Annotated in this window: 52 protein-coding genes (2 of these 52 running past the window's edge); 22 read left to right on the plus strand and 30 right to left on the minus strand. The window is 66.7% G+C overall.

All coding sequences use genetic code 11. The annotated features are described in order from the left end of the window. The 8 genes from secA to ahcY form a co-directional block, all read right to left on the minus strand. On the minus strand, positions 1–1,759 hold the 5' portion of the coding sequence (gene secA / locus QP413_RS02290; protein WP_284780393.1) for a preprotein translocase subunit SecA. It extends 836 nt beyond the left edge of the window; 1,759 of the gene's 2,595 nt are visible here — the first part of the coding sequence; its start codon is at positions 1,757–1,759; its stop codon lies off the left edge, out of view. A 174-nt stretch (positions 1,760–1,933) separates the two neighbouring features. Beyond that, a complete protein-coding gene (raiA, locus tag QP413_RS02295) occupies positions 1,934–2,611 on the minus strand; it encodes a ribosome-associated translation inhibitor RaiA (RefSeq protein WP_012359737.1) in 678 nt (225 codons plus the stop codon). 136 nt (positions 2,612–2,747) lie between these two features. Further along, positions 2,748–3,458, minus strand: a complete 711-nt coding sequence (locus tag QP413_RS02300; RefSeq protein ID WP_284780395.1) for a ComF family protein — start codon at positions 3,456–3,458, stop codon at positions 2,748–2,750. A 112-nt stretch (positions 3,459–3,570) separates the two neighbouring features. Next, positions 3,571–5,301 carry an MtrAB system accessory lipoprotein LpqB gene (lpqB, locus tag QP413_RS02305; RefSeq protein ID WP_284780396.1) on the minus strand — a complete coding sequence of 577 codons (1,731 nt, stop codon included), beginning with the start codon at positions 5,299–5,301 and terminating at the stop codon, positions 3,571–3,573. Then, positions 5,298–7,343: an MtrAB system histidine kinase MtrB gene (mtrB, locus tag QP413_RS02310; RefSeq protein WP_284780398.1), complete on the minus strand. Its 2,046-nt coding sequence runs from the start codon at positions 7,341–7,343 to the stop codon at positions 5,298–5,300. The genes lpqB and mtrB overlap by 4 nt, the downstream gene beginning before the upstream one ends. A 3-nt stretch (positions 7,344–7,346) precedes the next feature. Beyond that, positions 7,347–8,027, minus strand: a complete 681-nt coding sequence (gene mtrA / locus QP413_RS02315; RefSeq protein WP_284780400.1) for an MtrAB system response regulator MtrA — start codon at positions 8,025–8,027, stop codon at positions 7,347–7,349. Between the two features lie 81 nt (positions 8,028–8,108). Further along, positions 8,109–8,804: a dTMP kinase gene (locus QP413_RS02320; RefSeq protein WP_284780401.1), complete on the minus strand. Its 696-nt coding sequence runs from the start codon at positions 8,802–8,804 to the stop codon at positions 8,109–8,111. A gap of 62 nt (positions 8,805–8,866) precedes the next feature. Continuing rightward, positions 8,867–10,354, minus strand: a complete 1,488-nt coding sequence (ahcY, locus tag QP413_RS02325) for an adenosylhomocysteinase (RefSeq protein WP_284780402.1) — start codon at positions 10,352–10,354, stop codon at positions 8,867–8,869. A 224-nt stretch (positions 10,355–10,578) separates the two neighbouring features. Between ahcY and QP413_RS02330 the strand changes: the two genes are divergently transcribed. Further along, positions 10,579–11,403 (plus strand): hypothetical protein, encoded by an 825-nt coding sequence (locus QP413_RS02330; RefSeq protein ID WP_284780403.1) that lies wholly within the window; start codon positions 10,579–10,581, stop codon positions 11,401–11,403. Positions 11,404–11,498: 95 nt separating this feature from the next. Here QP413_RS02330 and manA read toward each other — a convergent pair whose 3' ends face one another. From manA to QP413_RS02345, 3 genes are all read right to left on the minus strand, one after another. Continuing rightward, positions 11,499–12,770, minus strand: coding sequence for a mannose-6-phosphate isomerase, class I (gene manA, locus QP413_RS02335; protein WP_148813292.1), 1,272 nt, complete (start codon positions 12,768–12,770; stop codon positions 11,499–11,501). Between the two features lie 129 nt (positions 12,771–12,899). Further along, positions 12,900–14,288 carry a phosphomannomutase/phosphoglucomutase gene (locus QP413_RS02340; RefSeq protein ID WP_284780405.1) on the minus strand — a complete coding sequence of 463 codons (1,389 nt, stop codon included), beginning with the start codon at positions 14,286–14,288 and terminating at the stop codon, positions 12,900–12,902. A gap of 76 nt (positions 14,289–14,364) precedes the next feature. Then, positions 14,365–14,847 carry a DUF3499 domain-containing protein gene (locus QP413_RS02345; protein ID WP_262369305.1) on the minus strand — a complete coding sequence of 161 codons (483 nt, stop codon included), beginning with the start codon at positions 14,845–14,847 and terminating at the stop codon, positions 14,365–14,367. 79 nt (positions 14,848–14,926) lie between these two features. On the opposite strand from QP413_RS02345, the gene QP413_RS02350 reads away from it, so the two are divergent. Then, a complete protein-coding gene (locus QP413_RS02350; RefSeq protein ID WP_070758275.1) occupies positions 14,927–15,391 on the plus strand; it encodes a metallopeptidase family protein in 465 nt (154 codons plus the stop codon). Between the two features lie 124 nt (positions 15,392–15,515). On the opposite strand, the gene QP413_RS02355 is transcribed toward QP413_RS02350, so the two are convergent. From QP413_RS02355 to QP413_RS02370, 4 genes are all read right to left on the minus strand, one after another. After that, positions 15,516–15,824 (minus strand): WhiB family transcriptional regulator, encoded by a 309-nt coding sequence (locus QP413_RS02355; RefSeq protein ID WP_012359725.1) that lies wholly within the window; start codon positions 15,822–15,824, stop codon positions 15,516–15,518. 486 nt (positions 15,825–16,310) lie between these two features. Then, positions 16,311–17,423, minus strand: coding sequence for a sugar phosphate nucleotidyltransferase (locus QP413_RS02360; RefSeq protein ID WP_070758273.1), 1,113 nt, complete (start codon positions 17,421–17,423; stop codon positions 16,311–16,313). A gap of 294 nt (positions 17,424–17,717) precedes the next feature. Beyond that, the gene (locus QP413_RS02365; RefSeq protein WP_284780406.1) at positions 17,718–18,674 is read right to left on the minus strand and encodes a glycosyltransferase family 2 protein; all 957 of its coding nucleotides are present in this window, start codon (positions 18,672–18,674) and stop codon (positions 17,718–17,720) included. A gap of 10 nt (positions 18,675–18,684) precedes the next feature. Further along, entirely contained in the window at positions 18,685–19,749 is a 1,065-nt protein-coding gene (locus QP413_RS02370; RefSeq protein ID WP_284780407.1) for a sugar nucleotide-binding protein, read from the minus strand. A gap of 202 nt (positions 19,750–19,951) precedes the next feature. On the opposite strand from QP413_RS02370, the gene QP413_RS02375 reads away from it, so the two are divergent. Together QP413_RS02375 and QP413_RS02380 are read left to right on the plus strand one after the other, a co-directional pair. Then, positions 19,952–21,736, plus strand: coding sequence for an LCP family protein (locus QP413_RS02375; protein ID WP_284780408.1), 1,785 nt, complete (start codon positions 19,952–19,954; stop codon positions 21,734–21,736). Between the two features lie 97 nt (positions 21,737–21,833). Beyond that, positions 21,834–22,619 carry a TIGR03089 family protein gene (locus tag QP413_RS02380; protein WP_284780409.1) on the plus strand — a complete coding sequence of 262 codons (786 nt, stop codon included), beginning with the start codon at positions 21,834–21,836 and terminating at the stop codon, positions 22,617–22,619. A 96-nt stretch (positions 22,620–22,715) separates the two neighbouring features. Here QP413_RS02380 and QP413_RS02385 read toward each other — a convergent pair whose 3' ends face one another. The 4 genes from QP413_RS02385 to QP413_RS02400 all read right to left on the minus strand — a co-directional run bounded on the left by QP413_RS02385 (position 22,716) and on the right by QP413_RS02400 (position 26,837). Then, a complete protein-coding gene (locus QP413_RS02385) occupies positions 22,716–23,474 on the minus strand; it encodes an ABC transporter permease (RefSeq protein ID WP_284780410.1) in 759 nt (252 codons plus the stop codon). 65 nt (positions 23,475–23,539) lie between these two features. Next, positions 23,540–24,511 (minus strand): ABC transporter ATP-binding protein, encoded by a 972-nt coding sequence (locus tag QP413_RS02390; protein WP_284780411.1) that lies wholly within the window; start codon positions 24,509–24,511, stop codon positions 23,540–23,542. A gap of 181 nt (positions 24,512–24,692) precedes the next feature. Further along, the gene (locus QP413_RS02395; RefSeq protein WP_284780479.1) at positions 24,693–25,487 is read right to left on the minus strand and encodes a response regulator transcription factor; all 795 of its coding nucleotides are present in this window, start codon (positions 25,485–25,487) and stop codon (positions 24,693–24,695) included. A 96-nt stretch (positions 25,488–25,583) separates the two neighbouring features. Next, complete coding sequence (locus QP413_RS02400; RefSeq protein WP_284780412.1) at positions 25,584–26,837, minus strand: sensor histidine kinase; 1,254 nt, start codon at positions 26,835–26,837, stop codon at positions 25,584–25,586. 61 nt (positions 26,838–26,898) lie between these two features. On the opposite strand from QP413_RS02400, the gene QP413_RS02405 reads away from it, so the two are divergent. From QP413_RS02405 to QP413_RS02425, 5 genes are all read left to right on the plus strand, one after another. Then, positions 26,899–27,975: an ABC transporter ATP-binding protein gene (locus QP413_RS02405; RefSeq protein WP_284780414.1), complete on the plus strand. Its 1,077-nt coding sequence runs from the start codon at positions 26,899–26,901 to the stop codon at positions 27,973–27,975. A 187-nt stretch (positions 27,976–28,162) separates the two neighbouring features. Further along, positions 28,163–29,416: an ABC transporter substrate-binding protein gene (locus QP413_RS02410; protein ID WP_284780415.1), complete on the plus strand. Its 1,254-nt coding sequence runs from the start codon at positions 28,163–28,165 to the stop codon at positions 29,414–29,416. 309 nt (positions 29,417–29,725) lie between these two features. Beyond that, a complete protein-coding gene (locus tag QP413_RS02415; RefSeq protein WP_284780483.1) occupies positions 29,726–30,787 on the plus strand; it encodes a carbohydrate ABC transporter permease in 1,062 nt (353 codons plus the stop codon). Beyond that, positions 30,784–31,614 carry a carbohydrate ABC transporter permease gene (locus QP413_RS02420; RefSeq protein ID WP_070759584.1) on the plus strand — a complete coding sequence of 277 codons (831 nt, stop codon included), beginning with the start codon at positions 30,784–30,786 and terminating at the stop codon, positions 31,612–31,614. Before QP413_RS02415 ends, QP413_RS02420 begins: the two co-directional genes overlap by 4 nt. A 13-nt stretch (positions 31,615–31,627) precedes the next feature. After that, positions 31,628–31,951 carry a hypothetical protein gene (locus QP413_RS02425; protein WP_284758047.1) on the plus strand — a complete coding sequence of 108 codons (324 nt, stop codon included), beginning with the start codon at positions 31,628–31,630 and terminating at the stop codon, positions 31,949–31,951. 141 nt (positions 31,952–32,092) lie between these two features. On the opposite strand, the gene purE is transcribed toward QP413_RS02425, so the two are convergent. Genes purE through QP413_RS02445 form a run of 4 tightly spaced genes read right to left on the minus strand, consistent with a single transcriptional unit; the run spans position 32,093 to position 35,404 of the window. Continuing rightward, entirely contained in the window at positions 32,093–32,620 is a 528-nt protein-coding gene (gene purE, locus QP413_RS02430; protein ID WP_070759582.1) for a 5-(carboxyamino)imidazole ribonucleotide mutase, read from the minus strand. A 29-nt stretch (positions 32,621–32,649) separates the two neighbouring features. Then, positions 32,650–33,984, minus strand: coding sequence for a 5-(carboxyamino)imidazole ribonucleotide synthase (locus QP413_RS02435; protein WP_284780417.1), 1,335 nt, complete (start codon positions 33,982–33,984; stop codon positions 32,650–32,652). Then, entirely contained in the window at positions 33,981–34,523 is a 543-nt protein-coding gene (locus tag QP413_RS02440) for a hypothetical protein (protein WP_284780419.1), read from the minus strand. Before QP413_RS02440 ends, QP413_RS02435 begins: the two co-directional genes overlap by 4 nt. Then, entirely contained in the window at positions 34,523–35,404 is an 882-nt protein-coding gene (locus tag QP413_RS02445; RefSeq protein WP_284780420.1) for a biotin--[acetyl-CoA-carboxylase] ligase, read from the minus strand. Before QP413_RS02445 ends, QP413_RS02440 begins: the two co-directional genes overlap by 1 nt. Positions 35,405–35,506: 102 nt before the next feature. Between QP413_RS02445 and QP413_RS02450 the strand changes: the two genes are divergently transcribed. From QP413_RS02450 to QP413_RS02460, 3 genes are all read left to right on the plus strand, one after another. Further along, entirely contained in the window at positions 35,507–37,003 is a 1,497-nt protein-coding gene (locus QP413_RS02450; protein ID WP_284780422.1) for an acyl-CoA carboxylase subunit beta, read from the plus strand. Between the two features lie 48 nt (positions 37,004–37,051). After that, entirely contained in the window at positions 37,052–37,384 is a 333-nt protein-coding gene (locus tag QP413_RS02455) for a hypothetical protein (RefSeq protein WP_284758056.1), read from the plus strand. Between the two features lie 63 nt (positions 37,385–37,447). Then, entirely contained in the window at positions 37,448–38,098 is a 651-nt protein-coding gene (locus QP413_RS02460) for a nucleoside triphosphate pyrophosphatase (protein ID WP_284780424.1), read from the plus strand. Positions 38,099–38,197: 99 nt separating this feature from the next. Here the strand turns inward: QP413_RS02460 and QP413_RS02465 are convergent, their stop codons facing one another. After that, positions 38,198–39,385, minus strand: a complete 1,188-nt coding sequence (locus tag QP413_RS02465) for a bifunctional 2-methylcitrate synthase/citrate synthase (RefSeq protein ID WP_284780425.1) — start codon at positions 39,383–39,385, stop codon at positions 38,198–38,200. Positions 39,386–39,536: 151 nt separating this feature from the next. Further along, positions 39,537–41,060: a 2-methylcitrate dehydratase PrpD gene (prpD, locus tag QP413_RS02470; protein ID WP_284780427.1), complete on the minus strand. Its 1,524-nt coding sequence runs from the start codon at positions 41,058–41,060 to the stop codon at positions 39,537–39,539. 332 nt (positions 41,061–41,392) lie between these two features. Between prpD and QP413_RS02475 the strand changes: the two genes are divergently transcribed. The 4 genes from QP413_RS02475 to QP413_RS02490 all read left to right on the plus strand — a co-directional run bounded on the left by QP413_RS02475 (position 41,393) and on the right by QP413_RS02490 (position 46,209). Beyond that, positions 41,393–43,135, plus strand: coding sequence for a biotin carboxylase N-terminal domain-containing protein (locus QP413_RS02475; RefSeq protein WP_284780484.1), 1,743 nt, complete (start codon positions 41,393–41,395; stop codon positions 43,133–43,135). A gap of 284 nt (positions 43,136–43,419) precedes the next feature. Beyond that, positions 43,420–43,998 carry a hypothetical protein gene (locus QP413_RS02480; protein WP_284758065.1) on the plus strand — a complete coding sequence of 193 codons (579 nt, stop codon included), beginning with the start codon at positions 43,420–43,422 and terminating at the stop codon, positions 43,996–43,998. Positions 43,999–44,016: 18 nt separating this feature from the next. Next, positions 44,017–45,642 (plus strand): glycerol kinase GlpK, encoded by a 1,626-nt coding sequence (gene glpK / locus QP413_RS02485; protein WP_284780429.1) that lies wholly within the window; start codon positions 44,017–44,019, stop codon positions 45,640–45,642. Between the two features lie 9 nt (positions 45,643–45,651). Then, the gene (locus QP413_RS02490) at positions 45,652–46,209 is read left to right on the plus strand and encodes a DUF1707 domain-containing protein (RefSeq protein ID WP_148813251.1); all 558 of its coding nucleotides are present in this window, start codon (positions 45,652–45,654) and stop codon (positions 46,207–46,209) included. Positions 46,210–46,318: 109 nt separating this feature from the next. On the opposite strand, the gene QP413_RS02495 is transcribed toward QP413_RS02490, so the two are convergent. After that, entirely contained in the window at positions 46,319–47,530 is a 1,212-nt protein-coding gene (locus QP413_RS02495) for an amidohydrolase (RefSeq protein WP_284780432.1), read from the minus strand. A 143-nt stretch (positions 47,531–47,673) separates the two neighbouring features. Between QP413_RS02495 and QP413_RS02500 the strand changes: the two genes are divergently transcribed. Together QP413_RS02500 and QP413_RS02505 are read left to right on the plus strand one after the other, a co-directional pair. After that, positions 47,674–48,522 carry a purine-nucleoside phosphorylase gene (locus tag QP413_RS02500; RefSeq protein ID WP_148813249.1) on the plus strand — a complete coding sequence of 283 codons (849 nt, stop codon included), beginning with the start codon at positions 47,674–47,676 and terminating at the stop codon, positions 48,520–48,522. A 17-nt stretch (positions 48,523–48,539) separates the two neighbouring features. Then, entirely contained in the window at positions 48,540–50,147 is a 1,608-nt protein-coding gene (locus QP413_RS02505) for a phospho-sugar mutase (protein ID WP_284780435.1), read from the plus strand. On the opposite strand, the gene upp is transcribed toward QP413_RS02505, so the two are convergent. Then, positions 50,088–50,735, minus strand: a complete 648-nt coding sequence (upp, locus tag QP413_RS02510) for a uracil phosphoribosyltransferase (protein WP_012359692.1) — start codon at positions 50,733–50,735, stop codon at positions 50,088–50,090. The two genes, QP413_RS02505 and upp, sit on opposite strands and share 60 nt — an antisense overlap. Before the next feature lie 135 nt (positions 50,736–50,870). Between upp and QP413_RS02515 the strand changes: the two genes are divergently transcribed. From QP413_RS02515 to QP413_RS02530, 4 genes are all read left to right on the plus strand, one after another. Beyond that, positions 50,871–51,215 (plus strand): hypothetical protein, encoded by a 345-nt coding sequence (locus QP413_RS02515; protein ID WP_148813242.1) that lies wholly within the window; start codon positions 50,871–50,873, stop codon positions 51,213–51,215. Then, on the plus strand, positions 51,215–52,312 hold the full coding sequence (locus tag QP413_RS02520; RefSeq protein WP_284780436.1) for a C40 family peptidase: 1,098 nt from the start codon (positions 51,215–51,217) through the stop codon (positions 52,310–52,312). The genes QP413_RS02515 and QP413_RS02520 overlap by 1 nt, the downstream gene beginning before the upstream one ends. Positions 52,313–52,393: 81 nt before the next feature. After that, a complete protein-coding gene (locus tag QP413_RS02525) occupies positions 52,394–52,570 on the plus strand; it encodes a hypothetical protein (RefSeq protein WP_284780437.1) in 177 nt (58 codons plus the stop codon). An 11-nt stretch (positions 52,571–52,581) separates the two neighbouring features. Continuing rightward, positions 52,582–53,862, plus strand: a complete 1,281-nt coding sequence (locus QP413_RS02530) for a hypothetical protein (protein ID WP_284780438.1) — start codon at positions 52,582–52,584, stop codon at positions 53,860–53,862. A 117-nt stretch (positions 53,863–53,979) separates the two neighbouring features. Here the strand turns inward: QP413_RS02530 and QP413_RS02535 are convergent, their stop codons facing one another. The 3 genes from QP413_RS02535 to QP413_RS02545 all read right to left on the minus strand — a co-directional run. Next, a complete protein-coding gene (locus QP413_RS02535) occupies positions 53,980–54,723 on the minus strand; it encodes an ATP-binding cassette domain-containing protein (RefSeq protein WP_284780486.1) in 744 nt (247 codons plus the stop codon). 158 nt (positions 54,724–54,881) lie between these two features. Continuing rightward, positions 54,882–56,030, minus strand: a complete 1,149-nt coding sequence (locus QP413_RS02540; protein ID WP_284780440.1) for an ABC transporter permease — start codon at positions 56,028–56,030, stop codon at positions 54,882–54,884. Further along, positions 56,031–56,274: the final stretch of a substrate-binding domain-containing protein gene (locus QP413_RS02545; RefSeq protein ID WP_284780487.1), read on the minus strand. It continues 731 nt past the right edge of the window; 244 of the gene's 975 nt are visible here — the last part of the coding sequence; its start codon lies beyond the right edge, outside the window; the stop codon is at positions 56,031–56,033.

Consider the following 56,274-nt stretch of genomic DNA (forward strand, 5'->3'; position numbering starts at 1 on the left):
CGCGCATGGAGAGGTAGAAGCGGGTCTCGCCCGGGTCACCCTGACGCGCGGAACGGCCGCGCAGCTGGTTATCGATGCGGCGGGACTCGTGGCGCTCCGTGCCCAGCACGTAGAGGCCACCGGCCTCGCGGACCTCCTCGGCCTGCTGCTTGGACCTCTCGCGGGCCTTGATGATCTCCTCATCCCAGGCCTCCTGGTAGGCCTCCGGGTCCTCCACCGGGTCGAAACCGCGCTCGCGCAGATCCTGGTCGGCGATGATGTCCGGGTTACCGCCCAGCACGATGTCCGTACCACGGCCGGCCATGTTCGTCGCGACGGTCACCGCACCCGGCAGACCAGCGCGGGCGACGATCTCCGCCTCCTGCTCGTGGTACTTCGCGTTCAGCACGTTGTGCTTAATGCCGCGGCGCTGCAGCAGCTTCGACAGGTACTCGGAACGCTCCACGGAGGTGGTACCGACCAGCACCGGCTGGCCCTTCTCCACGCGCTCGGCGATGTCCTCGGCGGCTGCCTCGAACTTCGCCTCCTGCGTCTTGTAGATCAGGTCCACGTTATCGACGCGCTGGTTCTCGCGGTTCGTCGGGATCGGGGCAACATCCAGCTTGTAGGTCTGCTTCAGCTCGGCCGCCTCGGTCTCCGCGGTACCGGTCATGCCGGACAGCTTGTCGTAGAGGCGGAAGTAGTTCTGCAGGGTGATCGTCGCGAGAGTCTGGTTCTCGTTCTTGATCTCCACGTTCTCCTTGGCCTCGATGGCCTGGTGGATGCCCTCGTTGTAGCGGCGCCCGTCCAGAATGCGGCCGGTGAACTCGTCGACGATCATGACCTCGCCGTTGCGGACGATGTAGTCCTTATCCCGGATGAACAGCTCCTTAGCCTTGATGGCGTTGTTCAGGTAGCTGACCAGCTGGGAGTGCTCCGGGGCGTAGAGGTTATCGATGCCAAGCTGGTTCTCGACGAACTCAACACCCTCCTCCTTCACGCCGATGGTCTTCTTCCGCTCGTCGACCTCGTAGTGGATGTCGCGGGTCAGGCGCGGTGCGATGCGCGCAAACGCGGTGAACCACTGGGAGGAGCCCTCCACCGGACCGGAAATGATCAGCGGGGTGCGGGCCTCGTCGATAAGGATGGAGTCGATCTCATCGACGATGGCGTAGTGGTGGCCACGCTGCACCAGGTCGTCGAGAGAATGCGCCATGTTGTCGCGCAGGTAGTCAAAGCCGAACTCGTTGTTCGTGCCGTAGGTGATGTCCGCGTTATAAGCCTCGCGGCGCTCCGCCGGGCGCTTCTCGGAGAGGATCACGTTGGTGCTCAGCCCCAGGAAGTGGTGGACACGGCCCATCCACTCGGAGTCACGCTTCGCCAGGTAGTCGTTGACGGTCACGACGTGGACACCCTTGCCCTCGAGGGCGTTGAGGTAAGCGGGAAGCACACAGGTCAGGGTCTTGCCCTCACCGGTCTTCATCTCCGCTACGTAGCCGAAGTGCAGCGCGGCACCGCCCATGACCTGCACCTTGTAGTGCTTCTGGCCAAGCACGCGCCAAGAGGCCTCACGGGCGGTAGCGAAGGCCTCGAGCAGGATGTCATCGAGCTTCTCGCCGTCCTCGAGACGCTTCTTGAACTCGTCCGTCTTCGCCCGGAGATCCTCGTCGCTGAGTGCCGAGTACCCATCCTCTAGCTCGAGAACCTGATCGGCAATCTTGTCGAGCCGCTTGACGGCACGACCCTCGCCCCAGCGCAAAATCTTGGATAGTCCTAGCACGACCTGCTCGTCCTTTTCTTCGTTTTCTACGTCTCGTACGTTCGTTGTCTAGCTTCGACGCATGATCAGCCCATCATTCTACTCTGTTGGATGGGGCTGACGGCAACACATAAAAACTCGGGGCGGCCACACGGCTCTAGGCTTCGTGGCCACCCCGAGTTCAGGAGTTATCCGCTAGTTATTTTCCGGCTTCAGCGTGATGAGGCCGTAGTCGAAAGCGTGGCGGCGGTACACCACGGAAGGCTGCGAGTTCTCCTCGTTAACGAAGAGGTAGAAGTCGTGGCCCACCAGCTCCATTTCGCTGAGTGCCTCGTCGACGCTCATCGGCTTCGCGGAGTGGGTCTTGGAGCGCACGACCTGACCCGGCTGGAACTGATCCTCGTACGGGTCGACGTCGTACTTGCCCGGCTTCTCCTCCTGGTGCGGCTTTGCCTCCTCGACCAGGGCGGCGGTTGCCTCGCCCATGCCGACCGGCGCGCGGTGGCCGGACTTCGGGGTCTTGCGGCGTACCTTCACCTTGCGCAGGGAGCGCTCCATGCGGGCCAGTGCGACCTCGAGCGCGGCGTAGAAGGAGTCCTCCTTCGCCTCGGCGCGGGCGATGTGGCCCTTGCCGGACGCGGTGATCTGGATGCGATCGGACTCATCCGCGCGGCGTGGGTTGTTCTCGTGCTTGAGCTCCACGTGGAAGTACGTCAGGGTCGGGTCCAGGCGCTCGATCTTGGCCAACTTCGTGTTGACGCGCTCCGCGAAGTGCTCTGGCACCGTGACATTGCGACCGGTGATCTCAACCTGAGCGTTCGGCACAGCCTGCTCCTCAGCCTGGAAATCAGCCTTCTTGTTGTCGGTCGACATGCTCACCCTCCTGGTTCTTTCGCTTCAGACCAGCGACGGAATTACCGCTGGCTGGTAACGAATGCTTCACCCGCAACTATACCGATCCGCCACCCCGGCTGCAGCGTACTTTCAAACCCCTGGTGGAGCTTTTTCGCTATGCGTGGCAGACCGTCAGCGCCGCCCGGACGCGCACGCCTCGGGCCGCCAGCGCCAGCGTCAGCTGGGCGATCGTCGCCCCGGTCGTGCAGACGTCATCCAGGATCAGTACCTCCCCTCCCGCACGGTTGAATTCCGCCAGTTTTCGGACGTCACCTCGGTGCAGCCGCAGGTTCTCCGCCAGGGAGGCCCGCCGCTGCAGCCTGCTCAAGCCCACCGCGTCCGGGGCGTGGTCGTCCAGCTCGGCGATTGCCACCACCTGTATCCCCGGCTGCGTGCGCGCCAACTCCCGGGCGGCCGCCGTGACGATATCCCCGCCCCGGGCCTTCGCCGCAGCCCGGCGCGTGGGTGCTGGGACAACGGCGACGGGACGCAGCCCTGGGTGCGGCAGCTCTCCCCCTGCCGCGAGGTATTCCACCGCACCGGCCCACACCCGGCCGATCACCTTCGCGGCGGGTGCCCGCATGTGGTCCTTGGCCGCGAGCACGATCGCCCGGTGTGCCCCGCCGTAGGGACCGCAGGCGAACACCGGAACGCTCAGCACCTGCGGATCGATCCGCTGCGGGGCCACTGTGAGCTCGAGGGCGCAGTCCGCGCACAACGCCGAGCCGGCGAGCTTCCCCGCAGCCGCTGCGAGCCGCCCGCAGCACATGCAGTCGTTACGCAGCAGCAGGTCCGCCGCGGCCTGGGCCCAGCCCCCAGTAGACATGTAGCCCCCTCTCAAGTCCCCGTACTCCCCCTTGTTGTACCCCAGCGCCGCCTCAGAGTTCTGGGTTTTATTGCCAAAGGCTCTCGGGCGGGACGCCCGCGATCGCAGCTCGCTAGTGGGGAACCACCGGGATCGCGCGTTGCCCCTCCAGCCCCGGCACCTCGCGCCAGTACTTTGGGTCAGAATCATCGCGGTTCAGCATCACCAGAGCCCGGCCATCCGTGGCGTACAACGCTTGTGGCGTGGACGCCACCGCCACCACCGGGGCCGCGATGTTGCGCGCAGACTCCTGCCGGGCCATCGACCCATCCACCGCCAGGTGCCACACCGGGGCGTCGTTGGCTCGGGTGCCAACCAGCAGGGTGCCATCGTGCTGCCAGCCCACGGAGACAGCGGTGTCTCCCAGCTGGTAGCCGATCTCCTCCAGTTCACCCAGGCGCACCCCGCCGCGCTCGCGGTCGTGCAACACCGCGACGTACACCTTGCCGTCGATCAGCAGGGCGGCGCGCACGCCATCGCGGGAGACCCGGAACATGCTGATCCGGGCGTCCGGCCCCAGGCGTTCCACCGATTCGGCGTCCACGGGCTCCTCCACGAGGTTTCCGGTACGCCCAGAGTTCACAAAGCGCTTGATGTCCTGTCCATCGGCCACCGTGTACAGGGCGTGGGCGTCCCCGCTCCACGACGGGCGGGTCAGGGACTTCGCTTCCAGCACCTCCTGTGGTGCTCCCTCCGATTTGCCCACCAGCAGGCGGCGCGGACGGTCGCCCATCCCCGCGACCGCTGCAAACATGTTTTCCTGGTAGGAGACCGCTAGCGACTCGATGTAGTTCGACGCCAACCAGCCGCCCATCGGCACTGCGCCGACGTTGGACTCGCTGAGCTCGCGCACCTGGCCACCGGAGACCGCACGCAGCGTCGCCGCAGCGCTGGCACGCGGGTCAAACTCAGAGACGTCGTTGACCCGCCACGTCTCCCCGATCTCCTCGGAGAGCAGGGTGCCATCTGCAATCAGCCGGTACGGGCCGCGCACGTCCGCCCCCGCCAACGTCCACACGACCTGGGCTCCCAGCAGCCGGCGAGCTTCGGGGTTCAGCCCGGTCAGGCCGGTGAACTCCACCTCGAACTCGCCATCCTCGGTCCGCTGGGTACGCACCGTCGCCGTTGGTGGGACCAGCGAGTTCACCGCATCGCCCAGCAACGAGTTCGGCCCATTGTTCAGCAGCGAAACCAGCGAGGCCCCAGTGGACTGCTGGTGGGTGTACACCCACCGCCGGTCGGGCACCAGCATCGAACCACGCGGGTTAACGAAGTACAGGTCCCGGGCCTCATAGGCGGAGAAGAAGTCCGCGCGGTCCAGCACCACCGCATCTCGCAGGTTGGAAATCCGCCACTGGCCCCGCTCCTGCACCATCTCGTAGGTTGTTTCATACCCCGTGAACTCCGGGGTAAACACTCCCCCTGGGGAGAGCGTGCCCAGCACATTGCCGCGCACCCGGTAGGTGACCTTGCCGTCGCGCATCGCGCCATCGGAGTTGATGAAAACACGGTCCAACACCTTCGTCTTGCGTTCCGGGTGCCACTGGTCCGCCCGCTCGGCGGTGAGGAACTTCCGGGCCGCCGCGTAATCGCTAACCGGATGGGCACTCGCCGCAAAGAAGTCACGCAACAGCAGGTCGGAGGGCTGGTTGTCCTTCGGCTCGACGACGTCCTCCACGTCCGGGGCGGGCGAATAGGAACTAATCACCTCCGGGGCGGAATCCCCGGGCAACGTCGTGCATCCAGTGGCCACGAGAGTTCCGCTGGCCACCAGCGCGGTGCCGATCAGTTTGAGCTTCCTCACGATTCCTCCCCTTCCGGTCGCTGGGCGTCATCACCGCTGATCAGCCCCGGCGCGTGGTCCGTCGCCTGCTCACCAGGTTGATCCGCCGATGTTCCGAGAGCAGGAGCCTCGTTCGCCCCAGTGGCCTGGGTGTCGGAGTCTTCGGATTCCTCGGCCCGACGCACATCCTCCTGCGGCTCTTCGTGCGCTGGCTCGTCTGCGTCGTGTTCGATCGCCGCTGTCACGACCAGCGGCAGCGGCGAGGTCCCTACCGCTGAGCCCGCCTTACGCGGCACGGTCAGACGGAAGCAAGAGCCCACCCCGGGCTCGCCAATGGCGTCCAGCACACCGCCGTGCAGCTTGGCATCTTCCCTGGCGATCGCCAGGCCCAGGCCCGTGCCACCCGTGCGGCGTTCGCGGGATGGATCCGAGCGCCAGAAGCGGTTAAACACCATCTCTTCCTCGCCCGGGTTCAATCCCACCCCGTGGTCTGTGACGGTGATCGCCACATTGCGCTCCGTGGCTGCCAAGGCCACCTCCACCGGGTGTCCCTCAGAGTGGTCCACCGCGTTGGCCAGCAGGTTGCGCAGGATGCGCTCCACTCGACGAGAATCCACCTCGGCGGTGACTGGCTCCTCCGGCAGGTCAAGTCGGAACTCCACGCCCAGGTCCTCGGCAAGGCCGCGGACCTGCGCCAACGCGGAGTGGACGACACCGCGCATATCGATTTTCTCCGCCGAGAGGTTCGCCTGGCCCGCGTCGTGGCGCGAGATTTCCAGCAGGTCGCCCAACAGCATCTCGAAACGATCGAGCTCTTTGTCCATCAGCTCCGCTGCACGCGCGGTCAACGGGTCGAGGTTCTCCGCGTTGTCCTTGATGAGGTCCGCGGCCATGCGCACGGTCGTCAGCGGCGTGCGCAGCTCGTGGGAGACATCCGAGGTGAACTGGCGCTGCAGGGAGCCAAACTCCTCCAGGTTGCGGATCTGCGCAGACAGCGACTCGGCCATCTCGTTGAAAGAAATGGATAGGCGCGCGACCTCGTCTTGGCCATCCACGACCATGCGCTCGCGCAAGTGACCGGCCGCGAAGCGCTCCGCAATGCGGGATGCGGAACGCACCGGGACGGTCAGCTGCTGGGCGAAAACCCACGCGATGACCACCAGGAGAACCAGCAGCACGATCGCGCCCGCCAGCAGCAGACCGCGCATCAGGTTCAAGGTGTTTTCCTCCGCGTCTAGCGGCATCACCAAGTAGAGCTCGATGCCAGACACATCGCTGGCCACGGGCGTGCCGATGACCAGGGCCTTGAAGGTCTGCGTGCCCTCCGTCATCGTCGTGTACTGGTAGGAAACCTGCCCCTGCTGCACGAAGTTGCGCAGCTTCGTCGGGATCACCGCTTCCTGCGGCACCCGGACCTCGTCGCCAGCAGAAGAGCTCGCCATCAGCACCGGCTCGTAGACCGCGGAATTGGCCTTCGCGGTGGAGCCGGAGTCCGCCAGCACCGCTCTGGCTGCGCTAAGCCGCACCGGAAGCGGGTTCGAGGTATCCGTGGCGGCGATTTGTTCCTCCACGGTGGCGCGTGCCCGGTGGATCTCCTCGGTTGCCGAGGAGTACTTCGCATTCAGCAGCTGCTGGTTCAAAAAGCTGATGAGAACGAAGCCCAGCGCCAGAATGACCAGCACCGAGGAGAGGAAAACTGAGCCAATCACGCGCACCTGGATCGAGGTGCGCCACTTGAACAGCAGGCGGTACCACAGGCTTTTCGCCGTGGCGGCAGGATGACGCAGCGCGGAGCGCCACGTGGGCCTCTCCGGACCCGACTCCGGCGCGACCTCAAGCTCCGAGGACGCCCCTGCCACAGCGGCCTCTGCCCGTGGCACGCCCTCCCCAGCGGACGCTGCCGGAGAGGCACTCTCCCCCGGCTGCGCTACGCGGTCCACGCCCGCGGTCAGCGCCGAGCCAACCCCGTCAGCGCGCACTGGCGAGCCGGCCGGGCGGCGCGACTCGGTATCAGTCAGCGCATCGGGCTCGGCCGGGCCATTCGGCGGGACGGGGTTGGGCATAAGCTACTCGCCCGACTTGTAGCCAATACCGCGGACGGTCAGCACCACCTGCGGGTCGTCCGGGTCGCGTTCCACCTTGGAGCGCAGGCGCTGGACGTGCACGTTCACCAGGCGGGTATCGCCGGACTTGCGGTAGCCCCAGACCTTCTCCAGCAGCTCCTCGCGGCTGAACACCTGCCCCGGCCGGGAGGCCAGGGTGGTCAGCAGGTCGAACTCGATGGGGGTCAGGTTGATGACCTCCCCGCCCCGAGTGACCTCGTGGCCAGCCGTGTCGATCTCCACCTCTCCCAAGCGAATCGTGGTGGGCTCAGTGTCCTCCTCCGGGCTACGGCGCAGGCGGGCGCGCACGCGGGCGATGAGCTCCTTCGGCTTGAAGGGCTTCGTGATGTAATCATCCGCGCCGGACTCCAGGCCGAGCACGACGTCCACCGTGTCCGTGCGGGCGGTGAGCATCACGATCGGCACCGTGGAGAACTCGCGCACCGTGCGGCAGACGTCGATCCCGCTCATTCCGGGCAGCATGACGTCCAGCAGAATCAGGTCGGGGTCGTGCTCCCGGGCTGCGGTGACGGCGTCGTTGCCGTCGCCGACCACGACCGTGTCGAAACCTTCGTTCTGCAGCACGATGGTGAGCATCTCCGAGATCGCCGGATCGTCGTCGACCACCAGAATCTTGGCTGTCATGAGCGCAGTGCTTCCTTCACTTTTCTTGAATCTAAAGTCTTTGGTTCTTTGTACTATGCCGGGCAGACACGCCCGTCGGGTTTAGGAGTCCAGCTCCCGGTACCCGGCCTCAATCCGGTTGGCGAGCTGGCTGGCCCGCTCGGCCACGCCCCCGGCCTCCGAGGCCACGACCTGCCACGGGCCCAGCCACTCGGTGGCGGCCAGGCTGCGGTAGGCCTCAAGGGTGCGCTGCTGCAGCCCGCCGTCGGACTCATAGGCATCGCGGGTGCGGGCGGCGTCCTGCTGCTCACGGGACTTCGCCCGCTCACCGGCAACCTCCGCGCTGGCGTCCACCAGCACCTGCAGATCCGGCACCGGGGAGCCCAGGTCATCGATCTCCAGGCTGCGAACCCACTCAACCACCGGGCGCTCGGCGGGCTCCACGGGCTCCTCGCCCTCGGCCACCTCGCCAGCCAACCGGGCCGCCGAGTACGCCGCATTGGAGGCCACGAAGCGGTCCATCAGCACGATGTAGCCATCGGCATCCAGGTCCTCGAGCTGTTCGGCAACCTCCGCGCGGTCCAGCGCGAAGAGGGTGGCCATGCCGTGGACCGAGTCGATGAGGTCCCCCATCTTCCCGGTCAGTGCCCGCTGCGCGAGCTGGGCGTGCACGGAGTCCTCGTAGCGGGGGAAGCTCACCCGCGCGACGGGCAGCTCCCGGGCCAGCAGCTCGGCTTCAAGCGCGGTGACCAGGGTGTTCTTCCCGGCACCGTCGATGCCCTCAAAAGCGATGATCATGGGTTCTTCTCGGTCTCTACTTTCCTACCGTTGCCCGCCCAGCACCGGGCGGGGACGTGCCTTTAGTAGCGGTAGTGCTCCGGCTTGTACGGGCCCTCGACGTCCACGCCGATGTACTCTGCCTGCTCCTTGGTCAGCTTCGTGAGCTTGCCGCCGAGCGCCTCGACGTGGATGCGGGCGACCTTCTCGTCCAGGATCTTCGGCAGGCGGTAGACCTCGTTGCTGTACTGCTCGGTGTTCTTGAACAGCTCGATCTGCGCGATGGTCTGGTCTGCGAAGGAGGTGGACATGACGAAGGACGGGTGGCCGGTGGCGTTACCCAGGTTCAGCAGGCGCCCCTCGGAGAGGACGATGATGCTGATCTGCTCGCCCTCGGCGTTCGGGAAGCTGAACTCGTCGACCTGCGGTTTGATGTTCACGCGGGTGACGTCGTCGCGGTGCAGGAGGCTGGCCATGTCGATCTCGTTGTCGAAGTGGCCGATGTTGCCCAGGACGGCGTGGTCCTTCATCTTCTGCATCTGCTCGAAGGTGATGATGCCCAGGTTGCCCGTCGCGGTGATGACGATGTCCGCCGCACCGATGGCGTCGTCGACGGTGACGACCGGGAAGCCGTCCATCAGCGCCTGCAGCGCGTTGATTGGGTCCGCCTCGGTGACGACGACGCGCGCGCCCTGGCCAGCGAAGGCCTCGGCGCAGCCCTTGCCGACGTCGCCGTAACCGCAGACCAGGACGGACTTGCCGCCGACGAGCATGTCGGTGGCGCGGTTGATGCCGTCCAGGAGGCTGTGGCGGGTGCCGTACTTGTTATCGAACTTGGACTTGGTGACCGCGTCGTTGACGTTCATCGCCGGGAACGGGAGGGTGCCCTGCTCGGCGAAGTGGTACAGGCGGTGCACGCCGGTGGTGGTCTCCTCGGTGACACCCTTAATCTGGTCGGCGTTATTGGTCCAGAAGGTGTTATCGCGCTGGAAGACGCGGTTCAGCATGCCCAGGAACTCGCCGTATTCGTCGGAGTCGCCCTCGCCCGGCTCCGGCACCAGGCCGGCCTGCTCGAACTCCTTGCCCTTGATGACGGCCATGGTGGCGTCGCCGCCGTCGTCCAGGATCATGTTCGGGTAAACGGCCTCACCGTTGGCGTCGGTGCCCCAGGTGAAGATCTGCTCGAGGCACCACCAGTACTCGGCCAGGGACTCGCCCTTCCAGGCGAAGACGGGCACGCCCGCAGGCTGCTCCGGGGTGCCGTCACCCACGACGATGGCCGCTGCGGCCTCGTCCTGCGTGGAGAAGATGTTGCAGGAAGCCCAGCGAACCTCCGCGCCCAGGGCGGTGAGGGTCTCGATGAGGACGGCGGTCTGGACCGTCATGTGGATGGAACCGGCGATGCGAGCGCCGGCCAGGGGCTGCTCGTCGGCGTACTCGCGGCGCAACTCCATCAGGCCCGGCATCTCGTGTTCCGCCAGGCGGATCTGGTGGCGGCCGGACTCAGCGAGACTGAGGTCGCGGATCTTGAATTCGAGGTCTCCGATGCTGTCTGGAGTCAGGGTTGCCATATTCGAATACTCTCCTTGGGCTACTGAATGCTTTAACTCGCCCAAGTCTAGCCCTCTCGCCCGACACGGTGCCGCCCTGGGCACGGGTGAGGTGGGAAATAATCTCGCGTTGGGGGTGGCGTGAGCTGCCGAGATCAGATAGCGTAATGAAAACGTTATAAATGGTGTCGATCGGCGCTCCGCATCATCACGCGCAGCACAAGCAGGCAAAGGAGGACAGTGCCGTGACTAACACGGACGAGCCGCGCTCCGGCTCCAAGGGCATCCTCAGCTTCGCCGCTGCCGGTTTGACACTCGCTGTGGGCATCACCGTCTGGACCTGGAATTCAGCAGTGTCCAACACCGCGGCCAGCCCGGACGAGACGAACACCTCGGCGACGAGCGAGCTCGCCAGCGATCAGGCCTCCCGGTCCACCGCCACGAACACCAGCTCGAAGGCCACCCGATCCTCGTCCTCCCCCGCGCCGGAGCAGGGCGAGGGCATGAATGGCAACGGGACCCCGGCGGACCCGACCGAGAAGATCGACGCGCTCGCCCGTGGCGGCAACCTCGCCCCGCTGGGCAACGACCCGCTCCTGCCGCCGGACACCTGGCGGGGCGGCTACCAGGCACCCTCCCCACAGCAGACGATCGTGGAGGACGCAGAGCCCAGCGGCACGTCCCCGCAGAAGCTGCCGAAGCAGCCGCAAATGCCGGACATGAACCTCCCACCCCTGCCCTCCGAGTGGCCGACCAAGCTGCCCGGGGTTCCTGGGAAGCCACCGTCGAAGGGCGATCCGAAGCCGTCCAATCCAACGACACCAAAGCCAGGGAAGCCAGGTGTGCAGGACGGCACGACCACGACACCGGGCGCCGGCGAGGCCGACCCGGGTCAGCAGCCCGATCAACCGAATACAGGCTCGAGCGACATCGGCCAGGGCGGCACGCCCGCCCCATCCACGAAGCCGGATAAGGGCACCAAAACGGGCGGTGCGGAAGCAGGCAAGCAGGACTTTCCGAAGCCTGAGGCGACCCCAACCCCCGAGCCGAAGCCCCGCCCAGGGCGCTAAAGCACCGGGGCAGACCCCTTCCCCGCGCGTGTCGAGCGATACCCCGTAGCCAGAGCAATTCGCCCACGGGACTACATGACACCGTCGCGGCGAGGCTAGTCGAGCGCGGCGGCATCCCCCACGGTTACGATAAAGGCGGTGGCGTCGAACTCAGATTCCCGGGTCCCCTCACCGCGAGCAGTAACGGACACGCGGCCGTCGGCGGCTCCCACCCACACCGCGGAACCGGAGGCGACGGGCAGCTCCTGCGTCGCTGACGTCACCGTCAACTCACCGCCAGCGGCCAGAACCACCGCTGGCTCCTCGACCACCATGCTGGCCCCTGGTCGCAGTGTGCGCACCCGGAAGTCCGCCACCGGGGTGCGGTACTCAGCCGTCGCCTGGTCACCGTCAGCGAAAACCTCGCAGCGCGGCTCGGCGAGCGGCGAGGCGTCCAAAATATTAAGCAGCTCGGCGACATCCATGTGCTTGGCGGTCAGGCCACCGCGCAGCACGTTATTGGAGTTCGCCATGACCTCCACGCCCATGCCCTTCAGATAGGCGTGCAGCTGGCCTGCGGCAAGGAACACCGCCTCCCCGGGGCGCAGAGACACGCGATTGAGCAGCAGGGCGACCAGGATGCCCGGGTCGGAAGGGTAATCACGCTGCAGCTCCACCACCGTGCGGGCTGCCTCCCCCAGGACACCCGGTTCTCCACATAGCGGTTCGCAGCGCTGAAGCAGGGCGGCGACGCGCTTCTCAGCATCGGCGGGCGAGAGGCTCAGCCACTCGCCCAGCACCTCGCGCAGGGCAGCCGACTCGGTGACCCGAGCCGCACTACCTTCCGTCCCCGGCAGGGTGGCCGCGAGCGCCTCGCACTGCGGGGCCAGCTCCGGCACGTCCAGTTCGCGCAGCAGCTCCACGGTCTGCGCCACTGGCCGGAAGCCAGCGAGCGCGTGGAACTCCGTCAGCGCGACGAGCAGCTCCGGTTTATGGTTCTTATCCTGGTAATTACGCGTCGGATCGCCCGCGGGCAGCCCGGCGGCATTCTCCGCGGCGAACCCGGCCTCGGCCTGCGCCTTGGAGGGGTGCGCCTGGATGCTCAGCGCCTTATCGGCGGCCAGCAGCTTCACCAGGAAGGGCAGCTCAGCCAGGTCCGGTCCCAGCTGGCCCGCCGGATCCTGGCTAATAGCCTCGGCCAGGTCGTGGGGCAGCCCCGATCCTGCACCAGCCGGGCCCGCAAGAATTTCGCTGGGACCGCCCGGGTGTGCGCCAAACCACGCTTCCGCCTCGCGTTCCGGGGTCGGCGAAGGGCGCCCCATGACTCCCGCAAGGAGTTCAGTGGAGCCCCACTCGAAAGAGTGGATGTTGCCCTTCAGTAGATACACTTTCCTCAGCCTTCAACGCTCGTCGACCGCTTACCGCCGCGGGGTCGGCCATTCAACTAGCCGGCTATTCTAGCCTCTCACCCGCCCGCCGGCGGTAATCCGCGGGGCGTGCCCGCGGAGTTCCCGCAGCTAGCCGCGGATGTGACGCAGAGCCTCCTCGACGATCGCGTCCACCTCTTCCTGGGTCGCCGCCTCGGCGTTCAGGCGCAGCAGTGGCTCGGTGTTCGACGCGCGCACGTTGAACCATGCGCCGCCGGTCAGTTCGACGGTCACGCCGTCCATATCGTCGCTGTTCTCCGTGCGATCCGCGAAGGCCGCCACGACCGCCTTGGTACTGGCAGCCTGATCCGCGACCTCGGAGTTGATCTCGCCGGAGGCGATGTAGCGCTCGTACTTGCCCTTCAGCTCGGAGAGCGGCTTATCCTGCGCGCCGAGGGTAGCGAGCACGTGCAGCGCGGCCAGCATGCCGGAGTCCGCGTTGAAGAAGTCCGAGAAGTAGTAGTGAGCGGAGTGCTCGCCGCCGAAGACCGCGCCCGTCTCGGCCATCTTCGCCTTGATGAAGGAGTGGCCCACGCGGGTGCGCACCGGGATACCACCCAGCTCGGAGACGATCTCCGGGACGGACTTCGAGGTGATGAGATTGTGGATGATCGTCGCCCCCGGATTCTGTCCCAGGTAGCGCTCGGCGATCATCGCGCAGACCGTGGACGGGCTGACCGCGTCCCCGTTCTCGTCGACGATGAAGCAACGGTCGGCGTCGCCATCGAAGGCGATACCCAGGTCGCAGCCGTTGTCCACGGTGAACTTCTGCAGGTCCACCAGGTTCTTCGGCTCCAGCGGGTTGGCCTCGTGGTTCGGGAAGTTGCCGTCCAGCTCGAAGTAGAGGTCCTTCAGCTCCACCGGCAGCTTGCCGAACACGGCAGGGACGGTCAGCCCACCCATGCCGTTACCGGCGTCCACCGCAACCTTCAGCGGACGGATGTCCATCGGGACCAGGGAGAGCAGGTAGTCCGCGTAGCCGTCGAGAACGTCCTTCTCGGAGGACGTCCCCGGCTCGCCGTCATACGCGGGAACGCCAGCGACGAGCTCCTCCACGATGCGCTCCAGACCCGTGCCCTGGCCGACCGGCTTGGCACCGGCACGGCAGAGCTTGATGCCGTTGTACTGGGCCGGGTTGTGGGAGGCGGTGAACATCGCGCCCGGGCACTCCCCCACGCCCGCCGCGTAGTAGAGCTCGTCGGTGCTGGTCAGTCCGAGGTTCACGGCGTCCAACCCCTGGGCGGTCACGCCCTCGATGAAAGCGGCGGCCAGGCCCGGGGAGCTATCGCGCATGTCGTGGCCAACGACTACGCTCTTCGCTCCCTCTGCGCGCATGAGGCGGGCGAAGGAGGCCCCAACGTCGCGGACGAAGCCCTCGTTGATCTGACCCTCCTGGTCGCCGACCACGCCCCGGACGTCGTAGGCCTTGATGACGGCGTTCACGGCGTCGATATCGCGCTGAGCGGACTGCTGTGCCATATTTTCTCCTGATTGCAATGCTGCCCAGCGCAGGCTGGACGGTCGGGCGGGGTCGGCGTTGGTTCTGGGTCAGATTCTAGTCGTTTTCCTGCACCGCACGCAGGTGGCGGCGGGGGCGGCTGCTCGGCAGGTTGCCGCGGGCCGGGTGGTGGCCGGTGGGCAGCGGGATCTCCTCTCGGCGCACCAGCCGCGGGCCCGGGTCGTTCGGCAGCTCGCCGGACTCCTCGTAGGCCTGCTGCACCGCCTCGGCGAGGGCGAGGAGCTCCTCCTCATCAGCCCCGTCGTCCGCCGCGTGGCCGTCGGCGGCTCCGATGGTGCTCGTGCCGCCGAGCGCCGGTGGCGGGGTCGCGTCCTCAGTCTTGCGGACGAGGCGCCACCCCTGCGGGACGGACGTGCGCTCCACGTGGTCCTCGCAGAGATCCCAGCGGTGGGGATTGCCGGCCGGCTGCAGCGGTCCGATGATGGCGATCTGATCCGCGTAATTAAACTCCAACGTCGCCGCGGCCGGGCGCTGGCAGCCGGGGCGGGAGCAATTTCGGTGTACAGTCACGCGGAACATCTTAGCCAGATTCACCAGCTTTCACATCTGCCCGCGCGCCGCGGGGCGCGAGGCCGCCGACCGCGTAGGCTCAATATCCATGAGTCACATCCGCAGAGTGAGGAACGACCCCCGGGGGCGCGGCCCGCGCGGCATTTTGCTGCCGGATCTGCCGCGCTACCGGACCCGCTCTGAGGACTTCGATCAGGCGGTGCTGGATGCCTACGAGCGGATCCTCGACCGCTTCGACGATCAGCTCGTCTCCCTGGATCTGGCGGTGGACCTGGTCCCCCGCATGCGCCTGCAGCACGGCTACACGCAGTGGCCCTCGGATGTTGTCGCCGACGGCAAGGTGCCACTGGGTCGGCTGATCCCCGCGGGCGTGGATTCCAGCGGCTCCCCCACCCGTCCCCGGCTGATCGTGTTTCGCCGCCCCGTGGAGATGCGGGCGCGCAGCAAGGAGGAGCGGGCGGACATGCTCCGCTATATCGTGACCCGGTTGGTCGCGCATTATTTGAACGTCGGCCCGGAGATCATCGACCCGCGCTTCGACTGGGATCGCTAGTCGGCCACTGCGCGGGAACGCCGGGGAAAGCCCCAGGGAAAAGAAAAACTCACGCGGTCCCGTTCAGGGCGCGTGAGGTCACTCGTGCAGTCCGGCCATAGCGGCCGGGGTGTCGTCCGGACTGTTAGCCGAGGCGCTTCTTCAGCTTGCGCCGCTCGCGCTCGGAGAGGCCACCCCAGATGCCGAAACGCTCGTCATTAGCGAGGGCGTACTCGAGGCACTCATCGCGCACCCCGCAGGCCATGCAGATCCGCTTAGCCTCGCGGGTGGAGCCACCCTTCTCCGGAAAGAAGGCCTCCGGGTCCGTCTGGGCGCACAGCGCCTGCTCTTGCCAGTCCTGCTCCACGGCGTCGAAGAGCTTGTCGAAGTCTTGCGTAAGGTCGAAGAGGTTGTGCTGGCGGGCACCGGTGTCCACTCGAGCCTCCCTTTCCATTGCCGCTGACCCCTGCTGCGGCGGGGTGGGATAGGCCGAGCTCGCTGGCTTATCCACGGCAATTCTCCTTACTGGTCCCCACTCCCGGTGCTGTAAAGGTATCGCCTGAGGTGAAAGTCAAGCGCCTCACCGGGTGTGTTGTTATTGCAGTTATATCGAAGATTACACACGTGTAGTTACGTCGCGTCAAACTTTCTGAAAAACCCGCCCGCCCCAAAAGCCACAGCTGCCACAGAGGTCACTATATCGTCCGCAGCAGACAGCTAGAACAGGCGTTCGAAGGTAACGAGATATCCCGCACGCCCCCACTGGAACCACTACATATAGGCCTACAATCAGTGGAACTTACGCTCTGCGCACAAGATATTGGAAATTCGAAGAAATTTTATTTCCACCCCCGAAAGTCCCGCCCAAAGGCCGGCATGAAGCTTCGCCGGTGTCGCCGGTGGAGCCACCGGCGACACCCCCTAGCGCGATCAGACCGCGCTAGACGTCACTGCTGAAGCGGATTCCGCCGTCCGGAATCGCAACGCCCGGCCACACGCGCGCCCCGGACTCCAGCTCACAGCGGGCACCGATCACGGCCCCCTCGCCGATCACGCAGTCCTCGAGGTGCGCCCGCGCCCCAATGCGCGCCCCCTCCGCGATCACGCAGCGCTCCACCGTGGCCCCAGCCTCGATCTGCACGCCATCAAAAACGACCGAGGACTCCACGCGAGCACCACCGGAGATCTCCGCACCACGGCCGATCACCGAACCGCCATAAACCAGCGCACCGCTGGACACCGCGGCGGACTCGTCCACCAGCGCCTCACCGTGACGGCCTTCCAGCAACGGCGAGGGAGCAATCCCACGGACCAGGTCGGAGGAACCACGCACGAAGTCCCCCGGGGTGCCCAGGTCGCGCCAGTACGCCTGATCCACGTGCCCGAACACGCGCGCCCCGCGGTTCAGCAGCTCCGGGAAAACCTCCCGCTCCACGGACACCGCACGTCCCTGTGGGATGGATTCGATGACGTCCCTATTAAAGACGTAGCTGCCCGCGTTGATCTGGTCCGTCGGCGGGTCCTCCGTCTTCTCCAGGAAGGCCTCGACACGGCCGGACTCGTCCGTCGGCACACAGCCGAAGGCGCGCGGGTCGGCCACGCGCAGCAGGTGCAGGGTGACCTCCGCATCCTGCTCCACGTGGGTGCGCAGGATCGCGCCGAGATCCGTGCCACCCAGCACGTCACCGTTGAAGATCATCGCGCGGTCATGGCGCAGCTTACTCGCGACATTGCGGATGCCGCCGCCGGTGCCCAGCGGCTCGTCCTCGACGACATACTCGATCTCCAGCCCCATCTCGGAGCCGTCGCCGAAGTACTGCTCGAAGACCTCCGCCTTGAAACTGGTGCCGAGCACCACGTGGGTCATCCCCGCAGCCTTGATGCGGGCCAGCAGGTGCTGCAGGAACGGGGCCCCTGCCACCGGAAGCATCGGCTTCGGCGTGCTGTTGGTAAGGGGACGCAACCGGGTGCCCTTCCCACCGACGAGGATCACCGCGTCAGTTTGCTCCGCCAGAGCTCGGGTATCAAGGCTGTCCTGAGGCACCTCTGCCATCGCTTACTCCCTCGTGTTCGGCAACTGCTGTAGACAGTCAAAAACTATTCGCTTCACCCCAGACGAGCAGCTCACCGGCACCCTGCTGGAGCCGACCGATCGTGGGGTTGGTGTCCTTAGGCACGTTAGCGCGCCAGCGGGTGATAATCCCGCCTCCACGCCGGGGCGCCGAGACACTGGGGCAAATTTTCCCGTCAGCGCGCCACGACCAGGCGGAAGGCTCTGCGACAAAATGCGTAGCCCCGCAACACGGCGCATCTCGGCGTGCGCGCTTCGAGGCCGCCGCTTTCGGTGCTAGCCCCTGCGTTTCCGCGCGGCGAGCCACACCGACACCTTGGCGCGCACCGAGAGCCCCACCTTGAGTAGCAGGCGGATCGGCGCATTCTTCGCCCCGGGCAGGCGGTCGGCCTGGAAGCGGTACGCGGACTCGTGGTGGGCGGGCAGCATCTTCTCCGGGTGCTCACCCGCGGCGTGCCCCTTGGCGTGGCTGATCTCCGCGGTGGGCGTGAAGATGTTCTGCCAGCCCGCCCGGCCCAGGCGATCGCCCAGGTCCACGTCCTCCATGTACATGAAGTAGCGCTCGTCGAAGCCACCGACAGACTCGAAGGCCTTCCACCGCAGCAGCAGGCAGGAGCCGGACAGCCAGCCGGCCTCGCGCTCACGGTCCAGGTCATCGTCGTGACGGTACTGCTTCGTCCACGGGTTGGACGGCCACACCCCACCCAGCAGGGCGTGCCCGATGCCAGCCCCCAGGCGAGGGACGCTGCGCGCGCTCGGGTAGGCAGAACCGTCTGCCTCGCGGATCAGTGGGCCGATGGCCCCTGCGCGCGGGTGGCGGCGGGCGCACTCAAGCATCGCGTCGATAGACCCCGGGGTAAAGACGACATCCGGGTTGGAGATGATGAGGAACTCATCGTCGATCTCACCCGCGTCACGCAGGTCGCGGAGGTTGCGGGCGCCGAGGTTCATCGCGGAGCCGTAGCCGATGTTGCCGCCCGAATAGCGCAGCTCCAGGCCCAGTTCCTTCGCATTACCAGCCGCATCCGGGGTCGCGTCCGTGGACTCAACCCCGGGTCCGCTGATACGTCCGCCACGGTCGGCGACGGCAGCCTCCGGCGCGCCGTCCGTCGAACCGTTGTCGACCATGACGACGTGCGCCCCCTGCTCGGCAGCAGCGGGGATGGAGTCCAGGAACTTTGTGAGGTACTCGCCGGGCGAGTACGTCACCGTGATAATCGCTATGGGTGCCACGGGGGGAACGTTACCCCAGAGCCGCCCGCAGTCCGTCCTGCCACGCTGGCAGCGGGGAAAGCCCGGCCGCCTCCCAGCAGCTCGTGTCCAGGTACACCCCGACCGGGCGGCGCGCCGGGGTGGGGTACTCCGCGGTCGGGATTCGGCTCACGCGGTCCGGGTCGTGGCCGGTGGCGTCGAAGATTGCGGCGGCGAACCCCGCCCAGGTCGTAGCCTCCCCGCTACCGGTGGCGTGCAGTAGTCGCGGCAGCTCCGGCGTGCGCGCCTCCGCATCCACCGGGCGCTGGCGCCACAGCGTGATTGCCAGCTCGACAAGCCCCGCGGCGAGGTGCCCGGTAAAGGTCGGCCTGCCCCACTGATCGTCCACCACCTTCGGGTCCACACCGCGGTCAGCCAGCCCCGCCATCGTGTCCAGGAAGTCTCGCCCGGGCCCGGTGGCCCCGCTGAATACCCAGGCGGTGCGCACCACGGTTCCGCCGGCATCCAGCACCGCGCGCTCCCCCACCAGTTTCGTGCGGCCGTATTCATTCACCGGCGCCGGGGGGTCCTCCGAGGTCACCGCCCGCGGCCTGCCCGCCTCCCCGCTGAAGACGTAGTCAGTGGAGATGTGGACGAAACCCGCGTTCTGCGCGGCTGCCACCTGCGCGAGCACGCCCGGCGCGGTCCCGTTCACCCGCTCGACCGTCGTTGTATTCGCAGCGTCCTCCGCAGCATCCACTGCGGTCCACGCAGCGGCGTTAATGACCACAACGCCGCGGCCACCCGCCTGCTCGATGGCTGCCCGCAGCGCGGTAGCGCACTCCTCATCGCTGGCGGTCAGGTCCAGCTCGGCGCGGCCGAGCGCCACCACCGGGGCGGCGTGGTCTGCCAGCCCGGCCACAAGCGCTGTGCCCAGCTGGCCCCCGGCACCCAGCACGACGATGCCGGGCACCACGCCACCGGTTGTTCCCGTTCCCGCAGCGAGGCTCTCGTACATCCGGTCAGCCTCACGGCCGGCGCCGGTGTTGCGGGCAGCGTCGCCGTGAGCGCCCAACGGGCGCTCGGGGTTGGTCGGGGAATCCTGTGACTGTGGCATGGCGTCCAGATTACTCAGGCCCCCAGCCAACTAAGGCTCCACAGCCAGTCGGGGAAACAGCAGCCGCCCAGGCGGCCGCTGCGCCCACCCTGGAGGTGGTGGGCTTGGCAGGGGAAAAGGCCTATAATTATCGGAGTTTTGTGTGCCACGAGGCCGCCCGCGCCCCAGCGGATCTGCCAACCGGGAATGAGAAGAAAACCCTATGACTATGCCCCCCAACGCTGGCGACCAGCAGCCCCGCGCCTACCGCTCGCGGACTGATCGCGCAGGCAGGGTGGATTCGGAGCCTGCCACGCCGCGGCGCTCCTCCCGCCAAATCATGCCCGCCCCCGGGGATACTGCCACCCGCCAGATCGGATCAAAGCCGGTGCGCATGGTGCTCGCCGCGGTCTCAGCGTTGGTGCTGGTGCTCGGCGCGGTTGGGTATAAGGCGATCGGCCAGCTCGACGGGCGACTCGCCCAGACCGGCGAGCTCGCCCTCGGCGATAACCAGGACGGCGCAACCGACATCCTCCTGGTCGGCATCGACTCCCGCACGGATGCCCAGGGCAACCCCCTGAGCCAAAAGGAGATCGACATGCTCAACGCGGGCGAGGAGGAGGTCACCAACACGGACACGATCATCCTCATCCGCGTGCCCAACGACGGTTCCGGGGCAACCGCCGTCTCCCTGCCACGCGACACGTACGTCGCCACCCCGAACGGCAACATGAAGCTCAACGGCGTCTACGGCACCGCGAAGTTCGAGGAAGAACAGAAGATCGCCGAGCGCCGCACCGAGCCGGCGGATGCTGAGCAGGAGAAGAGCGACGAGGAAGCCTCCAAGCAGGCCGGCCGCCAGGCGCTGATCCACTCCGTCGCCGACCTGACGGGCATCACCGTCGACCACTACGCCGAGATCGGACTGCTCGGCTTCGTCCTGCTCACCGACGCGGTCGGCGGCGTGGACGTCTGCCTGAAGGAGAAGGTCAAGGAGCCGCTGTCCGGCGCAGACTTCCCGAAGGGGCGCTCCACGCTCAAGGGTTCGCAGGCGCTGAGCTTCGTCCGCCAGCGCCACGGCCTGCCCCGAGGCGACCTGGACCGCATCACCCGCCAGCAGGCCTACATGGCCTCCCTGGTCAACAAGGTGCTCTCCTCCAAGACCCTGACCGACCCCACCGCACTGAACCGCATCAACGACGCCGTGGAACGCTCCGTGGTCCTGGACCAGGGCTGGGACGTCATGTCCCTGGCCACCCAGATGCAGGACCTGGCCGGCGGCAACGTGAAGTTCCAGACCATCCCCGTGACCTCCATCGACGGGGTCGGCGACATGGGCGAATCCATCGTCACCGTCGACGTCGACCAGGTCCACGAGTTCTTCAACGAACTGCTCGGCGAGGACGCCCCGGAGGACGGCGGCGACAAGGCGACCAAGGATAAGGGCGAGGACGGCCCGATCGAGGACTACGACTCGGCAGACTACCGCGTGAACGTCTTCAACGCCTCCAACATCCCGGGGGTGGCCGCGAACGTCTCCGAGCTGACCCGAAACTACGGATACAAGGAAGGCGAGGTCGGAAACTCCGAGGAGACCGGCGTCTCGGAGTCCCAGGTCAACGCGAAGGATAAGAACGACCCGGCCGCCCGTGGGCTGGCCAAGCAGCTCGGTGGCCTGGAGATCGTCGAGGATCCCTCCCTGGATGACAAGGAACTCTCCGTCACTTTGGCGGGCACCTACTCCGGCCCGGGCTCCGTGCCTGGCACCGCCCCGCTGGTCGAGCCGAATGACCCGAACGCAGGCACGCTGACCGAGGGCATGCGCGACCTCGACGGCGACGGGATCCCGGACGAGGGCACCGAATCCGGCGAGGACAGCAACACCGTCGGGCAGACGGGCAGCATTGGCGGCGACGGCAACCCGGTGGAGAACACCGAGGACCCGACGGCCAAGCCACCGGTCAAGGAGATCGACGCGGGCGGCGACGGCCCGATGTGCGTGAACTAGCCGCACCCGCGCGGCCGACACGCCCACTCACAGCATGACGAGCCTGGCCCATTGGGCCGGGCTCTTCTTGTCTGTGGGGACATCTAGGATGGGGCGCATGGATGCTCTCTCCGCCCTTCTGACCGATCCCGCCGCCCCGCGGCTGACCACCTACACCGATGCTGGCCGCATGGAGCTCTCCGCCCAGACGCTGCAGAATTGGCAGTCCAAGGTGGCTAACCTCCTACTCGGCCTGGGCGCGGGGCCTGGTTCGGTGATCGTCTGCGACGCCGCACCCGGCTGGCAGCCGGTGACGATCGCGGTGGGCGCGTGGCTGATCGGTGCGACCGTCGTGGACGCCCGCGGCCCCCTCCCCGATTCCCTTTCCGACGCCGTCGGCCCGCCGGTTGCCGCGTTCACGGACTCTGTCGAGCTGGCCGAGCAGCTGGCCGACGAAGGGCTGGCCGGGCTGAATGTGGTGGATGGACTCGGTGAGCTGGGCGAGCCCATCGAGGAGGTCTTCGTGCTTTCCACCGATCCCTTCGGCCGTGGTGTCACGGAATCGGGCGGCGAGCTGCCCTTCGGTCTGAACGACTTCTCCCCCGAGTTGCGGGTTCAGCCCGACGCATTCCTAGGCACGGCCGCCCCGGCCGATGCGGGCCGGGTGCTGGCGGCCAGCGGCGGCGGGCAGCTCACCGAGGGGCAGTGGTTGGCCACCGCTAAGGACGATGACGGCGCTGCGGACGGCGAGCGCGTGATCTTCGGCCCCTGGGACAATGCAGTTGAGCTGGCGGAGACCCTGCGCCCCTGGGCGGCGGGCGGGGCCGTCGTCATGAGCACAGACGCCGCCCCGGAGCGCCTCGCGGAACTCGCGGCCTCGGAAAACGCCCGTCTCGTTAACTAATCACGGCGGGTCCCCAGCCCGCTGACAAGCGCCGACATGCAAAAAGCGCGTGGCCGAAGCCACGCGCCAGCATTGCCAACCCCCTGCGACGATCGCCTAGCGCACGTCCGCGCGCCAGTTGCGGTAGAAGCCCAGGATCAGCAGGACCACGACCCACACCGCCAGCACGGTCAGGTAGAACGCCGGGGTGTGCGCGTCCTCCATCAGGGCGCCGTAGCCCTCCAGGGTGTAATACCGCTGGATCTCGTTGATGGTATTCGCGGGCATGACGTCGGAAAGCTTCTTAAGGATGTCGAACTTCTCGCCGCCTAGGGAAATCAGTGGCTCCACGACCAGCATCCAGACCAGCGGCACACCGATGCCTGCGACGCGGGAGCGCAGCAATGCGGCCGTCCCGAGCGCCAGCAGGGTGAATGCCGGGCCGCCAATCAGCAGCGACCAGACGGTATTGTTCTGCTCGCCCACGAAGGTCGCGCCTGGCCAGATCACGATCATCAGCACCGTCAGCGCCATCGCCAGCGCAAGCGTGAACACCACGAAAACGCTAGCGACGAGGCCACGGGCAGCCAGCCAGTTCCACCGAGACTGCTGAGTCAGGAAGGCTTGAGCGTGCATCTTCGTGCTGATCTCGCCGGCGGTGGTGGAGGCGCCAAAAACGATGCAGATCATCAGGGCGATCATGCCGCCGATGCCGACGTCCGAGAAGTCCACCTTGAGGGGTGTCTCCGACAGGAGGAGGTACAAAAATACCGGGCCGCCGAGGGAACCGCCCAGCAGGATGAAGTAGATCAGCGTGCTGCGCAGGGTGAGGAGTTTGGTTGTTTCGGATTTCACTGAGCTGAGGAAGCTGCTCATGGGTGCGCCTTCTTTCTTTGTTCTGCGCTTGTGGTTTCTTCTTGAAATTCAGCTGTTGTGATCGTCTAGCGCTGCACACCAGCGCCGGCCACCGCGCCCGTCCGGTATTCCTGAGCTTCGGACGTCGCCGCCAGGAAACGCTGCTCCAGGTTCGCGGTCTCCGCGGCCAGCTTCGTGATGAGGAAGTTCTCCTCCAGCGCGGTCTGCGCCACCAACTCGCGCAGCTCTGCTTCGCTGAGTTCCTCCGGCAGGGCGATGCGCAGGCTGCGGGGCCGCTGCAGCTCCACCTTCAGGCCCTTGTGCTGCAGCTTCTCGCTGAGCAGCACCGCCTCCCGACACTCCACGGACACCGCGGTTCCGCCGGCAAGGAACTCGTCCATCGAGTACTCCCCGATCATCTGCCCCTTGCCGATCACCACCAGGCGGTCGGCCGTGAGCTGCATTTCGCTGAGCAGGTGGGAGCTGACCAGCACGCTGCGCCCCTCCGCCGCGAGCGCCCGGATGGTGTTGCGCATCCACGTGACGCCCTCGGGGTCCAGGCCGTTGACGGGCTCGTCCATGATGAGGTGCTGCGGGTCGCCGAGCAGTGCCGCCGCCAGCCCGAGGCGCTGCTTCATGCCCAGGGAGTAGCCGCCTGCTTTCTTCTTCGCCGCGCTGCTCAGGCCCACGATCTCGAGGCACTCATCCACGCGCTTGTCGCTGATCCCCGCGCCGTGTGCCAGAACGCGCAAGTGGTTGCGTCCGGTGCGTGCCGGGGTGAACCAGGAGGCGTCCAGCACCGCGCCGGCGATCTGCGTCTTGTTCTTTAGTGCGGCAAAGGCCCCGTCGTAGGACTGCCCGTCGCGGTACTCGCCGCTGAAGGTGACCTGCCCGGCGCTTGCCCGGTCCAGGCCGAGCATGCAGCGCATCGTGGTGGACTTGCCCGCACCGTTTGGCCCGAGGAAGCCGGTGACCTTCCCGTCCGGGACGTGGAAGCTGATGTCCTTCAGGACCTGGTTCTTTCCGTAACTCTTGCTGAGCTGTTCAACTGTGATCATGTTTCACAGTTTCGTGCCTAGCCCCACCCTGGAACATCGGTCCGGCGGATGATTATCGCCGTTTCTGTTCTTTCATACCGGGGTATGACGTCCGCCCCTTCCGGTCATCCCCACGGCTCACCGTGGCGCGGTGGTTCTGCAGTTCTCCCCACCGGGTTGGCGTTCCTGCTCCGGTTTGTTTTTAGCTTTCGGCGGTCAGCAATTCTTCCGGGTCCACGAGGTGGTGCTTCAGGGCAAAAAGCACGGCGTGCACCCGGTCCCGCGAGCCGGTCTTCATCAGAACCCGCCCGACGTGGGTCTTTACCGTCGGCAGGGAGATGAAGAGTTTTTCCGCGATCTCCTGGTTGCTCTGTCCCTTCGCGATGAGGCAGAGGATCTCCCGCTCGCGTGGGGTGAGTGGATCCACCAGCCCGAGGTCATCCTCGGTATCCGGCGTGCCCTGCCGCGTCGCTGACGGTGTCGTGGCGGCGGTGTCCTCCGGTTGCGCACCCGGCGCGGGTGACCCTGCTTGCCACGCCGCACTGCCTGCGGCCCCGTCCGCCCGCAGGCGCTGGATGAGCTTCGCGGTCGCCGCCGGGCTGATCACGGCGGTGGACTCCCCGACGGTGCGGACCGCGTTGATGAGCTCCTCCGGGTCGGCGTCTTTGAGCAGGAAACCGCTGGCCCCGGCGGTGACGGCGCCGAGGACGTAGTTATCGCTATCGAAGGTAGTGAGGACGATCACCCGGGTGGGATCCCCCGCAGGTCCCGTGGGGGCGAGCTCGTTGAGGATTCGGCGGGTCGCCGCGATGCCGTCCATGGTGGGCATCTGCACGTCCATCAAGATCATGTCCACGGGCTGGGCTACGGCCAGCTCACAGGCCTCGGCCCCGTCGGCTGCCTCCCAGACCACGGTGATGTCATCCTGGCTATCCAGCACCATCGCGAAGCCGGCGCGCACGAGCTGCTGGTCGTCAGCCAATCCCACGGTGATCATGTTTGCGTGCCCCTCGCCTTTTAAAAATTCTTCGGTCATTAGTTCTTCTGCTGGTCTGCTGCCGTCACGGTAGCACTGCGGTCAGACACGCAGCCCCTACGCGCCGAGCGGAATGGTGGCCGTGACATTCCAGCCTCCGGGGAAGAGCGCGCTCGACCCCCAGCTGGCCTTCCCACCGTGGATCCGTACGCGCTCCTTAATACCCGTCAGTCCCCGGCCGCTGCCCGTCAGCTGCTCCTCCCCTGGGGCGTTATCCACCATCACGGTGAGGCGCGCATCCTCCCACAGCAGGCGGATGCGCACCTCGACGGGGCCCGCGTGCTTAATGACGTTCGTGAGGGATTCCTGCACCACCCGGTAGACAGTCAGCCCCTTCGCCTCATCGAGCGGAACCTCCTCACCCTCGACGGCGAGGGTGGCGTGGGCGCCGGAGCGGTTGGCGTCGCTGATGAGGTCCTGGATACCGGAGATCCCCGGGGTTGCCGCGACGTCCCGACCCTCCTCCGTGTGGAGGACGGAGAGCAGGCTGCGCATCTGCGTCAGCGCCTCGCGGCCGCGGGTGGAGATCGTCTCGAGCGCCTCGATGGCTTTCTCCGGATCCTTGCGCCCCGCATAGCGGCCGCCATCAGCCTGCGCGATCACCACGGTCAGGGAGTGCGCGACGATATCGTGCATCTCGCGGGCGATGCGGTTTCGCTCGGACACCGTGGCCAGTTCCGCGCGGGCCGCGAGGTTGGCGACCTCCTCCTGGCGCCGGTGGGCTTGCTTGCCGAATTGCCAGCACAGGGCGATAGACACCAGGGCCAGCAGGCTGGCCATGCCGATGGTCATCCAAATCTCCGGGTCGGCCAGCACCTCCTTTAGGGTGATTTGCTCAGAAAAGATCGGGTTATACAACCGGTCCGCGATGAACTGCCAGGTGATCGCCGCGAGGCTGCCGACCACTGCAATAGCCAGCCACATCCTCCGTCGCCGCGGCAGGTGCGCCCGAATGACGTACACCTGCCAGCACACCAGCGGATACCCGAGTAACACTGCGAAACCCCCGGACAGGGCGGAGAGGGCCAGGCCGACCGCGATCATCGCCACCCCCAGCTCCACGCGCCATTGCTGCACAACCAAGCCTGCGTAGGAGATGGCGAGACCAGCGAGGAGTATCGGCGCCTGCCAACCCCCGGACTGGCCGGAGGCAAAGCCAATCTCCGGAAAGGAAAGCAGGAGGAACAGCAGCGAGATGACGAGGAACTGCAGGCGCCGAGCCGGGTCGCGCCACCACGTCGGGTTGGAGCCGAGGGGGCCGGTGCTCAGCGGGTTGTGGCCGAGCGCGCCGGGTACATTGTTTTCGGGCATAGTTCGACATTCTAGGGTCGGCTGGGTCGGGGGCTCGTCGTCCTGAAGTATCATCTTCCCCATGGCCGACGTGAAATTCGATGACGTAACGATCCAGTACCCCGGCGCGGAGCGACCCAGCGTGCGGGACCTCGACCTGCACATCGCCGACGGCGAGTTCCTGGTGCTCGTGGGCCCGTCCGGCTGTGGAAAGTCCACCACGCTGCGCGCGCTCGCTGGCCTGGAGGCGACGAGCGGCGGGCACATCGCCATCGGCGGCAAGGACGTCACCGGCACCGAGCCGGCAGCTCGCGACATCGCGATGGTCTTCCAGGACTACGCCCTCTACCCACACATGACGGTGCGGGAGAACATGGGCTTTGCGCTCAAGGTCGCCAAGCGCTCGAAGTCCGAAATCGCCGAGCGGGTGGATCGCGCGGCGGAGATCCTGGGCCTGGAGGAGTTCCTGGACCGCAAGCCGAAGGACCTTTCCGGTGGCCAGCGGCAGCGCGTGGCCATGGGCCGGGCGATCGTCCGCGAGCCGCAGGTCTTCCTCATGGATGAGCCGCTGTCCAACCTGGACGCCAAGCTGCGCGTCCAGACCCGCGCCCAGATCGTGAAGCTGCAGAAGAACCTGGGGGTGACCACCGTCTACGTCACTCACGACCAGGTGGAGGCGATGACGATGGGCGACCGCGTGGCCGTCCTCAAGGACGGCGTGTTGCAGCAGGTGGACAGCCCGAAGGAGCTCTACGAGAACCCGGATAACGCCTTCGTGGCGGGCTTCATCGGCTCGCCTGCGATGAACCTGCTGACCACCACCGAGCCGCTGCCGGGCTTCGACGAGGCTCCGCCGGCCGGCTACGCGGGCAACGGTGGCTCCAAGGAGCTCATCGTGGGCGTGCGTCCGGAGCACCTCACCGTGGATACCGAGGGCTCGGCCAACGGCGTCCGCGGCGAGGTCAGCCTCGTCGAGGAGCTCGGCGCGGACTCCTATATCTATGCGGAGACGGACTACGGCACCCTCGTGGCCCGGGGTGGGGCGGGCGAGCAGCCCGCCATCGGGCAGACCGTGGTGCTCACACCGGCGGCAGGCGCCCGGATCCACTTCTTCGACGCCCAAACCCAGGAGCGGGTCGGGGGTAGCGGCCGGGGCTAGAATTAACCACTAGAAAGATATTCATCGTGGGATCTACCCCCCGATTACCTAAACTTGGGGTGCAGACTTTTCAGCTTTCCCGCTGACTGCCACTCACCAGCGTGCCTCAGCGGCGCGGTGGTGGGTGGCTTCCCTGTATCTTTCGCCGGGAAGGTCAGCCGGGAATACCTTCTAGAAAGGCTCCACTATGGCAAACCAGTACAAGAAGATGCTGGCGATCCTCGCAGCATCCGGCATGGCTCTGGCAGCCTGCTCCGACGGCGGCTCCGACGACTCCGCCAAGGGCCAGGAGGGCGCCGACGCCCGCGGCCCCATCACCTTCGCGATGGGCAAGAACGACACCGACAAGCTCCGCCCGATCATCGACGCGTGGAACGAAGAGCACCCGGACGAGCAGGTGAAGCTCCAGGAGCTCGCCGGTGAGGCCGATGCCCAGCGCGACACCCTGGTGCAGTCCCTGCAGGCAGGTCAGGACGACATCGACGTCATGGCACTGGACGTCGTCTGGACCGCACAGTTCGCAGCCAACGGCTGGCTCGCACCGCTGGAGGGCGACCTCGAGGTCGACACCAGCAAGCTGCTGAAGCCGACCGTGGAGTCCGCAACCTACAACGACAAGCTCTACGCGCTGCCGCAGAACACCAACGCGCAGCTGCTGTACCGCAACACCGACATCGTCAAGGACGTCCCGGAGAACTGGGACACACTCGTCGAGGAGTGCAAGGAGGTCAAGGACCAGGACTGCCTGACCGCGACCCTGAAGCAGTACGAGGGCCTGACCGTCATGACCGACAGCTTCATGCGCGGCTGGGGCGGGGCCATCATGGACGAGGACGGCAACGTCACCGTCACCGATGAGAAGTCCCAGGAGGGCCTGCAGGCTCTCGTGGACGCCTACCAGGACAAGACCATCTCCTCCGCCTCCACCGGCGCAACCGAGGAAGAGGTCAACCTCGCCTTCACGCAGGGCCAGACCGCAATGGCGATCAACTGGCCGTACATGTACACCAACGCCGAGGAGGAGGGCTCCGCGGTGAAGGGCAAGACCGAGGTCTCCCCGCTGGTCGGTAAGGACGGCGTCGGCGTGTCCACCCTGGGTGGCTACAACAACGGCATCAACATCAACTCCAAGCACAAGGCCACGGCCAAGGAGTTCATCGAGTTCATCATCAACGAGGAGAACCAGCGTTCCTTCGCCAAGGCATCCTTCCCGCCGGTGCTGGCAAGCATCTACGACGAGGAGGACATCCAGGAGGAGTTCCCGTACATGGAGGCCCTGAAGGTCTCCCTGGAGAACGCGAAGCCGCGCCCGGCGTCCCCGACCTACGACGCCCTGTCCAAGGCGGTGCAGGATAACTCCTACGCAGCGCTGACCCAGAAGCGCGAAATCGACAAGGCCACCGAGGACATGAAGAAGGCTATCGAGTCCGCTCAGGGCTAAGCGCCTCTTCACCCCTCTAGTCGCTGTGCGCGACACACAGGCGGCCGCCACATCACCATGATGTGGTGGCCGCCTCGCCATTCCTGTCGGGGATGGCGACTATGCTTTTTATGCAACCCGCCCGCCGGTGTCCCCGGCGGGCCCGTCAACGGCAAAAGGAGAAAGCCTGTGAGCACCTCGCCGACATCGGCGGCACCGGCCGACCAGGCGCCTGCACCGGGCACCGCGCCGCGCGGCAGAAAGGCGAAGGCGACGCACCCCAGCACGCCGCGCCGCGACCTGCGCGCGATCTGGCTCGTCGGCCCGGCCATGCTGCTGCTGGCCCTCGTCATCGGCTACCCGATCCTGCGAGCGATCTATCTTTCCTTCCAGGCCAACCGGCACCTTGACCCGGACACCGGCATGTTCGTGGAGGGCGGCTTCGCGGGCTTCGACCACTACCTCACGTGGATCGCCCAGCGCTGCATGAGTCCGAACGGCACCGTGGTGGAGTGCACCTCCGGCATGCTGCCAACGGACTTCTACCCTGCCTTGGGCATCACCCTCTTCTTCGTGGTGGTCACCGTCAGCCTGGAGACTGTGCTGGGTCTGTGGATGGCGCTGGTGATGAACCGCAGCTTCCTCGGCCGTGGCCTGCTGCGCGCCGCCGTGCTGGTGCCCTGGGCGATCCCCACTGCGGTGACCGCGAAGCTCTGGCAGTTCATCTTCGCGGACCAGGGCATCATCAACTCCCTGCTCGGCACCCAGATCCACTGGACCACCGACCCCTGGGCCGCTCGCTTCGCAGTGATCATCGCAGACGTGTGGAAGACCGCCCCCTTCATGGCGCTGTTGATCCTCGCGGGCCTGCAGATGATCCCGCAGGGGGTCTACGAGGCTGCCCGCGTGGATGGTGCTTCCAAGTGGCAGCAGTTCACGCAGATCACCCTGCCGCTGGTTCGCCCCGCACTGATGGTCGCAGTCCTGTTCCGCACCCTGGATGCGCTGCGCATGTACGATCTGCCGGTCATCATGATCTCCGAGTCCTCCAACTCCCCCACCGCCGTGATCAGCCAGCTGGTGATCACAGACACCAAGCAGGGCAATTACAACTCCGCCTCCGCCCTGTCCAGCCTCATCTTCCTGCTGATCTTCGGGGTGGCCTACGTGATGGTGCGGTTCCTGGGCGCCGATATCGGCGGTACCCAGGAGGCGGGCAGCAAGCCAAAGAAGTCCCTGCTGAGCAGGCTGCGCGGCGGGAGCGTCGTCGATAAGAAGAAGGACGAGCAGAAGGCTGAGATCGGTCGCGGCGACGTCACCGACCAGAACAACGCAGCGGGAGCGAAGAGCACGCAGACCGCAGACACCGCAGCGACGGGAGGACAGCGATGAAGAAGGCAACCCAGACTCTGCGCAACTACCTCGCCGTCATCGTGATCCTGGCGTGGGGGCTCGCGCCGTTCTACTGGATGGTGGTCACCGCCCTACGCGACAAGCGCTACACCTTCTCCACCAACCCGCTGCCCAGCCACCTGACGCTGGAGAACTTCCGGGACGCTCTCGCCACCGACGCCGGCAATAACTTCCTCCGGGCGATCGGCAACTCACTGATCATCGGTGCCGCGACCACCGCGATCGCGCTCACGGTGGGCGTGTTCACCGCCTACGCCCTGGCCCGCGTGGACTTCCGCGGCAAGGGGCTGGTCACGGGCATCATCCTGGCGGCCTCGATGTTCCCGGGCATCGCGCTGGTCACCCCGTTGTTCCAGCTCTTCTCCAAGATCGAGTGGATCGGCACCTACCAGGCGATGATCATCCCGAATATCTCCTTCGTGCTGCCGCTGACGGTGTACACGCTGACTAGTTTCTTCCGCGAGCTGCCGTGGAAGCTGGAGGAGGCCGCCCGCGTGGACGGCGCCTCCCGTGGCCTGGCTTTCCGGAAGGTCATTCTTCCGCTGGCCACGCCCGCCCTGTTTACGACGGCCATCCTGGCGTTCATCGCGACCTGGAACGAGTTCATGCTCGCCAAGCAGCTGTCCACCCCCGCCGTGGAGCCGGTGACCGTAGCGATCGCCCGCTTCTCCGGGGCCTCGGCCTACGAGTTCCCCTACGCGGCGACGATGGCTGCCGGCGCGCTGGTGACGGTGCCGCTGGTCGTGATGGTGCTGGTCTTCCAGCGCCGCATCGTCTCCGGGCTCACCGCCGGTGGCGTGAAGTAGGGGTTGGTTGATCGTGTCGAAGCCTGAGCACGCGGCGCGGGGCACGCGCGAGGACCGGCCAGTCGATGGGGCTGCCAGCGGGCTGGACGAGCGCGCCGGTGGAGCTGCCCGGTGTGGCGCTCCAGCCGGCGAGGTGGATCCGGACGGCCAGCGCAAGAAGCTGGTTTGGGAGTCCGCCCTGGGCTTCGTGGGCTTTTTCACCCTGCTGGCCGGGGTGCAGGCGGTGTGGAATGTCTTCCAGCCCGAACCCTCCCCCTGGCCCGGTGTATTCTTCGCGGTCCTACTGCTGCTGAGCTGGCTGGTGTGGCGTCGCTACCGTCGCTACCGGGAGTACTAGAGCGCCCCTGGAGAGCACAAAGAAAAAGCGCCCCGAGGGGCGCTTTTTGCCTTTCCTGGCCGAGCTGCGAGGCCCGGCGATGGCGTTGCTGAGCTGCGAGGCCCAGCAGCCGCATTGCTCGGCAGCCGCGGCAGCTGGAAACTACTCGCCGAGGAGCTTGCGCTTCAAGGCGGCGTCCTTCTCCATGACGCTATCGCGCATATCCTCCTGGTACTTCACCATGCGCTCCATGAGCTCCGGGTCAGCCACCGCGAGCATGCGGACGGCCAGCAGGCCAGCGTTCTTCGCACCATCAATGGAGACGGTGGCGGTCGGCACGCCCGCCGGCATCTGCACGATGGAGAGCAAGGAGTCCAGGCCATCGAGGTTCTTCAGAGCACGTGGAATGCCGATGACCGGCAGCGGCGTGGCTGCCGAAACCATGCCCGGCAGGTGCGCAGCACCCCCAGCGCAGGCGATGATGACCTTCACGCCGTTCTTGTGTGCCTCGCGGGCATAATCCAGCATGCGCTCCGGGGTGCGGTGCGCGGAGACCACGCCGATCTCCATCGGGATGCCGAACTCGGCCAGCACCTCTGCGGCGGGTTCGACGGTCGGCCAGTCGGAATCGGAGCCCATGATCAGGCCGACCTGTGGGCCGGTGGGGGCAGAGTTCTTGTTGCTAGTCATGTTGTGTGCCTCCTGGGGCTGATCGGTTTCTAGGCTTCGGTCCAGCCGTCGGACCACTCGGCGGCGACGAGGAAGTCCGCGGCCAGGCGGGCGTCGCGGCGCAGCTGTGCCACCGCTTCGTCGGTCGCGGGCTGGCCTGCGGGCAGGGAGAGGTTCACGTGGCCGATCTTGCGGCGCGGGCGCCAGTCCTTGCCGTACATGTGGATCTTCGCCGCCGGGAAGCGGCGCCACACCTGGTCCATCCGCTCGTGCATCGGCATGGCCGGGTCGGCATCGTCGTACCCCAGCACATTGGCCATGACCGTGGCAGGCGCGGTGAGATCTGTGCTGCCCAGCGGGCGGTCCAGCACCGCGCGCAGGTGCTGCTCGAACTGGCTGGTCACGGAACCGTTCTGGGTCCAGTGGCCGGTGTTGTGCGGGCGCATGGCCAGCTCGTTGACGCTGATCGCCAGCGAACCCTCGGCGTCGCGGAACTCGAAGAGCTCGACGGCGAGCACGCCGGTGACGTCCAGCTCGGTGGCGATGGTGCGGGACAGTTCGCGGGCCTGATTGAGGACCTCGCCGTCGTGGCCCGGGGCTGGGGCGACGGCCTCCACGCAGATGCCGCGCTCCTGGACGGACTCGGTGATCGGCCAGGCCTTCGCCTCCCCCGACGGGGTGCGGGCGACCAGGGCGGAGAGCTCGCGGACAAGCTCGACCTTCTCCTCGGCCATCAGCGGCACGCCCTTGTCCAGCAGCTCGGCGACCAGCTCGTTGAGCTCGGCCTCGGAATCCGGGAACCACACGCCCTTGCCGTCGTACCCGCCGCGGCGGGCCTTGAGGCAGACCTTGCCGCCGGTGGTACCCCAGAAGGCGGCGGCGTCCTCGGTGTTCTCGATGGCGGTGAAGGCCGGGACCGGGGCGCCCAGCTCGGAGAGGCGCTGGCGCTGGATCAGCTTGTCCTGCGCATTAATCAGGGCCTTCGGCTGTGGCTGGACGTTGATGCCGGCGGCGATGAGCTCGTCGAGGAACTCGTTCGGTACGTGCTCGTGGTCGAAGGTCACGGCGTCGGCATCCTTGGAGACCTCCGCGACGTGTGCCTTATTGGTGTAGTCCCCCAGCACGACGTCCGCGGTGACCTGCGCGGCGGAGGCGTCGGCGGAGCCGGCAAGCACGCGCGCAGAAAGGCCCAGTTCCACGGCCTCCTGCTGCATCATGCGGGCCAGCTGGCCATCACCAATGATGGTGACCAACGGAGCGCCCGGCGCGTGGGCAGCCGCCCGGGCGATGGACCAGTCGGCGGCGCGGGTCAAGCCGGAATCAGCGGTGGAGTCGGAAGCGGATGGTGCAGAAGAATGAGCTGAATCTTTCACACGGCCAATCATAGTGCCCGCGTGTGACTGCGGATCAGCCGGACGAAGCGTTTGGCATAGGGCACGTCCCGCAGCACGATCGGATTGCGGGTTCCCATCACGAACACGGAGACGGTGGAGCCCTTCGCCCGAGCGTCCACGATGTACTCCAGCGGCACCTGGGCAGTCTGGCTGCGCCAGTGCCCGGTGGCGGTGATGAGGCGCTCGTTGGTGAGCATCATCCGGCTGCGGGCGCGGAAGATCATCTGTCGCCCGCAGCGCCGCCAGGCCAGGAAGAGCCACAGCACCACCAGCGCGCGCCGACCCCACTGGGCCGCAACGTAGAACGGTTCGCCAACGTGCATCGCCAGCTGGCTGGGCACGGGGAGGCTATAGCCGAGCAGGCGGAGCGCCTCCGCGTCGAGGTAGTGGTCGATCATCCCGATCAGTGCCCAGGTGACCCCGGTGATCAGCAGCAGCCCCAGCACGGGGAAGAGCAGGGAGCGACGGTTGGGGCACAGCTCGGCGAGAATCTGCTCGCCTGGTTCGAAGGTGATTTTCCCGAAGGCCATCAGCTCTCCCCTTCCGCGGGTCGCAGGTGGGTGACGTCGCCGGCGGCGACGACCAGCTCTCCGCCACAGTCGACGTCCACAACCAGCGCACCGGTACCCTCCACGTCTCGGGCGACGCCGTGGGTGGTCGTGCCGTCCGGAAGGTGGACCACGACCTTCGTGCCCAGGGTGGCGACGACCTGTCGGTAGCGCGGCAGCACGCTCTGCGGTGCCCCGCCCAGCTGGATGAAGCGGCGTAGCCCGCCCACCAGCTCGTCGATCAGCGCGATGGCCAGGCGGGTGCGCACTCCGGGGCCGCCCTCGCTCGACTCCTGGTCGCCTGGCATGCCCTCCAGAACCAGGGAGGTCGCATGCGGCACCGGCAGCTCCGTGCGCTGTAGATCCACGTTCAGCCCCAGGCCGATCACCACGATCGGTTCGGGTTCAAGCTGCACGGCTTCCACGAGGATCCCGCCGAGCTTCCGGCCGTCCACCATCACGTCATTGGGCCACTTCAGCTCCGCCGGGACCTCCGCACCAGCTGCCCGGCTCACCGCGCGCACCGCGTCCACCGCCGCGACACCGGTCAGCAGTGGCAACAGCCCCAGCCGGGTCGCCACATCCACCCCGGGCAGCCGAACGGCAACAGAGACGATCAGCTGACTGCTGCGCGGCGCACCCCACGCCCGGTCCAGCCTCCCCCGGCCCTGCGTCTGCTCCTCGGCAAAGAGCACGGAGAACTCCAGCACCTCCTCGCCTGCCGCCAGCGCCGCCCGGACCTGCTCAGCGAGCATGCTATTGGTGCTCGTCGTCTGATCGAGCACCTCCACGGCCCCACAGCCGAGGGCGGGCAGCACCTCGCGCAAGGTGGCGGCGTCGAGAAGAACACGGGAAGTTTGCATGCCCTTGATGTTAGAACACGGCGCGGACACACCCCGCCATCCTCAGCCACCCAGCTCGTGTGGCATAGGGACTGACCCGCTGCATGATCTAGACTGTGTGCCATGAATCCTCAGAATGACACGTCCACCACGGCCGGAAAGATCGCGGACCTCCAGGATCGCCTGGCGAAATCCCGCCAACCCGCCGGGGAGGACGCGGTGCGAGCAGTGCACAACGCCGGTCGACTCACTGCCCGCGAACGGGTGGAAGCGCTGCTGGATGATGGCAGCTTCGTGGAGATCGACGCCCTGGCGCGCCACCGCTCCAAGGCCTTCGACCTGGAGAAGGAGCGCCCGCTGACCGATGGCGTGGTCACCGGCCACGGCACCATCGACGGCCGCCCGGTCTGTGTCTTCTCGCAGGATGCGACCCTCTTTGAGGGCAAGATCGGTGAGACCACCGGTGCGAAGATTATTAAGGTGCTGGAGCTGGCGCTGAAGTCCGGCACCCCGGTGATCGGCTTCTACGAGGGCGCAGGCGCCCGTCTCAAGGAGGGCATCATCGCCCTGGACATGTACTCCCGCATCCTGCGCCTGCAGACCCAGGCCTCGGGCGTGATCCCGCAGATCGCGGTCGTCGCCGGCGAGTGCCGTGGCGTGCAGGTGCACGGGATCGCGATGTCCGACGTCGTCATCTCCATCGACGGGCAGGGTTCCCTGTCTATGGACGCCAACCCCGGCGGGGTGGTCGAGGCGCAGGAGACTGGTACCGCCCACATCGTGGTCCCCGACGAGTCCGCCGCACAGGACACGGTGGCCGACGTGCTGACCTACCTGCCCTCCAATAACCGGGCGATCGCACCGGCCACGGAGCCTGTAAACACCGAGCTGGCGAACCGCCGCGCCGAGGAGGGTGCCGACGCTGCCGCGCTGGTCCACGAGATCAACCACCTGATCCCGGACTCCGGGTCCGAAACCTACGACGTCCGCGATGTGCTGGCCGCAGTCCTGGACGAGGACAGCCTGCTGGAGCTGAGCCTGGGCTTCGCGCCGAACATCATCACCGGCTTCGCCCGCCTTGAAGGTCGCGCAGTCGGCGTGATCGCCAACCAGCCCACCGTCAAGGCGGGTGGCATCGACATCGATTCCGCGGAGAAGGTCAGCTACTTCATCCAGCTCTGCGACGCCTTCAACATGCCCCTGGTCTCCTTCGTCGATGCCCCGGGCTTCCTGCCGGAGGAGCCAGACGCGCCGGTGATCCGCCGCACCGCGAAGCTCTTCCACGCCACGGCTGCAGCGTCGGTCGGCAAGATCACGGTGATCACCCGCAAGGCCACCGGCTCCGCCTACCTGGCCCTGGCTGCAAAGCGGATGGGCACGGACCTGGTCTTCGCGTGGCCGACCGCGGAGGTTGCGGTGGCGGACGCTGATACCTTCGCCGCCGAGATCGGCGCGGACGAGGCAAGCGCCCAGGATCCCTACGAGGCCGCGGCGAGCGGGCTGGTCGATGCGGTGCTGCCGCCGAGTGAGACCCGCCAGAAGCTGGTGGAAGGCCTCGCCCTGCTGGAGCGCAAGGTTGAGGACGGCTACCCGCGCAAGCACAGCATCGTCACCTTCTAGCGCCCCGCTGCCCACCGAGCCCCCGCCAAGCACACGTTTGGAGCATCCATGAGCAGAAAGTTTTCCCGCGCCCGCCGCAAGACACAGCCAACAGAGCTCACCAGCGCACGGCTGACCCACCGCACCGGTGCCGCGTCGGCTGAAAAGGAGGCGCCGCAGGCGGAGCCACAGGCCGCCGTCGAGGTGGTGAAGGGCAATCCCACGCCCATCCAGCGCCAGGCCCTCGAACAGCTGGTGGGCGAGCTCACCGAGCAGGCCGAGGAGCGCCGCCGCGCCAAGCCGAACACCCGCGGCTGGTATGGCTCCGCGGGCGAGCCCTTTCCCAATGCCCCGGAGCCGAATCCGGCGGGCTTCCGCAGTCCGAATCTGCCGCAGGCCTAGCTGCCGCTCATCGCGGCGGCGGCACACCGATACTTAACTCCCGTCCCTTTCAAGGAGCGAGACATGCCTGATTCGCAGGCCACCCCACGCATCGTGCTGGCGTCCTCCTCCCCCTCCCGGCTCTCCATCCTGCGCAGCGCCGGGGTGGAGCCAGTAGTCCAGGTCTCCGGTGTGGACGAGGACGCCGCGATGCAGCGTTTGATCGACGAGGCCGCGAGCCAGGGGCGTACCCCCACCCCCGCCAAAAAGGTCTGCCACTTGGCCAAGGCCAAGGCGAATGCCGTCCTGGAGGATGGGCTCCAGCTGGGCGAGGGCGACGTCCTGATTGGCGGGGACAGCATGCTGCTGCTCGACGGGGAGCTGCAGGGAAAGCCGCACACCGCGGAGGAGACCGTGCGCCGCTGGCAGCAGCAACGGGGCAAGCGGGCGGAGCTGATCACCGGGCACGCGATCTACCACGACGGGCACTGGTTCGAGGGTTCCTCGGCCACGAGTGTGTTCTTCGCGGATGCCAGCGATAAGGACATCGAGGCCTACGCCGCCTCCGGCGAGCCCTGGGGCTGCGCGGGCGCGTTCACGCTGGAGGCCCTCGGCGGCTGGTTCATCGACCGCATCGAGGGGGATCCTTCCAGCGTCATCGGGCTATCCCTGCCGCTGGTGCGCCAGGCGCTGGAGCACTTCGGGCTCAGCGTCTCGGATTTCTGGAACCGCTAGCCCCGGCCAGGGTGGCCGATACGGTCACCGCCCCGGCGCGCCATCGGCATCAGCTTCGGGGGCTAGCCGGGTTCCCAGCGTCGCGGTGTGCCCTGCCTATCACCCTCGCTCAGCGATCGGCACGACCTTCCGCTGCTCGGACCCGTTGTAGGCCGACAGCGGGCGGATCAGCGAGTTGTTTTCATACTGCTCCACGATGTGCGCCGTCCACCCCGCCACGCGGGCGATGACGAATAGTGGCGTGAAGAAGTCCACCGGGAAGCCCAGCAGGTAATAGGCGGGGCCGGCCGGGAAGTCGAGATTCGGCTTGATCCCGGTGCGCTTGTCCATCGCCGCGGCGAGGTTCTCGTACATCGCCACCCACTTAGCCCCATCGTGGCGCTCGGCCAGCGCGCGGAAGGACTGCTCCATGCTCGGCACGCGGCTATCGCCGTTCTTGTAGACGCGGTGGCCGAAGCCCATGATGAGCTCCTTGTTATCGAGGGTCGTGTTCACCCACTCCTCCGCCTTCGCCGGGTCGTCGACCTCCAGCATGGTGTGCATGACGAACTCATTGGCGCCGCCGTGCAGTGGCCCCTTCAGTGCGCCGATCGCGCCGGTGATCGCGGAGTACACGTCGGAGCGGGTCGAGGTGATGACGCGGCTGGTGAAGGTGGAGGCGTTGAAGGAGTGCTCGGCGTAGAGGATGAGCGACTTCTCGAAGTCCCGCACGTCCTCGGGGTTGCTCGCCGGCGAGTCCGGCCCGTTGCCGAAGACCATGGCCAGCAGGTTTTCCGCCACCCCCTTTTCCGGGTCCGGGGCGACGATGTCCTCGCCCTGTCGGCGGCGGATGTCCATGGCCATGGCCATCGGCAGCTGGGCCAGCAGGTTGTGGCCGACGTGGGTGATGTGCTTCCGATTGGGGGTGAAGTGCTCCGGATCCTTGGTCCCCATGTAGCTCACCGCGGTGCGCATGACGTCCATGGGGTGGCAGTCGGTGGGCAGGGAGTGGATCAGCGAGATCAGCCCGGCATCGAGCTTGCGGTAGGAGCGGCCTGCTTTGTTGAACTCGGTCAGCTGTTCTTCGGTGGGCAGTTCGCCGTTCCACAGGAGGTAGAACACCTCCTCAAAGCTGCAGTTGTCGACGAGGTCTTGGACGGCGTAGCCGCGGTAGGTCAGCGAGTTCGTCTCCGGCATGACCTTCGAGACGCTGGTGTAGTCGGCGACCACCCCGTAGAGCCCCTTGCGGACCTCCGGCTGCTCGGCTGCGTTGTTCTGGGCATTGGCGTTTTGCGTGTTCGTGCTCATGGTGGAAGCTCCTTTGCTCCTCGTTGCTGTGGCTCAGGTGGTGCTCTTGGGCTTTGATGCTTGCGGCTCGGGCGCTGCGTGGAATCGGTTGCTGTTGGTCTTCGGGCCCCTCCGCGCCCGTCCTCCGCGCCCGTCAAGGTTCCGCTGCGCGCTAGAAGATGCCCCGCGGGATCTGTGGCGCGCGAGCCAGGGTGTCCGCTGAGAATCGGATGTTGAGCTCCCCGAACTCCGCAGCACTCATCGCCGGCAGGTTTTCGGCTGCGTCCAGGAAGCGATTCTGCTCCGCCTCGTCGATGACGCCCTCCGCCAGGGTCCGGAACTTTTCGACGTAGTTGGCGCGTTCGAAGGGGCGCTCGCCCAACGGGTGTGCGTCGGCGACGGCGAGTTCGTCCTCAATGACGGTGCCGTCCTTCAGCGTGATCACCGCGCGTGCCCCGAAGGCCTTCTCCGCGGGGTCCTCGGAGTGGTAGCGGCGGGTCCACTCCGGATCCTCCACCGTGGAGATCTTCCGCCACAGCTCGATGGTCTCCGGCCGCTGCGCCCGTTCTGGGGCGTAGCTGTGCTCGTGGTGCCACGTGCCGTCCTCGAGGGCCACGGCGAAGATGTACATCACCGAGTGGTCGAGGGTCTCGCGCGAGGCGTGCGGGTCGAACTTCTGCGGGTCTCCGGAGCCGGTGCCGATGACGTAGTGCGTGTGGTGGCTGGTGTGCAGCACGATGGATTCGATCTGGCTCAGATCACCGACCTGATCACGCATGCGCCGGGCCAGGTCGATGGGTGCCTGGGACTGATACTCGGCGGAGTGCTCCTTGGTATAGGTGTCCATGATCCCGCGCTTGGGCTCCCCCGGCTCCGGCAGCGGAACCGTGTACTCGCCCTCCGGCCCGTCCAGGAGCCAGGCGATCACGCCGTCCTCGCCCTCCCAAATCGGGGCGGGCGCCCCCTCCCCGCGCAGTGCACGGTCGACGGCCTCGATACCCATCTTCCCGGCGAAGGCTGGGGCGTGGGCCTTCCAGCTGGAGATCTCTCCCTTTCGGGACTGGCGGGTCGCGGTCGTGGTGTGCAGCGCCTGGCCGATGGCCTGGTAGATCTGCTCCGGATCCAGCGACAGCAGGGTACCCAGGCCCGCAGCCACACCCGGGCCCAGGTGGGCCACGTGGTCGATCTTGTGTTTATGCAGGCAGATCCCCTTCACGAGGTTGACCTGGGTCTCGTAGGCGGTGGTTATCCCCCGGACCACGTCCTTGCCGGTCAGCCCCAGGTCCGCACCGCGGTGCTGGGCGACCGCGAGCACGGCGGGGATGTTATCCCCCGGGTGGGAGTAGTCCGCAGCCAGGAAGGTGTCATGGAAGTCCAGTTCTCGCACCGCCACCCCGTTGGCCCAGGCCGCCCACTCCGGGGAGACCCTGTCCGCCACGCCGAAGACGGTCGCACCCTCCCCCTGCAGCGGACGGCCGACCGATAGGGCCTGGGCGCGGGCGGAGGACACCGGGCGGCGCAGCACCGAGGCCACCGCGACGGCCGCGTTGTCGATCACGCGGTTGACGACCATCTCCTCGACGTCGTCGTCGACGGCGACGGGGTCGGCGGCCATCGTCGCAATCTTCCACGCCAGATGTTCCTCCCTGGGGAACTCCTCGGCAGACTTTCGGGTACGGACAACGTGGTTTTCCACTATGAGCCTCCTCACAACTCCTTAGCTTGGCAAAAATAATAGACTGCACAGCAGACACGCGAAGCACTTTCTCTAAAGCCAGCGAGTGAGAGAATTCATAGTTGGCTTGTGAGAGCACGTCAGCCCCACCCCAGTTCAGTAGAGCTTGAGCGAAATACCGCGTGCCAGGTAACAATTCGGAAACGAATAGCGGTAGGGTGATGAGTTCAAAGAGGACCCACATTGGAGGAGTTAACGTCGTGACGGCCAAGACGGATCAGGTGTCGAGCGCGCCAGCTCAAGATGCTGCTGCGACGGCCAGCTCCGAGGGCATCACCCCCATCAAGAAGGTGATGATCGCCAACCGCGGCGAAATCGCGATCCGCATCATCCGCGCCGCACAGGACGAGGGCATCGCCTCCGTCGCGGTCTACGCCGAGCCGGATGCCGATGCCCCGTACGTCCGCATGGCCGACGAGGCCTTCGCGCTGGGCGGGCAGACCTCCGCCGAGAGCTACCTGAACATCGACAAGCTGATCGCCGCGGCCAAGGAGTCCGGCGCCGATGCCATCCACCCCGGCTACGGCTTCCTCGCAGAGAACGCGGACTTCGCCCGCGCCGTCATCGGCGCTGGCCTGAACTGGATCGGCCCGCCGCCGGAGGCCATCGACCGCCTCGGCGACAAGGTCACCGCACGCCAGATCGCCGCGATGGTCGATGCTCCCATGACACCGGGAACGAAGCACCCCGTTTCCAGCGCCGCCGAGGTCGAGGAGTTCGCCAAGGAACACGGCCTCCCGGTTGCCGTGAAGGCCTCCTTCGGTGGCGGTGGCCGCGGCATGAAGGTCGCCTACACGATGGGGGAGATCCCAGATCTCTTCGACTCCGCCACCCGCGAGGCCATCGCAGCCTTCGGCCGCGGCGAGTGCTTCGTCGAGCGCTACCTCGATCGCGCCCGCCACGTGGAGGCGCAGGTCATGGCAGATAAGCACGGCAACGTCCTGGTCGCCTCCACCCGCGACTGTTCTACACAGCGCCGATTCCAGAAACTCATCGAGGAAGCTCCAGCCCCGTTCCTGACCGCCGAGCAGAACCGCCGGATCTACGAGTCCGCCGAGGAGATCTGCCGCGCCGCGGGTTACCAGGGCGCGGGCACCGTGGAGTACCTGGTTGGCTCCGACGGCCTGGTCAGCTTCCTGGAGGTCAACACCCGTCTGCAGGTCGAGCACCCCGTCACCGAGGAGATCACCGGCTGGGACCTGGTGCGCGAGCAGTTCCGCATCGCAGAAGGCCGCCCACTGTCCCGGACCAGCCGCCCGACGCTGCGTGGCCACGCCATCGAGTTCCGCATCAACGGCGAGGACGCAGCCAATAACTTCATGCCAAACCCAGGCATGATCACCGCCTACCGCGAGCCGTCCGGCCCAGGCGTGCGCATGGACTCCGGAATCGAGGAAGGCGCCGTCATCGGCGGTCAGTTCGACTCCATGCTGGCCAAGCTCATCGTGTGGGGCGAGGACCGCGAGCAGGCCATCGCCCGCTCGAAGCGTGCACTGCGGGAGTTTCAGGTTGCTGGCCTGCCGACGGTCATCCCTTTCTTCCAGCAGATGCTGAACAACCCGGACTTCACCGCGGAGGATGGCTTCAAGGTCTACACCCGCTGGATCGAAGAGGAGTGGGACGGCTCCCTGCCCGAGTCGACGGAGGACGCATCCGCAGCGGCGGGCGGCGAGGAGAAGCTGCCCCGCCAGCGCGTCACCGTCGAGGTGGAGGGCCGCCGCGTGGAGATCACCGTCCCGGGCGAGCTGATGGCTGCCGGAGGCCGCACGAAGCGGGCCCCGCGCCGTCGCGCCGCCGCCGGCGAGGCCGCTATCACCGGCGATACCGTGGCCGCACCGATGCAGGGCACGATCGTGAAGATCGAGGTCTCGGAGGGCCAGCGGGTCGCCGAGGGCGACACTCTGCTGGTGCTGGAGGCTATGAAGATGGAAAACGCCCTGCAGGCACACAAGTCGGGCGTGGTCACCGGGCTCGCTATCGCCCCGGGCGATAGCGTGACGAAGAACCAGGCTCTCTTCGAGATTCTCGACGACTAGCCCCGCTGACTCCGCCCCCTTCTGCCCTGCCGCTCCCGGCGCCTCCGACAGAGTTCGCCAGGCGACACAGGGCGCGAGAGTGAGGGTGAGCTACCCACCGGCACCGGCGTCTGTTTAGAATGGATTAGTAGATCTGGTCCACGCTGGAGGTCACCCATACCCCAGTGATGAGACCTGGCCTATGCCCTTGGGGGCGGCGCTTCTGGCTGCGAACGTGGCTTTCAGTTCGCGGCGTGGTTCGCTTGTTCCCGGTGCCCACCCTGTTTTGCGGAGTTTCAAAAACTATGACCGATAACCACCTCGACCCCACGGACCAACCGGATCTGGTGACCGACACGTCCACCGAGGCAGAAGAGCGCGACCGCGGCACGCAACGGGTCTCCCCCAAGCTGCTGGGAATCATCGGTGCCGTCTTCCTGGTCATCGGCGCGATCACGTGGATCGTCAGCCTCTCCTCCGTCAAGGGCTTCTCCGAGGATCACCCCACCGCGGTGAAGGCGGACACCTCCTACTACCTGCTCGCCGATAAGGACGCCCTCGAGGCCACCGCCTGTGGTTTCTTTGGCCCCGGCAGCAAGCCCATCCACGACAAGGTCAAGGACCTGGAGGATCTCACCGACGAGGACGTCAAGATCAAGGACGTCTCCCTGCCATTCACCAAGGTCAAGGGTGTCTATGCCCGGGTGGAGTTCACCGAGAACATCCAGGGCGCGCACATCGCGTGCAACGAGGGGAAGAACTACATCTCCGCCAAGTCCGGCGGCTCGCTGAATACCCTGCGCTGGATCTCGATGATCGGCGTGGGCAGCGGTATCGCACTGCTCGTCGTGTCCGCAGTTCTCCGCGGTCGGGAAAACCGCTAGGCCCCGCAGCCGCACACGATGGACGCCCTCGCGAATCAGTTTTCCAACCAGGTCGCCGAGCAATACGCCCGCCTAACCAACTCCCGTCGAGGATTCGTCCTCTCCATCGACCAGGGGACGACCTCCACGCGCTGCATCATTTTCGACGGCCGCGGTGATATCGCGAGCTGCAGCCAGCTGCCGCACGAGCAGATTTTTCCGCACCCGGGCTGGGTGGAGCATGACCCTGAGGAGATCCGGCTCAACATCCGCCGCGTCATGGCCGACGCCGCTGCCTCCGAGGACATCACCCCGGACGAGATCGCGGCCGTCGGCATCACCAATCAGCGTGAAACCACGGTGATCTGGGACCGCGCCACCGGCGAGCCGATCTACAACGCGATCGTCTGGCAGGACACCCGCACCTCCGACCTCGTCGACGCACTGACAGAGGAGGAGCGGGAGCTCATCCAAGAACGCACCGGCCTGCCGCCGTCGACGTATTTCGCGGCGTCGAAAATCCGCTGGATCCTGGACAACGTCGACGGCGCCCGCGAGCGCGCAGAACGCGGCGAATTGGCCTTCGGCACGATCGACACCTGGGTGATCTGGGAGCTGACCCGTTCCTCTCGCTCCCGTTCCGCGGACCGTTCCGGTCGCCGTTCCGGGGCCAAGCCAGGACGCCAGCGCGCCAAGCACGTCACTGACGTCACGAATGCCTCCCGCACCATGCTGATGGACCTGTCCACCCAACAGTGGGACGAGGAGCTCTGCAAGATTTGGGACATCCCGATGTCCCTGCTGCCGGAGATCGTCTCCTCCAGCGAGGTCATCGGCCGCGTGCGTCGCTCCGGCCCGGTGCAGGGCGTGCCCATCGCGGGAATCCTGGGCGATCAGCAGGCCGCTGCCTTTGGGCAGGCCTGCCTGGAACCGGGGGACGCGAAGTCCACCTATGGCACCGGCAGCTTCCTGCTGCTCAACACCGGTGACGAGCCGCAGCGCAGCAAGCACGGGCTGATCACCACCATCGCCTACCGGCTGGGTAATCAGCCCCCGAAGTACGCGCTGGAGGGTTCCATCGCCGTGACCGGCTCGCTGGTGCAGTGGCTCAGCGACTCCCTGGGCTTCTTCAACACCGCCGACGAGATCGAGCCCCTCGCCCGCTCCGTGGCGGATAACGGTGGCTGCTACGTGGTCCCCGCCTTCTCCGGGCTGCTCGCGCCCCGCTGGCGCCCCGAGGCCCGCGGGGTGATCACGGGACTGACCCGCTACGTGACGAAAGCCCACATCGCGCGCGCCGCCCTGGAGGCCACCGCCTTCCAGACCCGGGAGGTCGTCGAGGCGATGAACGCGGACTCCGGCGTCCCGCTGACCAGCCTGAAGGCTGACGGCGGCATGGTGGAAAACGACCTGCTGATGCAGTTCCAGGCCGACCAGCTGGGCGTGAGCGTCACGATCCCGAAAATCACGGAGACCACCTGCCTGGGTGCGGCCTATGCCGCGGGCCTCGCGGTGGGCTTCTTCCGGGATGAGGAGGAAATCCGGCGCCTGTGGCAGGAGGAGCACACCTTCACCCCACGGGCTTCCGAAGAAGAGCGGGACGAGCTCTACCGCATGTGGAATAAGGCTGTGGAACGCACCTTCGACTGGGCCACGAAAGCGTAGGCTCGTTATATGACTTTTTCGAATGACCCGCAGAACCGGCCGGGGGAACACGGTTCGCGGCCCGATCCCCGCAGCGCTGTCCGCATCGGGAATAAGGAGCGCGAGGAGGCCATGGACCTGCTCTCGAAGCACCTCGAGGCGGGCCGGCTAGACATCTCAGAGTACGACGAACGCTGCCGCCACATCGCCAACGCCAGGGTGCATGGCGAGCTCTCGGAGGTTTTCCTGGATCTCCCCCGCATCCCACGCGGCGATCAGGCGCAGCCATCGCAGGTGGTTGCGGTGCCGGGTTATGGCAGGCAGGTGTATACCGCCGAGGAGGTCGCCGTGGCCTCCAAGCGGGGGCGCAATATCCGCGGCGGGATCATGGCACTCTCCGTGGTCAGCGCACTCATGCTGACCACCGTCTCGGATTGGTTCATGTGGATCATCCCCGTCGTGGCGATCCTGCTGTACATGCTCAAGATTGGCCCGGAGTCGTGGTACATGCCGACGAATCGGCAGCTCGAGCGCGAACAGCGCCACGCCGTTCGCCAGCTACGCCAGCAGCGCCGCCTCAACCGCTAAGACTGCCCCCGTGGGTTGATGCTCCCCCGGCGTCCCGCGCCACTACCCCTCGCTGACTCCAGCCCAGTCGCGCCGTCTCTCCGGCGCGGAGCACAGCGCAGGGCTCCGCTTAGGGGCGGAACTGGTCGATGACCCCGGCGAAGAGCCGGACCCCAATGCCCAGGGCGCGCTCGTCGAAGATGATATTCGGCCGGTGCAGGTCCGGCTTGTCCCCCTCGCCGGTCCACGTGCCCAGGCGCGCCATCGAGCCCGGCACGTGCTCCAGGTACCAGGAGAAGTCCTCCCCGCCGCTGGACTGCGGGGCCTCCACCAGGGAGTGCGGATCGACGTTACGCACGGACTGCGCGAGCAGCGCGGTCGCGACGTCGTCGTTGGTCACCGGTGGCACGCCCTTCGTGTAGTGCAGCTCCGCGGTGGCACCCGTCGGGGCGACGATCTCGTCCAGCAGCTCGCGGACGATCGCCTCGCTCTCCCGCCACACCCCGACCTCGGCGGTGCGGAAGGATCCGACGAGGCGGACCTCCTCAGGGATCGCGTTGAAGGCCTGGCCGCCGTGGATCGAGCCGAAGGCGGCGACGGTGCCGCTACGCGGGTCCACCCGCCGGCTCAGCAGCTGCGGCAGCATCGTGACGACCAGGCCAGCGGCGTTGATGAGATCCGCCGTCAGGTGCGGGCGCGAGGTGTGGCCACCGGGGCCGCGCAGGACGATCTCCATGACGTCCGTGGCCGAGGTGATCGCACCCACGCGCACACCAATCTGCCCGCAGCGCAGCTTCGGTTCGCAGTGCACCGCGAAGATCTGGTTCACCCCACGCAGGGCGTCGGCCGCGATGACGTCCTTGGCCCCACCGTCCAGAACCTCCTCGGCGGGCTGGAAGATGCCACGCACCCGCACACTCAGGGCGTCCTCGCCGTACTCCTCGACGTAGGCAGCCAGGGCGACCATGAGCCCCAGCAGGATGGTGGTGTGCATGTCGTGGCCGCAGGCGTGCATCACGCCGGGCACGGTGGAGCTGAACTCGAGGCCGGTGGTTTCGGTGACCGGGAGGGCGTCGATGTCCCCGCGGAAGGCAATCATCGGTGCGGTGTCGGGCCCGATGTCGACGGTGGCTCCCTTGCAGGTCATCTCCTGCGGTGTAAGGCCGGCGTCGCGGAGGATCCCCATGATGAAGGCGGTGGTGCCGTCCTCCATGTGGGAGAGTTCCGGATTCCGGTGCAGGTGGCGCCGCCACTCGATCAGACGGTCCACGTTCTCGTTCAGCCACAGGGTGACGAACTGAGTGAGTTGGGCCGCCTCAGAGGTGGGTCCGCCGTGTTGCACTGCATGCCTCCCGGCTTAAAGCCAATAATTGTCGATGTCTGCTGATTGTGGCGCTTCAAGACCGAGTTGTCTAGTTACGCCGCATGAAACACCATTCTATATGCCCACCCCTGTGGCGCGTGACTTCGCGGTAGCCTTGGGCCATGTCTAGCCACAATGCGCAATCCTCGCCCGCTGCGTCGAATCCCGGGCAGGCCCCCTACGAGCTCGCGGAGCAGGCTGCCGCGGCGTTGCTGCAGAAGACTGGTTTTTCTGCTTTCGACGCCGCCATCGTCCTGGGTTCCGGTTGGCGACCAGCTGCGGACGTGGTCTGTGAGGCCGCGGACAGCGACGTCCAGGAGTTCCCGATGTCCGATCTGCCGGGCTTCCTGCCGCCCACCGCAGAGGGCCACGGGGGCACCATTCGGGCGCTGCGCATCGGCGAGCGCAACGTGTTGATCCTGCTGGGTCGCACCCACGCCTACGAGGGCCACGAGCTGTGGCGGTGCGCGCACGCGGTGCGCACGGCTGCCGCTGCGGGGGTGAAGCAGGTCGTGCTGACCAACGCGGCCGGCGGGCTGACTGAGGGCATGTCTGTGGGCGAGCCGGTTCTGATCAGCGATCACATCAATTTCACGGCAAAGACCCCACTGGTGGGCGCGAACTTCGTGAACCTGGTGGATGCCTACTCCCCCGAGCTGCGCGAGAAGGTCAAGGCCCTGCGACCCGGCATCCGTGAGGCCGTGTACGCGATGATGCCAGGGCCGCAATACGAGACCCCGGCGGAGATCCACATGCTGCGCACCTTCGGGGTGGGCCTGGTGGGTATGTCCACCGTCTACGAGACGATCGCTGCCCGGGAGGCTGGCGTGGACGTGCTCGGCATCTCGCTGGTGACGAACCTGGCGGCGGGGGTGACCGGTGAGGCTCTGAATCACGAGGAGGTGCTGGCCGCCGGCCAGGCCGCGGCTCAGGAGATGGGTTCCCTGCTCGCGAGCGTGATCCAGTCGTGAGCCCCTCCCCGCAGGACATGAACACAGCCCCGCAGGAAACGACTCCAGCCCCGCAGGACAATAGTTCCCAGCCGGGCTTGAGTTTCGGCACCGCGGGGCTGCGCGCCCCAGTGGGCGTGGGCCCGGATCGCATGAACGTCGCGACTGTCACCCGGGCGACCGCCGGGGTGGCCGATTGGTTGATCGCCCAACACGCAGACCGGGCCGCAGCCGATATCGCGGTAGCGGTTGCCCACGACGCCCGCTACGGTTCCGAAACCTTTGCGCGAGCCACCGCCGAGGTGTTCGCGGCCAAGGGCTTCACCGTCACCTTGCTGGGTGGCAACAATCCCACCCCGGTGCTGGCCTGGCTGGTGCGCGACCGTGGCCTGGATGCCGGCGTGCAGATCACCGCCTCACACAACCCGAAGGGCGATAACGGCTACAAGCTGTACCTTTCTGGTGGCTCCCAGCTAGTCTCCCCCGCCGATCGCGAGATCGAGGCAGCCATCGCGGCCCAGCCGACGGCCGAGGAGGTCGCCCGCTCCCGCAGCGTGCAGCTAGAACTCGGCGCATCCCAGGGCTACGAGTCCGCGATCAGCGCCCCGGTTGTTAGCAGCGAGAACGCGGTGCTCACCGCACGGCGAGCCCTGACCATCGCCTATACCCCGATGCATGGGGTCGGCGGGGACACGCTGGAGTCTGTACTGCAAGCCAATGGCTTCGCGGATATCCATGCGGTGGCAGCGCAGCGCTGGCCGGACCCGGAATTCCCGAGCGTGGATTTCCCCAACCCGGAGGAGCCCGGCGCGACCGACCTGCTGCTCGCACTGGGCAAGGAGGTCGGCGCGGACCTGCTGATCGCACTCGATCCGGATGCGGATCGCTGCATGCTTGGCGTGCCCACCGGTGGCGAGCCGGCCTACCGGATGCTCAGTGGCAACGAGGCCGGCCCGCTGCTGGCCCGCCGCGTGCTCTCTGGCGTGGCGGCAGACGCCGCTGCCCCGCCGGTGGTCGCGACGACCTACGTCTCCTCCCAACTGCTGGGTGTGATGGCCCAGGCCAGCGGGTGGGAGTACGTGGAGACGAAGACGGGCTTCAAGCACCTGGCACGCGCAGCGGAAGGTCGCCCCGGGGAGTTGGCTTTCGCCTACGAGGAGGCCATCGGCACCTGCCCCACCCCCGGCATCGTCGCAGATAAGGACGGCATCGCCACCGCGTTGGTCGCGGCTGCGTGGGCGGCGGAGCTCGCCGCTGCGGGACGGAGCCTGGCAGACGAGCTAGCGGTCATCGAGCAGGAGTTCGGTTGCTTCCGCTCCAGCCAGCTGTCGATCCGCTTGGAGTCCATTGCGCAGGCCACGGACGTCATTAAAAAATTCGCGGCCGCACCGCCGGAAAACCTGGCGGGGGCCGCGATGAGCGCCGAACTGCTGGGCGAGGAGGCCGCGGAGGGCCTGCGCCTGGTGGGTAATGCAGACGGCGTGGCGCTGCGGGTCGTGGCGCGGCCGAGCGGGACGGAGCCGAAGGCGAAGTTCTACCTGGAGGCCGTGGGCGAGGCCACGGACCGCGAGCAGGTGGAGGCGGGGCTAGCGGCTCTCGAGGTCGATATTCCGCGGGCCGTAGAGGCGGTCGCCGGCGTCGCCTAGGCCCGGATCGATGTAAGCGTTCTCGTCGAGCGCCGGGTCGATCGTGGCGGTGACGAGCTTGCGCACCGGCAGGCCGGAGTTCACCAGCTTGTCCACGCCCGGCTGGGCGGAGACCATGCACACGCAGGTGATGTCGTCCGCACCATGCTCGACGAGCAGCTCCACGGCATTGAGCAGGGAGCCACCGGTGGCGAGCATCGGGTCGACCAACATGACGGGCTGCCCGGAGAGGTCATCCGGCAGGGCCTCAAGGTACGGGACTGGCTCGTGGGTCTTCTCGTCGCGGGCCAGGCCGATGAAGCCCACCTGGGCGTCCGGGATCATCGAGAGTGCCGGGTCGATCATTCCGAGGCCGGCGCGGATGATGGGGACGATGATTGGCGGGTTCTTCAGCCGGTGCCCCTCGGCGGTAGAGACGGGGGTTTCCACGTCGAAGGATTCAGTCTCGAGGTCGTTGCTGGCCTCGTAGATCAGCATCGCGCCGAGGTCCGCGAGGGCGTCGCGGAAGACCACGTTGTTGCTGCGGGCGTCGCGCATAATCGTCAGACGGGCGCGCACGAGAGGATGATTGACCACCTTGATGTCCATGACTCCAAATCTACGTTAAGCACCGCGCACGCGAGAAAATTGGCATGGGCGGGAACCAAATGACCGTCCTCGTTGTCTAATACCTCTGAGTTACTTCACGCACCGAGACGATTCAGGGAAGATTCAGGGGGAACAATGGTGCCTTTGACGAACGGTATTGGGGGACACAGTGGCGGTCAGGTGATCGCCGAGCAGGAGCGGATTCAATCAGCGGCGCAGGAGGCGCGGGCAGTGGCGGAGCAGCTGGCTGCGACAGCCCCGCCGCATACGCCACACGTGGAGCTGCCATTCCTGCCGGAGTTGGGGAGGTTCCTGGCCGCACTGCAGCAGGCCCGGGCTCGGCATCACGGGGCCACCGGGGAGTTGGCGAGGTTCTACCAGGGCGCTGCTGGTGCGCTGGATGAGTTCCGGGGCCGCGTGGACGAGCATGAGCAGACAGCCCAGGCTGGCTTTGCTGCCCTCGAGGGAGGTGTTCAGTGATGAGTGCACCGGTATTGGCACCAGCTGGAGGGCACGTAATCGAAGAAGTGGCCGGCTCCGTTCTTGGGGAGATGGCTGGCTCGGTGCTCGGCGGAGGTGGCTGTGTTCCGGATTTTCTGGGGCTCGTGAAACCCATCGCAGCCCTCATCCCACAGCCGCTGCAGCCTGGAGTGTCCGCGCTGCTGGGTTCCGGGGTCAGCGGACTAGCCGGGGAGGTCATCCAGACAGTCGGGTCGGCTGTGCTCGGCGAGGCCGGTGGGGCGATGGCCGCCAAGTTCGCGCAAGGTTCGGATGCGGTGGACCTCATTGAGGAAGTCCGCCAGGGGCTGGACGCGGTCGCCGGGCGCGGGCAGCAGGCCATCCTGGCGGCGATCGAGGATGTCGGGGCAATCGCGATGGAAGCCCTGGCGGAGATCGGTGGCGCGGTGAATCCGGTGCAGCTGCTCGGCCCGACCGCACCGGTGGCGCTGGCGGAGGCGCAGGCCATCGCATTGAAACACCTAAGCCGGGCGGAGGCCCGCGTGCAGGCGCTAGGCCAGGAGTTGCTGGGACTGGCGGAGGAGGCGACGGCCACCGTGGTGCCGGCGGAGGCGATCCCGGAAGCACCCGCGCCGTCCGAAGGGGCGAGCGGACAGCCTCCCGCAGCAGCACACTCGGGTAGCGCCACAGGACCCGAAGCAGGTCATGGGGGCGCAGCTGCGGATTCCAGCGACGCCGTGGAATCTAGCGATGCTGTGGCGGGTGCCCCGACCGAGGCGGCTGCCAAGGCCGTGGCCGCGGCGAAGACGCAGCTGGGCACCCCGTACGTGTGGGGTGGCACCACACCGGGCCAGGGCTTCGACTGCTCCGGCTTCGTCCAGTGGGCCTACGGACAGGCCGGGGTGGAGCTTCCCCGCCTGGCCGATCAGCAGGCGGTGGGCCCGCAGATCCCGATGGACCAGGTGCAGCCCGGGGATCTAGCGGTGTGGGATGGTCACGTGGCGATGGTCATCGAAGACGGCCAGCTGATCGAGGCGGGCGACCCGGTGGGTATCAGCCCGATCCGCACAGAGAACATCGGCATGGGTTTCCACGGTTTCTACCGCCCCACCGGCTAGCCGGGGTTAGTCTGTGGGCACTGAAAAGGTTCACCGAGCCAGTTCGCACTGGACCGGTTTATCAAAGGGGGAATTCACAACATGGGTGGGGCTCATTCTTCCCGGAGCGTTCCGGGCTTGGCGCGGATCGTCACGCAGCCGGAGGAACAGGAATATCTTCAGGCGCAGTTCCTCGGCTCTCCCCCTGCGGTGGTGCCGAAGGTGCTCGACGCCCGGCTTCGCAATGTCGAGGCTATGAGTTCGGATCCGGCCGGGTAGAATCCGCAATCATGGCAGCTTCCAAACCGACAACGTTTAAACCAAACCAGCTCGTCACGCTGAAGATGGAGACCACCAGCGGCACCTGGTACACCGTCTGGGCCCCACTGTGGGTCGTCAGGGGCGAAAAGTGGCAGGCATTCCTGGGTAAGGACGACACGATCTCCGTGTTCTCCTCCCCCGCCGAGCTCCACGCCCACGTTGTCGGTAGCAACGATCACGTGCTCGCCGAACACCCGAAGTGGCAGGAGTTCAAGGCGGACGCCGATGCCCAGATGTCGGCGCAGAAGATCCAGGAGATCTCCCTGATCGAGGCTCCGAACCAGCTGGCCGGCCGGGCAAGCTACGAGAACGTCCGGGACGTCAGCCGCGCATACCGCCTGCTGCAGTCCATCGGCGGTGTCGCTGGCATCGAGTCGGTCAACAAGTGGTTCGGCTCCTACTCCATGCTGCAGAACATCTACCGCGGCGCGGACCACTACTCCGGCCAGAACGGCGTCGAAGAATGGACCGCAATGGGCCGCATCGTGCTCGGCGCGTGGGCGGAGATGCTCGACGACCTCGAGGACGGCCTCACCGAGGTCGAGGTGGACGAGACGGCCGTCGCGGAGTCCCAGAAGCGCATCGACGCAGTAGACAAGGCCGCGGCCGATGCCAGCGCCGCCGCCGCGAAGAAGCGGGAGGACGCCGCCGCAGAGAAGGCCGCTGCTGGCAGCGCCGCAGATGAAAACGCCGACCCGTATGACAAGACGGTATGGGCGCAGGCCGGTATCGACCCGATCCGCATCTCCCTGAACGGCCAGCGGGTCTACACCCTGCGCTGCTACGTGGGAGGCAAGCCGGTGTTCCTGGGCCGCCACGGCCAGATCAACACTTTCCCCAACCCTCGCTCCCTGGTGCGCTGGCTCATCGACGCCCCGCAGCACGACCTCGAGGAGATGGAGACCTGGGGCGACATCGTCCAGGCCGCGAATGCCGGCGAGTTGGAGGTCACGGTTCACGACATGAACCAGTACACCTTCACCGGGCTGCGCGAGGACATCGCCAAGTCCGTGGACGCGGTGGATCCGAAGCAGCTGAGCCGCGCTTATGAGCTGCTGGCCGACGCCGCCGACTGGGCGGGCGACGACGCCGTGAACAAGGTTCTGGTCGGTTTCCCGCGCCTGCAGACTTACATCGCCTACGTCACGGGCTCGCCGTCGGGCACCACCCCGACCGCACCCTTCGACGAGGAGGTGCGCGGCTGGAAGCAGCTGGAGGATGACCTCATCAAGCGCTTCAGCAAGTTCTAGCGTGAGCCGCTAGCTGCCTAAGGAAGCTGGAAAGGGCGCCTCCCGAAAGGATGATCTTTCGGGAGGCGCCCTTTCGCATATGTTTTCGCTTTGCTGGCCGGCCTGCCCCTGATACCGCTAGCTGCGCAGCTCGTGGCTCAGCGCGTCCAGCTCCCCACCGCCGGACATCTCCACCGTCAGCTCCTCCAGTGTGACGTCCGCCAGGTCGGCGTTCATCACCTGCTGGCCCATGTTGAGCATCATGAAGCGATCCCCCACCAGGTAGGCGTGGTGCGGATTGTGAGTAATGAAGATGACCGCCACCCCAGACTCCCGGGCCTTCTTCACGAAGCGCAGCACCATGCCGGACTGCTTCACGCCCAGTGCTGCGGTGGGCTCGTCCAGGATCAGCACGCGCGCGCCGAAGTAGATCGCCCGGGCGATCGCCACGACCTGCCGCTGGCCACCGGACAGGGTGCTGATCGGCACCTCCACGTCCGGCAGGTTCACGCCCATCTTTTCCAGCTGCTCGGCGGTGATCTCGCGCATCTCGTCGGCCTTCAGCCGCCCCAGCGCGCCGGTGATCTCCTGGCCGAGGAAGAAGTTCCGCCACACCGACATCTGCCCCACCACCGCGAGGTCCTGGTACACGGTGGCAATCCCCCGGTCGAGGGCGTCCTTCGGGTTGCGCAGTCGCGCTGGCTCCCCGTCGATCAGCATCTCGCCGCCGGTGGGCTGGTGCAGCCCGGAGAGCGCCTTAATCAGCGTGGACTTGCCCGCACCGTTATCGCCCAGAACGCAGGTCACGGTGCCGGGGCGGATCTCCATGTCGATACCCTTGAGCACCAGCCGCTCGCCGTAGGCCTTCTCCAGGCCGCGCATCTCGATGATCGGCGGGGTGGCGCCGTCCTCGGCACCGGCGGCGTCCTTATCAGCGGCACCATCGGCACCGGCGTCCTTCACAACGACGTCGACGTCGCCTGCCGCACCCGTCCCGGTCGACGTCACCGTCGCCGCGTCCTTCCGCTTGTTATCGCGAGTCATTTGGCACCTCCCTGCACCCGAGAGAAGGAATTATTGGTCAGCACGGCCAGCAGCAGCATCGCGCCGAGGAAGAACTTGAACCAGTCCGGGTTCCAGCCGGCATACACGATGCCCTGGTTGGTCATACCGAAGATCAGCGCACCGATGGCCGTACCGATCGCCGTACCCCGGCCACCCGTCAGCGAGCAGCCACCGATCACGGCGGCGATGATGTACAGGAACTCGTTACCCACGCCCTGCCCGGCCTGGATCGAGTCGAAAGCGAAGAGGTTGTGCATCCCCACGAACCACGCCGAGAAGGCCACGAACATGAACAGGGTGATCTTCACGCGCCGCACGGGAACACCCACGGCGCGGGCGGCGTCGGCGTCCCCACCGACGGCGAAAATCCAGTTACCGAAGCGGGTCTTGAACAGCAACCAGCTGGCCAGTGCCACGAACAGTAGCCACCACACCACGGTGATCTGCACGTCCACACCGAAGACCTCGAAGCTGGAGGCGAAGAACGCCTTGGCGGAATTGTAGCCCTCCATGTCGGAGATCGTTGGGGTGGCGACCTGCCCGGTGACCAGCTTCGTCACGGCGAGGTTGATGCCCTGCAGCATGAGGAACATCGCCAGGGTGATCAGGAAGGAGTGAATGCCGGTCTTGGTGACCAGGTAGCCGTTGATCGCGCCGATGGACAGCGAAATGATCAGGGAAAGGAACACGCCCGTCCACGAGTTCAGCCACAGGTTGTAGTTCAGCATCGTGGCGGCGAGCGCGGCGGTGGTCACGGCGACGCCGGAGGACAGGTCGAATTCGTCGCCGATCATCAGCAGCCCCACGCCGAGCGCGATGATGCCCAGCGTGGAGCTGGAGTACAGCACGGTGGCGAAGGCGTCCGCGCTGCGGAAGGCCGGGGCGAGGATCATGAACAGCGCGAAGATGAGGATCGCGCCGACCAGGGAGGTCAGCTCGGGGCGCTTCAGGGCCGCGAGGACACGGTTATCGCCGGACTTGTCTGCGGTCTGCTCCGCTGCGTTAATCGCGTTCTGCTCCGCGGTGGTTTCTGTGTCCGGGGACGACGTCAGGTTCGGCGCCGCCTGGGCATTCTTCTCCGCCGTTGCCGGGCCGGTGGCGTGCTCGGGTGTGGGGTCAGTCATTTAGCGCAGCCCCTCCTTCGCGGCGTCTTCGATCTTGTCCACGTTGCTGGCGTCCACGAAGGCCGGGCCGGTGAACACGGGCTGGCCACCACCTGGAATTGCACCGTTGCGCTTGGCGAGCCAGAGCGCGTCGACCGCAAGGTAGCCCTGCAGGTAGGGCTGCTGGTCCACGGCCCACTGCACCGTGCCGTCCTTGATGGCGGTGACGAGCTCGGCGTCGGTGTCGAAGGTGACGATCTTGGCA

The organism is Corynebacterium sp. UMB4614 (assembly GCF_030217065.1).
Taxonomy (GTDB): domain Bacteria; phylum Actinomycetota; class Actinomycetes; order Mycobacteriales; family Mycobacteriaceae; genus Corynebacterium.

Bases quoted from the DNA above. Each gene is read 5' to 3' on its own strand.
- upp (WP_012359692.1), bottom strand. From the start codon at position 50,735: ATGGACATCAAGGTGGTCAATCATCCTCTCGTGCGCGCCCGTCTGACG.
- purE (WP_070759582.1), bottom strand. From the start codon at position 32,620: ATGACTAGCAACAAGAACTCTGCCCCCACCGGCCCACAGGTCGGCCTG.
- QP413_RS02445 (WP_284780420.1), bottom strand. From the start codon at position 35,404: ATGCAAACTTCCCGTGTTCTTCTCGACGCCGCCACCTTGCGCGAGGTG.
- QP413_RS02525 (WP_284780437.1), top strand. From the start codon at position 52,394: ATGGGTGGGGCTCATTCTTCCCGGAGCGTTCCGGGCTTGGCGCGGATC.
- QP413_RS02340 (WP_284780405.1), bottom strand. From the start codon at position 14,288: ATGGCACAGCAGTCCGCTCAGCGCGATATCGACGCCGTGAACGCCGTC.
- QP413_RS02540 (WP_284780440.1), bottom strand. From the start codon at position 56,030: ATGACTGACCCCACACCCGAGCACGCCACCGGCCCGGCAACGGCGGAG.
- QP413_RS02355 (WP_012359725.1), bottom strand. From the start codon at position 15,824: ATGGAAAGGGAGGCTCGAGTGGACACCGGTGCCCGCCAGCACAACCTC.
- QP413_RS02440 (WP_284780419.1), bottom strand. From the start codon at position 34,523: ATGGCCTTCGGGAAAATCACCTTCGAACCAGGCGAGCAGATTCTCGCC.
- QP413_RS02345 (WP_262369305.1), bottom strand. From the start codon at position 14,847: ATGTTCCGCGTGACTGTACACCGAAATTGCTCCCGCCCCGGCTGCCAG.
- QP413_RS02455 (WP_284758056.1), top strand. From the start codon at position 37,052: ATGAGCAGAAAGTTTTCCCGCGCCCGCCGCAAGACACAGCCAACAGAG.
- QP413_RS02390 (WP_284780411.1), bottom strand. From the start codon at position 24,511: ATGATCACAGTTGAACAGCTCAGCAAGAGTTACGGAAAGAACCAGGTC.
- QP413_RS02395 (WP_284780479.1), bottom strand. From the start codon at position 25,487: ATGATCACCGTGGGATTGGCTGACGACCAGCAGCTCGTGCGCGCCGGC.
- QP413_RS02380 (WP_284780409.1), top strand. From the start codon at position 21,834: ATGGATGCTCTCTCCGCCCTTCTGACCGATCCCGCCGCCCCGCGGCTG.
- QP413_RS02490 (WP_148813251.1), top strand. From the start codon at position 45,652: ATGACTTTTTCGAATGACCCGCAGAACCGGCCGGGGGAACACGGTTCG.
- QP413_RS02450 (WP_284780422.1), top strand. From the start codon at position 35,507: ATGAATCCTCAGAATGACACGTCCACCACGGCCGGAAAGATCGCGGAC.
- QP413_RS02420 (WP_070759584.1), top strand. From the start codon at position 30,784: ATGAAGAAGGCAACCCAGACTCTGCGCAACTACCTCGCCGTCATCGTG.
- QP413_RS02460 (WP_284780424.1), top strand. From the start codon at position 37,448: ATGCCTGATTCGCAGGCCACCCCACGCATCGTGCTGGCGTCCTCCTCC.
- raiA (WP_012359737.1), bottom strand. From the start codon at position 2,611: ATGTCGACCGACAACAAGAAGGCTGATTTCCAGGCTGAGGAGCAGGCT.
- QP413_RS02405 (WP_284780414.1), top strand. From the start codon at position 26,899: ATGGCCGACGTGAAATTCGATGACGTAACGATCCAGTACCCCGGCGCG.
- QP413_RS02535 (WP_284780486.1), bottom strand. From the start codon at position 54,723: ATGCGCGGCCTGGAGAAGGCCTACGGCGAGCGGCTGGTGCTCAAGGGT.
- QP413_RS02475 (WP_284780484.1), top strand. From the start codon at position 41,393: ATGATCGCCAACCGCGGCGAAATCGCGATCCGCATCATCCGCGCCGCA.
- glpK (WP_284780429.1), top strand. From the start codon at position 44,017: ATGGACGCCCTCGCGAATCAGTTTTCCAACCAGGTCGCCGAGCAATAC.
- QP413_RS02515 (WP_148813242.1), top strand. From the start codon at position 50,871: ATGGTGCCTTTGACGAACGGTATTGGGGGACACAGTGGCGGTCAGGTG.
- QP413_RS02320 (WP_284780401.1), bottom strand. From the start codon at position 8,804: ATGATCATCGCTTTTGAGGGCATCGACGGTGCCGGGAAGAACACCCTG.
- QP413_RS02370 (WP_284780407.1), bottom strand. From the start codon at position 19,749: ATGCCACAGTCACAGGATTCCCCGACCAACCCCGAGCGCCCGTTGGGC.
- QP413_RS02465 (WP_284780425.1), bottom strand. From the start codon at position 39,385: ATGAGCACGAACACGCAAAACGCCAATGCCCAGAACAACGCAGCCGAG.
- QP413_RS02300 (WP_284780395.1), bottom strand. From the start codon at position 3,458: ATGTCTACTGGGGGCTGGGCCCAGGCCGCGGCGGACCTGCTGCTGCGT.
- QP413_RS02350 (WP_070758275.1), top strand. From the start codon at position 14,927: ATGAGTCACATCCGCAGAGTGAGGAACGACCCCCGGGGGCGCGGCCCG.
- mtrB (WP_284780398.1), bottom strand. From the start codon at position 7,343: ATGCCCAACCCCGTCCCGCCGAATGGCCCGGCCGAGCCCGATGCGCTG.
- QP413_RS02480 (WP_284758065.1), top strand. From the start codon at position 43,420: ATGACCGATAACCACCTCGACCCCACGGACCAACCGGATCTGGTGACC.
- QP413_RS02360 (WP_070758273.1), bottom strand. From the start codon at position 17,423: ATGGCAGAGGTGCCTCAGGACAGCCTTGATACCCGAGCTCTGGCGGAG.
- QP413_RS02415 (WP_284780483.1), top strand. From the start codon at position 29,726: ATGCTGCTGCTGGCCCTCGTCATCGGCTACCCGATCCTGCGAGCGATC.
- QP413_RS02500 (WP_148813249.1), top strand. From the start codon at position 47,674: ATGTCTAGCCACAATGCGCAATCCTCGCCCGCTGCGTCGAATCCCGGG.
- ahcY (WP_284780402.1), bottom strand. From the start codon at position 10,354: ATGGCAACCCTGACTCCAGACAGCATCGGAGACCTCGAATTCAAGATC.
- QP413_RS02435 (WP_284780417.1), bottom strand. From the start codon at position 33,984: ATGATTGGCCGTGTGAAAGATTCAGCTCATTCTTCTGCACCATCCGCT.
- QP413_RS02530 (WP_284780438.1), top strand. From the start codon at position 52,582: ATGGCAGCTTCCAAACCGACAACGTTTAAACCAAACCAGCTCGTCACG.
- QP413_RS02400 (WP_284780412.1), bottom strand. From the start codon at position 26,837: ATGCCCGAAAACAATGTACCCGGCGCGCTCGGCCACAACCCGCTGAGC.
- QP413_RS02520 (WP_284780436.1), top strand. From the start codon at position 51,215: ATGAGTGCACCGGTATTGGCACCAGCTGGAGGGCACGTAATCGAAGAA.
- mtrA (WP_284780400.1), bottom strand. From the start codon at position 8,027: ATGACAGCCAAGATTCTGGTGGTCGACGACGATCCGGCGATCTCGGAG.
- QP413_RS02385 (WP_284780410.1), bottom strand. From the start codon at position 23,474: ATGAGCAGCTTCCTCAGCTCAGTGAAATCCGAAACAACCAAACTCCTC.
- QP413_RS02410 (WP_284780415.1), top strand. From the start codon at position 28,163: ATGGCAAACCAGTACAAGAAGATGCTGGCGATCCTCGCAGCATCCGGC.
- QP413_RS02375 (WP_284780408.1), top strand. From the start codon at position 19,952: ATGACTATGCCCCCCAACGCTGGCGACCAGCAGCCCCGCGCCTACCGC.
- QP413_RS02505 (WP_284780435.1), top strand. From the start codon at position 48,540: ATGAACACAGCCCCGCAGGAAACGACTCCAGCCCCGCAGGACAATAGT.